The 57,431-nt window shown below is 63.0% G+C and carries 54 protein-coding genes (2 of these 54 only partly in view); 38 read left to right on the forward strand and 16 right to left on the reverse strand.

What is annotated here, in order from left to right; all coding sequences use genetic code 11:
- The 14 genes from V1273_RS10950 to V1273_RS11015 all read left to right on the forward strand — a co-directional run.
- A protein-coding gene (locus V1273_RS10950; RefSeq protein ID WP_334409597.1) for a Glu/Leu/Phe/Val family dehydrogenase crosses the window boundary here: on the forward strand, positions 1–324 show its 3' portion. 936 nt of this gene lie to the left of the window's left edge; only the last 324 of its 1,260 coding nucleotides appear in the window; its start codon lies beyond the left edge, outside the window; its stop codon occupies positions 322–324.
- Complete coding sequence (locus tag V1273_RS10955; protein ID WP_334409599.1) at positions 321–1,193, forward strand: VOC family protein; 873 nt, start codon at positions 321–323, stop codon at positions 1,191–1,193. The genes V1273_RS10950 and V1273_RS10955 overlap by 4 nt, the downstream gene beginning before the upstream one ends.
- A 255-nt stretch (positions 1,194–1,448) precedes the next feature.
- Entirely contained in the window at positions 1,449–2,156 is a 708-nt protein-coding gene (locus V1273_RS10960) for a TetR/AcrR family transcriptional regulator (RefSeq protein WP_334409600.1), read from the forward strand.
- A gap of 254 nt (positions 2,157–2,410) precedes the next feature.
- Entirely contained in the window at positions 2,411–3,220 is an 810-nt protein-coding gene (locus V1273_RS10965; RefSeq protein ID WP_334367704.1) for an ABC transporter permease, read from the forward strand.
- A gap of 55 nt (positions 3,221–3,275) precedes the next feature.
- Positions 3,276–4,274 (forward strand): ABC transporter substrate-binding protein, encoded by a 999-nt coding sequence (locus V1273_RS10970; protein WP_334409601.1) that lies wholly within the window; start codon positions 3,276–3,278, stop codon positions 4,272–4,274.
- Positions 4,275–4,451: 177 nt separating this feature from the next.
- Positions 4,452–5,300 (forward strand): ABC transporter ATP-binding protein, encoded by an 849-nt coding sequence (locus V1273_RS10975; protein ID WP_334383092.1) that lies wholly within the window; start codon positions 4,452–4,454, stop codon positions 5,298–5,300.
- An 11-nt stretch (positions 5,301–5,311) separates the two neighbouring features.
- The gene (locus V1273_RS10980) at positions 5,312–6,715 is read left to right on the forward strand and encodes a hypothetical protein (protein ID WP_334409602.1); all 1,404 of its coding nucleotides are present in this window, start codon (positions 5,312–5,314) and stop codon (positions 6,713–6,715) included.
- The gene (locus tag V1273_RS10985) at positions 6,712–7,863 is read left to right on the forward strand and encodes a Gfo/Idh/MocA family protein (protein WP_334409603.1); all 1,152 of its coding nucleotides are present in this window, start codon (positions 6,712–6,714) and stop codon (positions 7,861–7,863) included. The genes V1273_RS10980 and V1273_RS10985 overlap by 4 nt, the downstream gene beginning before the upstream one ends.
- Positions 7,864–7,875: 12 nt before the next feature.
- Complete coding sequence (locus V1273_RS10990; protein WP_334409604.1) at positions 7,876–9,069, forward strand: dihydrodipicolinate synthase family protein; 1,194 nt, start codon at positions 7,876–7,878, stop codon at positions 9,067–9,069.
- On the forward strand, positions 9,069–9,932 hold the full coding sequence (locus V1273_RS10995) for a sugar phosphate isomerase/epimerase family protein (protein WP_334383088.1): 864 nt from the start codon (positions 9,069–9,071) through the stop codon (positions 9,930–9,932). The genes V1273_RS10990 and V1273_RS10995 overlap by 1 nt, the downstream gene beginning before the upstream one ends.
- Before the next feature lie 234 nt (positions 9,933–10,166).
- Positions 10,167–10,457, forward strand: coding sequence for a hypothetical protein (locus tag V1273_RS11000; RefSeq protein ID WP_334367710.1), 291 nt, complete (start codon positions 10,167–10,169; stop codon positions 10,455–10,457).
- A 189-nt stretch (positions 10,458–10,646) separates the two neighbouring features.
- On the forward strand, positions 10,647–11,027 hold the full coding sequence (locus V1273_RS11005; RefSeq protein ID WP_334367711.1) for a hypothetical protein: 381 nt from the start codon (positions 10,647–10,649) through the stop codon (positions 11,025–11,027).
- Between the two features lie 126 nt (positions 11,028–11,153).
- The gene (locus tag V1273_RS11010) at positions 11,154–12,518 is read left to right on the forward strand and encodes an MBOAT family O-acyltransferase (RefSeq protein WP_334409605.1); all 1,365 of its coding nucleotides are present in this window, start codon (positions 11,154–11,156) and stop codon (positions 12,516–12,518) included.
- A 14-nt stretch (positions 12,519–12,532) separates the two neighbouring features.
- Positions 12,533–13,408 (forward strand): hypothetical protein, encoded by an 876-nt coding sequence (locus tag V1273_RS11015; RefSeq protein ID WP_334409606.1) that lies wholly within the window; start codon positions 12,533–12,535, stop codon positions 13,406–13,408.
- Positions 13,409–13,441: 33 nt separating this feature from the next.
- Here V1273_RS11015 and V1273_RS11020 read toward each other — a convergent pair whose 3' ends face one another.
- Both V1273_RS11020 and V1273_RS11025 read right to left on the reverse strand, forming a co-directional pair.
- Complete coding sequence (locus tag V1273_RS11020; RefSeq protein WP_334409608.1) at positions 13,442–13,936, reverse strand: c-type cytochrome; 495 nt, start codon at positions 13,934–13,936, stop codon at positions 13,442–13,444.
- Between the two features lie 7 nt (positions 13,937–13,943).
- Positions 13,944–15,008, reverse strand: a complete 1,065-nt coding sequence (locus V1273_RS11025) for a Spy/CpxP family protein refolding chaperone (protein ID WP_334409609.1) — start codon at positions 15,006–15,008, stop codon at positions 13,944–13,946.
- Here V1273_RS11025 and V1273_RS11030 point away from each other — a divergent pair.
- Complete coding sequence (locus V1273_RS11030; RefSeq protein WP_334409610.1) at positions 14,949–15,527, forward strand: hypothetical protein; 579 nt, start codon at positions 14,949–14,951, stop codon at positions 15,525–15,527. The genes V1273_RS11025 and V1273_RS11030 overlap by 60 nt on opposite strands.
- A gap of 411 nt (positions 15,528–15,938) precedes the next feature.
- Here V1273_RS11030 and V1273_RS11035 read toward each other — a convergent pair whose 3' ends face one another.
- Entirely contained in the window at positions 15,939–17,159 is a 1,221-nt protein-coding gene (locus tag V1273_RS11035; RefSeq protein ID WP_334409611.1) for a cytochrome P450, read from the reverse strand.
- Positions 17,160–17,473: 314 nt separating this feature from the next.
- Here V1273_RS11035 and V1273_RS11040 point away from each other — a divergent pair, with 314 nt between their 5' ends.
- The 4 genes from V1273_RS11040 to cnbZ all read left to right on the forward strand — a co-directional run bounded on the left by V1273_RS11040 (position 17,474) and on the right by cnbZ (position 23,452).
- Positions 17,474–18,175, forward strand: a complete 702-nt coding sequence (locus V1273_RS11040; RefSeq protein WP_334367717.1) for a TetR/AcrR family transcriptional regulator — start codon at positions 17,474–17,476, stop codon at positions 18,173–18,175.
- Position 18,176: 1 nt separating this feature from the next.
- Positions 18,177–19,370 carry an efflux RND transporter periplasmic adaptor subunit gene (locus tag V1273_RS11045; RefSeq protein WP_334367718.1) on the forward strand — a complete coding sequence of 398 codons (1,194 nt, stop codon included), beginning with the start codon at positions 18,177–18,179 and terminating at the stop codon, positions 19,368–19,370.
- Between the two features lie 119 nt (positions 19,371–19,489).
- Positions 19,490–22,585, forward strand: a complete 3,096-nt coding sequence (locus V1273_RS11050; protein ID WP_334409612.1) for a MexW/MexI family multidrug efflux RND transporter permease subunit — start codon at positions 19,490–19,492, stop codon at positions 22,583–22,585.
- Positions 22,586–22,708: 123 nt separating this feature from the next.
- Positions 22,709–23,452: a 2-amino-5-chloromuconate deaminase CnbZ gene (gene cnbZ, locus V1273_RS11055; protein ID WP_334409613.1), complete on the forward strand. Its 744-nt coding sequence runs from the start codon at positions 22,709–22,711 to the stop codon at positions 23,450–23,452.
- A 68-nt stretch (positions 23,453–23,520) separates the two neighbouring features.
- Here cnbZ and V1273_RS11060 read toward each other — a convergent pair whose 3' ends face one another.
- The 12 genes from V1273_RS11060 to V1273_RS11115 form a co-directional block, all read right to left on the reverse strand.
- Complete coding sequence (locus tag V1273_RS11060; protein ID WP_334383079.1) at positions 23,521–24,408, reverse strand: ABC transporter permease; 888 nt, start codon at positions 24,406–24,408, stop codon at positions 23,521–23,523.
- Between the two features lie 4 nt (positions 24,409–24,412).
- Complete coding sequence (locus V1273_RS11065) at positions 24,413–25,354, reverse strand: ABC transporter permease (protein WP_028350083.1); 942 nt, start codon at positions 25,352–25,354, stop codon at positions 24,413–24,415.
- Between the two features lie 165 nt (positions 25,355–25,519).
- Positions 25,520–27,031: an ABC transporter substrate-binding protein gene (locus V1273_RS11070; RefSeq protein WP_334409614.1), complete on the reverse strand. Its 1,512-nt coding sequence runs from the start codon at positions 27,029–27,031 to the stop codon at positions 25,520–25,522.
- Positions 27,032–27,052: 21 nt separating this feature from the next.
- Positions 27,053–28,162 (reverse strand): ABC transporter ATP-binding protein, encoded by a 1,110-nt coding sequence (locus V1273_RS11075; protein ID WP_334367723.1) that lies wholly within the window; start codon positions 28,160–28,162, stop codon positions 27,053–27,055.
- Positions 28,159–29,148 carry an ABC transporter ATP-binding protein gene (locus V1273_RS11080; RefSeq protein ID WP_334367724.1) on the reverse strand — a complete coding sequence of 330 codons (990 nt, stop codon included), beginning with the start codon at positions 29,146–29,148 and terminating at the stop codon, positions 28,159–28,161. The genes V1273_RS11075 and V1273_RS11080 overlap by 4 nt, the downstream gene beginning before the upstream one ends.
- A complete protein-coding gene (locus V1273_RS11085) occupies positions 29,145–29,855 on the reverse strand; it encodes a DUF1028 domain-containing protein (RefSeq protein ID WP_334367725.1) in 711 nt (236 codons plus the stop codon). The genes V1273_RS11080 and V1273_RS11085 overlap by 4 nt, the downstream gene beginning before the upstream one ends.
- A gap of 12 nt (positions 29,856–29,867) precedes the next feature.
- Positions 29,868–31,673, reverse strand: coding sequence for a gamma-glutamyltransferase family protein (locus tag V1273_RS11090; protein WP_334409616.1), 1,806 nt, complete (start codon positions 31,671–31,673; stop codon positions 29,868–29,870).
- Positions 31,674–31,875: 202 nt separating this feature from the next.
- Positions 31,876–32,874, reverse strand: a complete 999-nt coding sequence (locus V1273_RS11095) for an ABC transporter ATP-binding protein (RefSeq protein ID WP_334409617.1) — start codon at positions 32,872–32,874, stop codon at positions 31,876–31,878.
- Entirely contained in the window at positions 32,871–33,869 is a 999-nt protein-coding gene (locus tag V1273_RS11100) for an ABC transporter ATP-binding protein (RefSeq protein WP_334383074.1), read from the reverse strand. Before V1273_RS11100 ends, V1273_RS11095 begins: the two co-directional genes overlap by 4 nt.
- Positions 33,866–34,837, reverse strand: coding sequence for an ABC transporter permease (locus V1273_RS11105; RefSeq protein WP_334367729.1), 972 nt, complete (start codon positions 34,835–34,837; stop codon positions 33,866–33,868). Before V1273_RS11105 ends, V1273_RS11100 begins: the two co-directional genes overlap by 4 nt.
- Positions 34,838–34,848: 11 nt before the next feature.
- Complete coding sequence (locus V1273_RS11110) at positions 34,849–35,829, reverse strand: ABC transporter permease (protein ID WP_028350075.1); 981 nt, start codon at positions 35,827–35,829, stop codon at positions 34,849–34,851.
- Between the two features lie 104 nt (positions 35,830–35,933).
- A complete protein-coding gene (locus V1273_RS11115; protein WP_334409619.1) occupies positions 35,934–37,529 on the reverse strand; it encodes an ABC transporter substrate-binding protein in 1,596 nt (531 codons plus the stop codon).
- Between the two features lie 200 nt (positions 37,530–37,729).
- On the opposite strand from V1273_RS11115, the gene V1273_RS11120 reads away from it, so the two are divergent.
- The 7 genes from V1273_RS11120 to V1273_RS11150 all read left to right on the forward strand — a co-directional run bounded on the left by V1273_RS11120 (position 37,730) and on the right by V1273_RS11150 (position 47,062).
- On the forward strand, positions 37,730–38,983 hold the full coding sequence (locus V1273_RS11120; RefSeq protein ID WP_334409620.1) for an NAD(P)/FAD-dependent oxidoreductase: 1,254 nt from the start codon (positions 37,730–37,732) through the stop codon (positions 38,981–38,983).
- Between the two features lie 101 nt (positions 38,984–39,084).
- Positions 39,085–39,336 carry a DUF6489 family protein gene (locus tag V1273_RS11125; protein WP_065744106.1) on the forward strand — a complete coding sequence of 84 codons (252 nt, stop codon included), beginning with the start codon at positions 39,085–39,087 and terminating at the stop codon, positions 39,334–39,336.
- Positions 39,337–39,404: 68 nt separating this feature from the next.
- Positions 39,405–40,139 carry an esterase/lipase family protein gene (locus V1273_RS11130; RefSeq protein ID WP_334412191.1) on the forward strand — a complete coding sequence of 245 codons (735 nt, stop codon included), beginning with the start codon at positions 39,405–39,407 and terminating at the stop codon, positions 40,137–40,139.
- 154 nt (positions 40,140–40,293) lie between these two features.
- Positions 40,294–41,838, forward strand: a complete 1,545-nt coding sequence (locus V1273_RS11135; RefSeq protein ID WP_334409621.1) for a WS/DGAT/MGAT family O-acyltransferase — start codon at positions 40,294–40,296, stop codon at positions 41,836–41,838.
- Between the two features lie 10 nt (positions 41,839–41,848).
- Positions 41,849–42,844: an alpha/beta fold hydrolase gene (locus V1273_RS11140; RefSeq protein WP_334383070.1), complete on the forward strand. Its 996-nt coding sequence runs from the start codon at positions 41,849–41,851 to the stop codon at positions 42,842–42,844.
- 130 nt (positions 42,845–42,974) lie between these two features.
- Positions 42,975–46,214: a bifunctional cytochrome P450/NADPH--P450 reductase gene (locus tag V1273_RS11145; protein ID WP_334409623.1), complete on the forward strand. Its 3,240-nt coding sequence runs from the start codon at positions 42,975–42,977 to the stop codon at positions 46,212–46,214.
- A 173-nt stretch (positions 46,215–46,387) separates the two neighbouring features.
- Positions 46,388–47,062, forward strand: a complete 675-nt coding sequence (locus V1273_RS11150; RefSeq protein ID WP_334412192.1) for a spermidine synthase — start codon at positions 46,388–46,390, stop codon at positions 47,060–47,062.
- Between the two features lie 147 nt (positions 47,063–47,209).
- Here V1273_RS11150 and V1273_RS11155 read toward each other — a convergent pair whose 3' ends face one another.
- Positions 47,210–48,124 carry an alpha/beta fold hydrolase gene (locus V1273_RS11155; RefSeq protein ID WP_334383068.1) on the reverse strand — a complete coding sequence of 305 codons (915 nt, stop codon included), beginning with the start codon at positions 48,122–48,124 and terminating at the stop codon, positions 47,210–47,212.
- A gap of 164 nt (positions 48,125–48,288) precedes the next feature.
- Between V1273_RS11155 and V1273_RS11160 the strand changes: the two genes are divergently transcribed.
- The 12 genes from V1273_RS11160 to paaE form a co-directional block, all read left to right on the forward strand.
- Positions 48,289–48,669: a hypothetical protein gene (locus V1273_RS11160; RefSeq protein WP_028350065.1), complete on the forward strand. Its 381-nt coding sequence runs from the start codon at positions 48,289–48,291 to the stop codon at positions 48,667–48,669.
- Complete coding sequence (locus tag V1273_RS11165; protein ID WP_334367736.1) at positions 48,666–49,748, forward strand: alpha/beta fold hydrolase; 1,083 nt, start codon at positions 48,666–48,668, stop codon at positions 49,746–49,748. Before V1273_RS11160 ends, V1273_RS11165 begins: the two co-directional genes overlap by 4 nt.
- Positions 49,745–50,338, forward strand: a complete 594-nt coding sequence (locus V1273_RS11170; protein ID WP_334367737.1) for a GNAT family N-acetyltransferase — start codon at positions 49,745–49,747, stop codon at positions 50,336–50,338. The genes V1273_RS11165 and V1273_RS11170 overlap by 4 nt, the downstream gene beginning before the upstream one ends.
- A gap of 245 nt (positions 50,339–50,583) precedes the next feature.
- A complete protein-coding gene (locus V1273_RS11175; RefSeq protein WP_334367738.1) occupies positions 50,584–51,060 on the forward strand; it encodes a phasin in 477 nt (158 codons plus the stop codon).
- A 209-nt stretch (positions 51,061–51,269) separates the two neighbouring features.
- On the forward strand, positions 51,270–52,556 hold the full coding sequence (locus V1273_RS11180) for a DUF445 domain-containing protein (protein ID WP_334367739.1): 1,287 nt from the start codon (positions 51,270–51,272) through the stop codon (positions 52,554–52,556).
- 187 nt (positions 52,557–52,743) lie between these two features.
- Positions 52,744–53,514: an esterase/lipase family protein gene (locus tag V1273_RS11185; protein WP_334367740.1), complete on the forward strand. Its 771-nt coding sequence runs from the start codon at positions 52,744–52,746 to the stop codon at positions 53,512–53,514.
- Positions 53,515–53,698: 184 nt separating this feature from the next.
- Positions 53,699–54,568, forward strand: coding sequence for a phenylacetic acid degradation operon negative regulatory protein PaaX (gene paaX, locus V1273_RS11190; RefSeq protein WP_334367741.1), 870 nt, complete (start codon positions 53,699–53,701; stop codon positions 54,566–54,568).
- 75 nt (positions 54,569–54,643) lie between these two features.
- Complete coding sequence (gene paaA / locus V1273_RS11195) at positions 54,644–55,636, forward strand: 1,2-phenylacetyl-CoA epoxidase subunit PaaA (protein ID WP_334409625.1); 993 nt, start codon at positions 54,644–54,646, stop codon at positions 55,634–55,636.
- 11 nt (positions 55,637–55,647) lie between these two features.
- The gene (gene paaB / locus V1273_RS11200; RefSeq protein WP_057844448.1) at positions 55,648–55,935 is read left to right on the forward strand and encodes a 1,2-phenylacetyl-CoA epoxidase subunit PaaB; all 288 of its coding nucleotides are present in this window, start codon (positions 55,648–55,650) and stop codon (positions 55,933–55,935) included.
- A gap of 109 nt (positions 55,936–56,044) precedes the next feature.
- Positions 56,045–56,821 carry a 1,2-phenylacetyl-CoA epoxidase subunit PaaC gene (gene paaC / locus V1273_RS11205; protein ID WP_334409626.1) on the forward strand — a complete coding sequence of 259 codons (777 nt, stop codon included), beginning with the start codon at positions 56,045–56,047 and terminating at the stop codon, positions 56,819–56,821.
- Positions 56,815–57,318, forward strand: coding sequence for a 1,2-phenylacetyl-CoA epoxidase subunit PaaD (gene paaD / locus V1273_RS11210; RefSeq protein WP_334383065.1), 504 nt, complete (start codon positions 56,815–56,817; stop codon positions 57,316–57,318). Before paaC ends, paaD begins: the two co-directional genes overlap by 7 nt.
- 112 nt (positions 57,319–57,430) lie before the next feature.
- Position 57,431 carries a 1-nt sliver of a 1,2-phenylacetyl-CoA epoxidase subunit PaaE gene (gene paaE, locus V1273_RS11215; RefSeq protein WP_334383064.1) on the forward strand. The gene runs 1,079 nt beyond the window's last position, so only 1 of the gene's 1,080 nt is visible here; its start codon straddles the right edge of the window (only 1 of its three bases is visible, at position 57,431); the stop codon falls past the right edge of the window.

Below are 57,431 nucleotides of genomic sequence, written 5' to 3' on the forward strand. Positions count from 1 at the left end.
CTGGCCGAGGGCGCCAACGGTCCGACCACGCCGGAAGCCGATCTGGTGCTGGAAAAGCGCCAGGGCGAAGTGTTCCTGATCCCCGACATTCTCTGCAATTCCGGCGGCGTCGTCGTCAGCTACTTCGAGTGGGTGCAGGACCTGCAGCAATTGTTCTGGGAGGAAGAGGAAGTGACGCGGCGCGAATACGCGATCCTCGATCGCGCCTTCGACCAGATGCTGCAGCGGGCCAAAGCCGACAAGATCCCGCACCGCACGGCGGCGATGGCGATCGGCGTCGAGAAGGTGCGCGCCGCCAAAAACGTCCGGGGACTGTTTCCGTGATCACCGGCCTCGATCACGTCGTCGTTCTCACCGGCGACATCAACGCAGCCTCCGCCGCTTACCAGACCTTGTTTGCCCGCGCACCGGCTTGGCAGAACAGCGGCGAAGGGGCTGACCGCGTCCTGTTCACGCTCGACAACACCTCGCTGGAATTGATGGCACCGAGCGGCGACGGCGCCAATGCCGAGCGCATTCGCAGCGTTCTTGCCGCGCAAGGCGAGGGGCTCGCAAGCATCTGCTTCAGAACCAGCGACATCGCCAAAATGCATCGCAGGCTCGACCGGCTGACGCTGAAGCCGGACGTGATCGCCGACGTCGAAAGCCGCGACGCGATCTCGGGTGCTGTGCTGTCGTGGAAGCGCACACGCGCGGCAACAGATGCCACGCGCGGCGTCCGCATGTTTTTCCTCGAGCGCGACAAGGAGCGCCCGCTGTCGGTTAGAACCACGCCCGGATCGATCACGGCGCTGGACCATGTCGTGGTCTCGACGTCGGACCCGGAACGGGCCGCAGCGCTCTACGGTGCGCGGCTCGGCCTCGACATGGCGCTCGACCGCTCGCACCACGATTGGGGCCGGCTGATGTTCTTCCGCTGCGGCGACCTCATCGTCGAGGTCACACACCGGCCGGGCAAGGAGACGGATACGCCGCAGGACAAATTTCAAGACAAACTTCAAGACAAGCTTTGCGGCCTGTGCTGGCGCGTCACCGACATCGACGCCACCCATGCGCGGCTTGTCCAGGCCGGCGTCGACGCCTCGGAAGTCCGCACCGGCCGCAAGCCGGGAACGCGGGTCATGACGGTGCGGAACGGCACATGCGGGGTCCCCACGCTGCTGGTGCAGCCGTCGGCGGGGAAGCCCGACTGAAGTTCACCCTCCCCTGGAGGGGAGGGTCGGCTCACGTTGAGCGTAGCGAAACGTGAGACGGGGTGGGGTGATCTCTCCACCCGCACCACCGCCTCAATGGAGAGACTGTCACCCCACCCCGTATCGCATCTTGCTTTGCACGATGCGATACGACCCTCCCCCTCCAGGGGAGGGTGAACAACGGTGAACAACCTTCATTCTCAAACGCTTCCCTGCATGCTACAGCTTGCCCGATGCGACCAACGGGCGACTGATTTGGCAAAGGCAAAACGCGTTCAGAAATGGCAGCGCGACCCCGCGGGGATGCGGCTTCGCATTCTCGAGGCCGCCAAGCAGGAATTCGCCGCCCATGGCCTGGCCGGCGCGCGCGTCGATCGCATCGCGGCCAACGCCGGCGCCAACAAGCGCATGCTGTACTACCACGTCGGCAACAAGGAAGACCTCTACCTCGCGGTGCTGGAAGGCGCCTATGAGAAGATCCGTTCCGAGGAGCGCGGGCTCGATCTCGAACACCTCGATCCGCCCGAGGCGATCGAACGGCTGATCGATTTCACCTGGAACTATTTCCTTCGCAACCCGGAATTTTTGGCGCTGCTCAACACCGAGAACCTTGCAAAGGCGCGCCATCTGAAGCGCTCGACCAAGGTGAAGTCGATGCACTCGCCGTTCGTCGAGATGATCCGCACCGTGGTGACGCGCGGCGTCGAAAGCGGCGATTTCCGCGTCGCCGTCGATCCCGTCCAGCTCTATATCTCGATCGCCGCACTGTGCTTCTTCTATCTCTCCAACAGCGCGACGCTTTCCGTGATCTTCGGCCGCGACCTCCTGAAGAAGGAGGCGAGGGACGAGCGCCTGGCGCATATGGTCGCGCTGGTGCTGGCGGCGCTGACGGGGAAATCGACCGCGGATTTCGGCAAGCCTGCGACACCGGGCGTGCGGCCGCCAGCGCATCAGCCGGTCTAACCGTCGTTCCTGCGAACGCAGGAACCCATAACCACCGACCTTGATTGTCGTGCCCGGGACGGCGGCCTCAGCCTTCGCAAAATGGACGCCTTTGGTTATGGGCCCCTGCGTTCGCAGGGGCGACGGGGTCGTGACGCCGAGGGCGTTTGCAAGGCGACGGAAAACAGGCCATTTCGCCGCACAAAAACCCGCTTGCCAGTATTTATCCAACGGGTTAATTTCCCGCCATAAGACGATGACCAGGGAGCGGGACGTTGGCCGAACTGAAGCGCGAGAGCGGTGTGTCGAAAGCGCTGAACGCGGCGTGGGTGCGGCCGTTTTTGTTCCTGCTGTTCATCGTGGTGATGTGGGACCTCACCATCCGCCTGTTCCAGATTCCGGCCTACCAGATCCCGGCGCCGGGCGATGTCGTGGCGGTGCTGCGGACGGATTGGCCGGAACTGCTGCGGCAGGCCTGGCCCACCACTTACGCCACCATCTGCGGCTTCCTGTTGTCGGCCGTGTTCGGCATTCCCGTCGCCATGCTGATCGCGGGATCGAAGACGGTAGAGAGCTATGTCTATCCGCTGCTGGTGTTCTCCCAATCGGTGCCGAAGATCGCGATCGCGCCGCTGTTCGTGGTGTGGTTTGGCTTCGGCATCATCCCAAAGGTGATCTCGGCGTTTCTGCTCGGGTTTTTCCCGGTGGTGGTCTCCGCCGTGCAGGGTTTTAAGTCGGTCGATCCTGACATGGTCGATCTCGCCCGCGCGATGCAGGGCAGCCGCTTCCAGGTGTTTCGCGCCGTCAACCTGCCGCACGCGATGCCGGCGATCTTCTCGGGCCTGAAAGTCTCGGTGACGCTTGCCGTCGTCGGTGCAGTCGTCGGCGAGTTCGTCGGCTCCAATTCCGGCATCGGCTATGTGATGCAGCGCTCGATCGGCACCTTCGACCTGCCGACGATGTTTGCGGCGCTGGTGATCCTGGCGCTGCTCGGCGTGGTGCTGTTCTGGGTCGTCGACCGGATCGAACGCCTCGTGATTCCCTGGCATGTCAGCCAGCGCGAGGACATCATTTTTGCTTCCTAAGCCAAACCAACAGGCGGCCTATCCAAGGGCTGCATCACCAAACGGGAGGATGACCATGATACGAGTGATAACGGCGATCTCCGCCGCCCTGATCTGGGCCGCGCTTTCGGTGCTTCCGGCATCGGCCGCCGACAAGGTGGTGCTGATGCTGAACTGGTACGTCTATGGCGAGCACGCGCCGTTCTATTACGGCAAGGCCAAGGGCATTTATGCCGCCGAGGGCATCGATCTCGAAATTCAGGAGGGCCGCGGCTCGGCGGCGACCACGCAGGCCGTTGCGGCCAAGACCGCCAATTTCGGCTATGTCGACGTGCCCACTATGATGCGCGCGGCGGTCAAGGGTGCCCCGATCGTGGCCACCGGCGTGCTGCTGCAGACCAGCCCGATGTCGGCGATGGGCTTCGTCGAAAAGAACATCAAGAAGCCCGAGGACATCAAGGGTAAGACGGTGGCGATCACGCCTGCGGACTCGATGACGCAGATCTGGCCGCTTTTTTTGAAGAAGACCGGCCTGAAGGAAAGCGACTTCCAGACGGTGGCCGGCGACGGCCAGACCAAGCTCAACGCTGTCATCAACGGCCAGGCCGATCTATTGCTCGGCTATGTCATGGACCAGTCGATGAAGATCAAGGACGCGACCGGTAAGGACGTCAACGCGATCAAGTTCGCCGACTACGGCATCAACATGGTCTGCTCGGGCGTCGTCGCCAACACCGATTTCGTCAAGGCCAATGCCGATCTCGTCAAGCGCTTCATGTCGGCGACGACGAAAGCGGTCGAAGCCGCCGAGAAGGATCCGAAGGGGGCGGCGCAGTCGATCCTCGATGCCAATCCGAAGGGCGGCAAGATCGAGACGCTGACGAAGGGTTTTGAGCTGACGATCCCGCTGTACCGGACGGCTGAAACCAAGAACAAGCGGCCGTTCCAGGTGACCGACCAGAACATGACCGACACGGTCAATCTGATGGTCGAATATGGCGGATTGGATGCCAAGGCCAAGGACAATCCGAAGGCGTTTTATACCAACGACTACCTGCCGCAGGGCGGTTCGTAAGCCATTGATGGCGGATCTATCGTCGTCCCTGCCTAGTGCGCGGTTGCGCACGGAGCAGGGACCCATAACCACCGGCCCTGGTTATTGCAGAAGGTCTCTGCCGGAGTGCCCGAACGACAAGCCGCGGCGTATGGGTCCCTGCGTTCGCAGGGACGACGGAAAGATGGACTTAGCGAAATGAATCCTGCGACCAAACCAACCGAGGTCGACCAACCAGCCGCGCATCTGCGCCTGGTGTCCGATCGCGCCGGCTCCGCGGCACCTGGCATCACGCTATCGGGCGTCTCAAAAACCTATCGTTCGCGCGACGGCGACGTGCCGTCGCTGCGGCCGCTGGATTTCCATATCAACGAGGGCGAGTTCTTTGTCGTGGTCGGCCCGTCCGGTTGCGGCAAGTCCACGCTGTTGAAGATGATCTCCGGGCTGCTCGCGCCGTCGACGGGGGAGATTCTGGTCGAAGGCGAGCAAGTTACAAAACCGCACGGCAATGTCGGCATCGTGTTCCAGAACGCGCTGTTGCTGCCCTGGCGCAACATCCTGTCCAACGTGATGTTGCCGATCGACATGAAGAAATTGCCGCGCGACGAATATCTGCCGCGGGCGAAAGCGCTGTTGAAGCTGGTCGGCCTGGAGGGCTTTGAGAAAAAATTGCCCTGGCAATTGTCCGGCGGCATGCAGCAACGCGCCTCGATCTGCCGGGCGCTGGTGCATGACCCCAAGATCATGCTGATGGACGAGCCGTTCGGCGCGCTCGATGCCATGACGCGCGAGAAGATGAATGTCGAGTTGATGCGCATCCAGCGCGAGACCGGCAAGACCGTGCTGCTGATCACGCATTCGATTCCGGAAGCCGTGTTCCTGGCCGATCGCGTGCTTGTCATGACCGAGCGGCCCGGTGCGATCGCCGCGATCTACGACGTACCGCTGCCGCGCCCGCGCTCGCTCGACGCGATGGCCGATCCCGCCTTCACCGAACTGGTGCAGCGGATTCGCAAGCACTTTTTCACGCAAAGCGCGCTGGACTGAAAGCTGGCTCGATGCCGTTACGCTTGGCCGTACGAGACATCTCCTTTTTCGAACGTCCGGTCACCTTTGCCCGGCCGTTCCGGTTCGGCGCGGTCGTGATCAACGCAACGCCGCAGGCTTTCGTGCGGGTCGAGGTCGAGGTCGAAGGCAGGGGAACGGCAACTGGCGCCAGCGCCGAATTTCTGGTTCCAAAATGGTTCGACAAGCGGCCGCATCTCGCGCCAGAGCAGACAGTCGAGGAGCTGCGTCGCTCGCTTCTGATCGCGCGCGGCATCTATCTGGCGCATTCCGGCTTCGAGACTGCGTTCGGCCTGCATGCGGCCTGCATCGGCGCGCAGATCGAAGCCTGCGCGCGAGAAGACATTCCGCCGCTGGCGGCGGCCTACGGGCCGGCCGAGATCGACAAGGCGATTCTCGACGCGCTGCTGCGTTGCACGGGAGCCAGCTTCTTCGACGGCATGGCCGACAACATCGCAGGCGTGGATGCACGCCTGTCGCGCGATCTCGGCGATGATGACGTGTCGCGCTTTCTCGCAGGCCGAAAACGGCTGGAGCGCGTCGCGATCCGGCACACGGTCGGCATGGACGACAAGGTCGAAGGCGAGGGCGGCGTTGCCGACATCAGAGAAAACGCCGGCGCGCGCTACTTCAAGCTTAAAGTAAACGGCGACCCCGCGCACGATGCCGATCGGCTGATCCGGATCGGCAATGAACTGGCGATGCTGTCGTACGATTACCGCGTCACGCTCGACGCCAATGAACAGTACGCCGACCTCACTGCATTGAATGCGCTTGTCGAGCAACTCGACCGCGATGTCGCGCTGCAGACGATCGCGCAGAAGCTCCTCTACATCGAGCAGCCGATGCCGCGCGACATCACACGGCAATCGCCGCTCGGCGCGCTGGCGCGGCGCGATTTCATCGTCGACGAGGCTGACGATTCTTACGACGCCTTCCCGGTGGCGCGGGCGCTCGGCTATCGCGGCATCTCCTCGAAATCCTGCAAGGGCATCTACAAGTCCATCATCAATGCTACGCGCGCGGCCAGATGGAGTGCCGCCGGCGAGAAATGTTTCATCGCCGGCGAAGACCTGACCTGCCAGGCGGGCCTTGCCGTGCAGCAGGATCTTGCGCTCGGTGCTTTGATCGGCGTCACCCATGCCGAGCGCAACGGCCACCACTATGTGGATGGTTTTAGCGATACGCCGGCCACTGAGGCGGAGGCGTTTATCGCGGGCCATCCCGATCTTTACGTCCGCGACGGCAATAAAGTTCGTCTCGCGATCCATGACGGCGATCTCCTGACGGGATCGCTGACCACACCTGGCTTCGCCACGGCCACGCATCCGGACTGGTCCGCGATGTCGCCACTCGCGCAGCCCACAGCCAGAATTCCCTTGGAGAAAGCAGTATGACGACCAAACGCCTCGGCCTGATCATGAACGGCGTGACCGGCCGGATGGGACTCAACCAGCATTTGGTCCGCTCCATCATCGCGATCCGCGATCAGGGCGGCGTGCTGCTGTCGAACGGCGACCGCATGCTGCCCGACCCGATCCTGATCGGCCGCGATGCGGACAAGGTCGAGCGTCTTGCGAAGCGCTTCAGCGTGGAGCGCTGGTCGACCGATCTCGACAAGGCGCTGGCCGACAAGAGCGATACGATCTTCTTCGACGCCGCGACCACGCAGGCGCGTCCGTCGCTGCTGACCAAGGCGATCGAGGCCGGCAAACACGTCTATTGCGAAAAGCCGATCGCGACCAACCTGGAGGAGGCGGTCGCGGTGCTGAAGCTCGCCAAGACCAAGGGCGTCAAGCACGGCACGGTGCAGGACAAACTGTTCCTGCCGGGGTTGAAGAAGCTCGCCTTCCTGCGCGATTCCGGCTTCTTCGGCCGGATGCTGTCGGTGCGCGGCGAGTTCGGCTATTGGGTGTTCGAGGGCGGCTGGCAGGAAGCGCAGCGGCCGTCATGGAATTATCGCAGCGAGGACGGCGGCGGCATCATTCTCGACATGGTCTGCCACTGGCGCTACGTGCTCGACAATCTTTTCGGCGAGGTCGAGAGCATCTCCTGCCTCGGCACCACCGACATCCCCGAACGTTTCGACGAAAAGGGCAAGAAGTACACGGCGACCGCCGATGATTCCGCCTATGCCACCTTCCGCCTCAAGGGCGGCGTGATCGCGCATATCAACATGAGCTGGGTGACGCGCGTCTACCGCGACGACCTCGTGACCTTCCAGGTCGACGGTACCCACGGCTCGGCGGTGGCGGGCCTGACCGACTGCGTGATCCAGGCGCGCCAGGCGACGCCGCGGCCGGTGTGGAATCCGGACGAGAAGCGCACCCATGATTTCTATGCCGACTGGCAGAAAGTTCCCGACAACGTTGTCTACGACAACGGCTTCAAGGAGCAGTGGGAAATGTTCATCCGCCACGTCTGCGAGGACGCGCCCTACAAATACACGCTGCTGGAAGGCGCCAAGGGCGTGCAACTCGCCGAATGCGCGCTGCAGAGCTGGCGCGAGCGGCGCTGGATCGACGTTGCCCCGATCAAGGTGTGAGGAGGCTTAAGCATGAACAAGCCAGTCCTGCCGATGTCGTCGCTGTCGCTGAAGCTGCCGACGGCGGATCGCAAAATCGAGGATTATCGCTTGGCGGCATCGCGGACGTTTCCGGCGAAGCTTGAAGGTGCGCTCAACCGCGTGGCCTTCTCGGCCGCGCACGTTGTGGCGGACCCACTCGCCGACGAAGACCCGTGGCTGACATCCGTCATCGACTGGGACCGCACCATCGCGTTTCGCGAGCATGTCTGGGATCTCGGCCTTGGCGTTGCCGAGGCGATGGACACCGCGCAGCGCGGCATGGGGCTGGATTGGCCGACTTCGCTGGAACTAATCCAGCGTTCGGTAAAGGCTGCGAAAGCGAAGGGCAATGCGCTGGTGTTTTCCGGCGCCGGCACCGACCACCTCGCAGTGGAAGACGCAAAGAGCCTCGACGATGTGATCCGCGCCTATGAGGAACAGATCGCGGCGGTCGAGAAGGCCGGTGGCCGCATCATCTTGATGGCCTCGCGCGCATTGGCAAAGCTTGGCCGCAGCGCTGACGACTATGCAAAGGTCTACAACCAGGTACTGTCACAGGTTCGCGAGCCCGTGATCATCCACTGGCTCGGCGACATGTTCGACCCGGCGCTATCGGGCTATTGGGGAACGGCCGATCTCGACAAGGCGATGGATACGGCGGTTGCCATCATCAACGCCAATGCCGCCAAGGTCGATGGCGTAAAAGTCTCGCTGCTCGACAAGCAGCGCGAGATCGACATGCGCCGTCGCCTCGATCCCAGGGTGAAGATGTATACCGGAGACGATTTCAACTACGCCGAACTGATCGCGGGCGACGAGCAAGGCTTTTCGCATGCGCTGCTCGGCATCTTCGATGCCATCGCTCCGGCGGCGTCCTATGCACTGTCGCGGCTGGCCGCCGGTGACGAGGCCGGTTTCCATGACGTATTGGGGCCGACCGTGCCACTGTCGCGCCATATCTTCAAGGCGCCGACGCGGTTCTACAAGACCGGCATCGTGTTCATGGCCTATCTCAACGGCCACCAGGATCATTTCACGATGGTCGGCGGGCAGGAGAGCACGCGCTCGACGCTGCATCTGGCCGAATTGTTTCGCCTTGCGGACAAAGCTGGGCTGCTCTCCAACCCCGAACTGGCAACGCGGCGCATGAAGACGGTGCTGGCAACGCGCGGCATCGAACCCTGATGCGTGATTTCTCGAGCGATCATCGCTGGCTGTCGCTGAACACGGCAACCGTCCGCAAGCAGGGCGATCTCGTTGCCATCATCGATGCTTGCGCGCGGCATGGCATCCGCGCCATCGATCCCTGGCGCGACCAGGTTGCGGCCATTGGCCTCGAGCGCGCGGTGCGGGCGGTGCGCGACGCCGGGCTTGAATTATCCGGCTATTGCCGCGGCGGCATGTTCACGGCGGATGCGGCGCATCGCATCGAGGCACGCGACGACAACCGCCGCGCGGTGGACGAAGCCAAGGCGCTGGGTGCGCCCTGTATCGTGCTGGTCGTCGGCGGCCTGCCGCAATATTCGCGGCCGGGAAGCGCGGCCTCAAAGGACATTGCGGCCGCGCGGACGCAGGTCCATGACGCGATCGCGGAAATGCTGGAGTATGCGAGAGAGGCCAACATGCCGCTCGCGATCGAGCCTTTGCATCCGGCCTACGCCGCCGACCGTGCCTGCGTGAACACGACGAAGCAGGCGCTGGACATTTGCGATCAGCTCGACCCGCTGCGCACCGGTGCGCTGGGCGTTGCGCTCGACGTCTATCACATCTGGTGGGACCCGGAATTGATGCCGCAGATTGCGCGCGCGGGGAAAGATCGATTGCTGGCGTTTCACGTCTGCGACTGGCTGGTGCCGACAAAAGACATCCTCAACGACCGCGGCATGATGGGTGACGGCGTCATCGACATCACATCTGTGCGATCAGCGGTCGAGGCGCAGGGCTTTGCCGGCTATTCCGAGATCGAAATCTTCTCCAACGAGTGGTGGACAAGGCCGATGGACGAGGTCCTGCAGACCTGCATCGCGCGGCATCGGACGGTGGTCTAGCAGCCGTCACTCGAAGACGCCTGTTCCGCTGTCTCAATGACGGACGGTGTTGTCTCGTATGTGAACTGACGCGCGTTCTGGTCGTGATAGCGTCGCATGAAGAGACAGCGCGCGGTTCCAGATTTAACCTTTTCCGCGGGTATTTAGATTAACAAAGGGTTACCGTTGCGCCTCGATAAACTCCGGCGCTAGCTAGTCGCACGGAGAAAGTCTCCTCGAGCGATGAGCGACAACATGAAAATCCTTTACGCAATTGCAACACTGGCCCTGCTGTCGACATCGGCGCAGGCCTGGCAGGTCGTGGAACGCTGCACCTACAGCAAGTTCTACGGCAGGGTGTGCACGACATCCTATCTGGACGATCCGGTGCGCAGCGAGGCGCAGAATCAGGAAGACGCGAAGGCAAGGCGCGCCAGCATCGAGAAGTGGGAAGCGTTCTGCAAGCCGAAACGCACCTACGACAACGAAGGTGTCGTCCGCCTGGTGTACGCCCGCAAGGGCTGCGAGTTCGGCCGCAGCGAGTAGCAAGATTCTCCTCGCCGCGAGCGAGGAGAATTCCGAGCCCTACAGCTCGATGAACGGTGGGCAACGCGCGCCCGAAAGACCGCTAAACCTTTATCGATCAAATTGCGATCCGGTTAGTCACACAGCTTTACGCCGCCTCAATGCTTGTCGGTCATTCCTGACAGACGCATTCATCAAGGGGCAGTGTCCATGCGCGTCTTCATCGCAATCTCGATCGTCGTCGCTTCGGTATCGTCCGCGTCCGCGCAATTCGCGATGGACCACGGCCATGCCGCAGATGCCGCCCAGGCCGCCCGCGCGGCGCAGGCCGAAGCGAATGCCAAGGCCGCGGCCATTGCTTCGGGTGCGCCGCTGCTTCCCAGTCAGCAAACCAATTTCTACGTCGGCAGCCGCGGCACCGTGAAGATCACGCCCCGCACCGCGGAAGAACTGAAAGCCGATGAAGCGGCTCAAGCTGCCTGGAGGGAACGCTGCCGGCCGACCGTGGTCGAAGACCGCGAGGGCCTGCGGCGCGTGAAATATGCCGAACGGGATTGCGACCTTTCCCGCTTCAACACGGCCGGCAACTAGAACTTCCCGACATCTGTGGCGGAATCGAGCCGCGTCGAGCGGTCTGCTCCAGGCCGGCAATCCGGGTTCCGGCTAGGCCCTCCCGGGCCGAAATGCTAGAGCTTCCCCAACCACCGTTGGGGCGGCATGACTTTCACATCCTGGCAGTTCGGCATTTTCGTCGCGATCGTATTCGCGGCGTATTATCTTCCGGCACTGCGAGCATTTCAGGTCCAACTGCTGGTCTTCGCCAGCCTGTTCTTTTACGGCTATGGCCAGCCGGAACTGCTGGCGCTGTTGGCTGTCGCGGTTCTCGGAACATATCTTTTCCTGGTCCTGGCGTTGCGAAACCGGCAGCTCTGGCTGCGGGCCGGCATCGCCTTCAACCTCGCGCTGCTGGCGTTCTTCAAATATAAACTGCTGTTTATCGATCCGGCGTCCCCCAGCCTGGTCGATTTCGCGCCGCTCGATTTTCTTCTGAAGCTGCCGCTGCCGATCGGCATTTCATTTTTCGTCTTCCACAACATCAGCCTCTTGGTCGATTTGACCCGGCAGAAGGGCGCGCCGCCGACGCTGACGGGCGTCTTCCTCTACATCATTTTCTTTCCGCAGCTCGTTTCGGGTCCGATCACGCGCGCGGAAATGTTCATGCCGCAGATCAAGCCGAAATACTTTGCGGACATTCCGTTCGTCGAGGCCGCGAAATGGATCCTGACCGGGTTTTTCTTCAAGCTCTACGTTGCCAACAACCTCAATGAAATGACGTCTTACATGAGCTTCCCGCTCTACGAGACGCTGCAGACCCAGGATCGCTGGCTGCTGGTTTTCCTCTACAGCTATCAGATCTATGCGGACTTTTTCGGCTATTCCGCGATCGCGATCGGCCTTGCCCTGCTGTTCGGTTATCGTTTGCCGATCAACTTCAATCTTCCCTACATCTCGACCTCGTTCTCCGAGTTCTGGACGCGTTGGCATATCTCGCTGTCGACCTGGTTGCGGACCTATCTTTACGTCCCGCTCGGCGGCAATCGTCATGGCGTATGGCGCACCTATTTGAACCTGATGATCGTGATGGGGTTAGGCGGCCTCTGGCACGGCGCCGGCCTCAGCTATCTGATCTGGGGGCTGTTGCACGGCCTGTTGCTGGTGGTCGAACGCCCCTTGTTGGCGCGTTTGGCGTCGATCGACTTTGCGGTATTTCGAGCGGCCCGGATGACCGTCGTTTTCGTCTGCGTCACCATGCTCTGGATCTTCTTCAAGCTACCGAACTTCGATCATGCGGTCGGCTACCTCACGGGTATGTTTACGCCGAGCACGAATCCCAACCCGACGAAGCTGTTCTACAACCTGGCGCTGCTCTATTCGCTGCCGGTCATGATTCAGCACCTCGGTCTTCGTCCGCTGTCGGAGGGAAAGCTGCGCTGGGCGGAGCCATATCTCTACGGCTCGATGGCCGCGCTGGCGTATCTGGAAGCCGGCCCGGAAACGTCGTTCATCTACTTTCAGTTCTAGGGAGCGAGGAAGACGTGTCTGCCGTTCGGTGGTTGATAAAATGCGGTGCCGGCGCGGCGATTGTCTTGAGCGCCTGCGGCTTCGCTACCGTCCGCTTCGGCAGCGGGCTGCAAATGCCGGCAACGACAACGCGGGACGGTACGCTGATTACGCTCAGCCGTTACCTGCGCGAGCCGTTGCCTGACGTCGTGCTCGTGGGCAGCTCGATCACGCTCCGCCTCAGGGAGGAATATTTTGTAACGCCCAAGCTGAGAAATCTGGCGCTTTCGGGCGGCTCGCCGCTCACCGGGCTGGAGATCGTTGCGAACCAGCCGCAGCTTCCGAGCTTCATTCTGGTCGAGGCGAACGTTCTCGTCCGTCAGACCGATGCCGCGCTGGTTGAACGTTACTCACGCGGCGATGCCGAGCCATTGTTCTTTCGCCCGATCAGGGCCGCGGTAGCCGCTTATGAGCAGCGCCTTCACGCGCCGCTGACGCATGAGCAGGTTTCGCTCGAACTGCGCAGATTGATCGGGCAGCGGCCGAGCGATTTCGACAACCGGGTCTACGCGGATCGAGCGCTGCAGCAATCCAATGCGGAGGATCCGACGGATGCGGTGCAGATCAGCGCGAAATGGATTGGGAAGCTGATCCGGATCATGGAACAACGCGGTGCGCGCGTTTTGCTGTTCGAGCTACCCTATTCCGAGCCGATCGAAGGCTCGCGGCATGCGGCGATCACGCGGGAAATTATTCACGCCGCGTTTCCGGATTCCAATCGATGGCTATCTATCGAAGTGAACCGGGGCGAGCTGCGCTGGGCCGATGGTGTTCATCTCGACGAGCGCTCTGCGGTCATCGTAGCGCAGGCGATGGAGCGCGCTTTGGCATTGGCGCGCGCGGTGAAATGACGGGGGCTTTTCTCGAAAAGCCGGGCTACGGCGCTATCGTGATTGAGCAAGAAAGGCGATGATCTTTTTTCTATCCTCGCTCGATGAGAGGCCGCCATACGGCTTCATGCTGTTGCCGGGCACGACCTCATCGGGGTTGGCAATGAAGCGATCGAGCTTCTCCTCATCCCAGACGAATCCTGCCTCCTTCATTGCGCTGGAAAACCCATAGTCTGGTAGCGATCCCGCTTTGCGTCCGACAATCTTGTGCAGGTTGGGGCCCAGCCGATTGTCGCCCTCTCTCATGATGTGGCACGTTCGACAGGCATTGTTGAACGCCTGTTGTCCTGAGACGCCCTCCGCGCCTTGCGGCGCCTGGGGCAGGGCGGAAGGCGAAGCAAGCATATACGCCAGTCCGCTCAACGCGCCTATCAGGAACGTCCGACCGTACCGTAAACGTGCGTCTCGCCGGCTGGATCTCGGCCGGGCGAGCAGCGTGACAAAATGCGATTGCCTCATTCGATCCTCGTCAAGAAGGATGCCGGGCATGTTTCGGTCACTGGCCTGCGACCTGCGGCATCGTATTGAAGCGCGCCTTCTGCTCGTTGCTCAGCGTGCCATAGAACTTATCCAACGCCTCCTGCACCCAATCGGCTGCCTCGAGCATGGCCTTGAGCCGCTTCTCCATCGCATCCAGCCGCCCGACCGGCGTAAGCGGCACATCGTCCGGGCAGACAGCTTGCAGCCCTGCAACCGCCTTCTTGGTCACGTCGCTCAAGCGGTCAAGCGCCTCCTTTTGCTCGCCCGCCGGCCGTACGACAGCCTCGATCCGCTCAATCGGTAGCCGCGTGAGGCTGGATTTCGGATCGCCGCAAGCCTCGGTTTGCGTATTCGCTTCCTGCTGCGGCTGCTGTTGCGAACGCTCGCCGACGTTCGGGCCGAGCGCGTTGAAGCGCGCTTTTTGCTCATCATTTAGCGAATTGTAAAACCGCTCAAGCGCCGGACGCACGATCCTTACCGCGTCGAGCGTAGCCGTCACGCGGTTCGTCATCGCCCGCAGGCGACCAGGCGGCGTCATGGCAAAGGAGTCGGCGCAAGAATTCTTGAAGACGTCGGCGGCCTTTGCCGCGGCGGATTTCAATTCGTCGAGCAGGGCGCGCTGCTCGGGCGTCGGCTGCACGGCGCGCACGATCGACGCAATCGGCCAGGCGGTCACGCCCTCGTCCGGTTCTCTGCACACCTGCCGGAGCGCCTGCTGGCTCACGCTTGCGCGCTTGCCCGCTCGGAAATCGGTGACTGCCGCCCCGGGCTCGGGATATCTGGCGTAGGCGGAATAGGGGCTGTCCGTACCCCAAAACACGGTGTCGACGAAGTCGTCGTAGGCATACGCCCAATAGCCGGGGTCGTAGGCGTGGGGCCAGAACGTGTAATTGAAGATGTCGGAATAGGCGTAAGGCCAGAAGACCGGGCCGAGCCAGGCTACGAACGCGGCGCGATGGCCGTGCCGCCAGGCGTGGCGCGGAGCCCAGCGGTTCTCCCGGGCGGTCAGCGCCGCGCGGGCTTGCAGGGCATCATTGCTGCGGAACTGCGCGGAAAATCGCCCGCGGGCGGCGGCCTGCATGGCCGCGGCAGAGGCGGATCGTTCAGCCGAGGGCTGTGGCCCAAGCCGCTGCAGGCGTGCCTGGTCACGTTCCTGGATGCGCTGCTCGCGTTGGAGCAGGCGGTTTTGAGCCTGCAGCGATCTTTGCTGTTCGCGTTGTGCTCGGAGACCTTCCGGCCTCTGCGACTGCAATTGCTGGACGCGCTGCTGCAAGCGATCGATGCGGCTCTGCCGCTCCGTGCTCTGGCGCGACAGGACATCGCGCTGCCGCTCCTGCACCATTTGCTGCCGCTGCTGGAGGCGCTGCTCACGCTGCTGCGCACGCGTTTCGACCTGTTCCCTTCGCGACGGGGCTGCGCCTACGACAGGCGATGCGCCGGCCCGCGAAGGTGCGGTAATGCGCGGTTCGGGCTGCCGCGCCATGGCCGGTCGTTGCGACGGCGTGGCACGATGAATCTCAGGCCGCGGCGCTACGACACGCGGTGCTGCCGGCCGCGGTGGCGCGGCGATGCGCGGTGGTGCCGCCTGCGGGGCTATTGATGGACGTTGCGGCGAAGGAGCTGCACGGATCGTCGGGGCGGGCGCGGCGGGTCGCGCCATGGCTGGAGGCGCCGCCGGGCGAGCCATGGCTGGAGGTGCCGCCGGGCGAGCCATCGCCGGTGGCGCCGCCGGGCGAGCCATCGCCGGTGGCGGTGCAGCCGGTCGCGCTGCTGGAGCAGCCCCGCCGCCGGGACCAACGCCTCCTCGATGTTGGGCGGACGAGCCGGTGCTCACCGCTATCGCGGAGATACCGAGCAAAAATGCTGCGATGCGAGCGCTGCTCGAAAGCATGATCTCACTCCCTCGCTTCGTCGCCCAGGAGCATCAACGCGCAGGCGCAGGAATCGTTCGTCGCGGCTATGGCTTACGTTGCGATTTTACGACGCAGGACTGATACAGTTCGCCTGCGGCTTAGCTGACCGTGCAAGGCACGCTCAGAAATCCACGGAAGCGCACGCGGCCGCCGCGTACCGGTTCGCCGTCGAGCGCATAATCCGGAAAGCGCGCGAGGAAACGCGAGATCGCGATGGCGCCCTCGAGCCGCGCCAACGCCATGCCGGCGCATTGATGCGCGCCGGTGCCGAAGGCCAGATGCCGGTTCGGCGTGCGGCCGATATCGAAACGTTCGGGATCGGCGAACTGGGCGGGGTCGCGGTTGGCGGCGCCGATGCACAGCGTCACTGGTGTGCCCGCCGGCATCGCGACGCCGCCGAGTTCGAACGGCTCGACGGTCATGCGGTTGCCGAGTTGGTTGGAGCTCTCGAACCGCAGCATTTCCTCGACCGCGGTCTTGATCAGCTCGGGATTTTCAATCAGCCGGCGTTTCTCGCCTGCGTGGTTCAGTAAGGCGACCAGCCCGTTGCCTATCAGGTTGGTGGTGGTTTCGTGCCCGGCATTGAGCAGGAAGATGCAGTTATGCAGCAGCTCCTTTTCGGTCAGCCGCTCGCCATTGTCTTCGCCCTGAAGCAGTCGCGTCAGCACGTCGCGGTCGGGATTGCCGGGCTTGGCCCGTCGCCGCGCCACCAGCCCTTCGAGATACGCCAGGAAATCCTTCACCGCCGTGTTGCCGCGGGCGAAGGCTTCCGGGCCGATTACCGGCTCCAGCGCGCCGAGAATGGCCAGCGACCAGTCGCGCAAGGGATCGCGCTCGCTCTCCGGCACATCGAGCAGATTGCCGATCACTTCGATCGGAATGGCAGCAGCGAAATCGTCGATCAGGTCCACCTTGCCCTTGGCGGCGATGGCGTCGAGCAGGCGGTCGACCAGCCGGACCAGGTCGGGCTCCATGCCGGCGATCGCGCGCGGCGATAGTGCGCCCATGATCAGCCGGCGGACGCGGGTGTGGGCGGGAGGATCGTTGAACACGAGGCTCGTGGTGTGGTGCTCGTAGAGCAGGGAGTCGCCATACTTCGGCGAGAACTCCTTCTTCTTGTCGGACGAGAAGGCCTTGGTGTTCTTGTAGGCTGCAACCAGGTCGTCGTAGCGGGTCAGGAAATACGACCCGTTCGGCAACCGCTTGACCGGTTCGCTCTCGCGCAGTGCGCGATAGGTCGGGTAGGGGTTGGCATAGAACTCGGGCGTCAGCTTTTCGAGGTCGAATGTGGCCGCCAGTTCGCGCGCATCCAGATTCATGGCTCGCCGTACTCGTTGGGACGGAAAGGTAAGCGGCCGTCAAATTAGTCGCATTTGCAACTATCTTAGACGTCGCTTTCAAAGCGTCAAGTCGGCGCAGCTTTCAGTCCACACCATCCAAGCGCCTTGATCCAAGCGCCTTGGGGTTGCGACCAATTCGGGATAAGTCTGCAACGCGAGGACCGTTTTCCAGAAAAAGCGTGCTAAAACAAAGTGATGAAGCCGTGTCTTTGATGCCACCCGGCGGCAGAATCCGCCTAGTGCGCTGCAATGTATCCTTGACTTCGCAAAGGTGAGTGATTACTCACGCCCCCATGTCTACCCTGCGCATGACCAGTGACTTGCGGCGGCAATTGATCTTGAGCGCCGCCAAGCGGTGCTTTGCCCGTCACGGCTTTGCCGGCACCACCACCAAGAGCGTGGCGGCGGCTGCAGCCATTTCGGAAGGGCTGTTGTTCAAGCATTTCCCGTCCAAGGCCGCGCTCTATGCCGAAATCCTCGCCGAGGAGTGCGAGGCCGATCCGGATTTCGCGCACCTGCTCGGCCAGCAGCCTTCGACTGCCACACTGGTTGAGCTGGTCAAGGGCATGGTTGGCCATTTCATGGAGGTGTCGGACGGCTCGGATCAGGAGGAAGCGCAGCGGCTGCGGCTGATGACGACCAGCCATCTCGATGACGGCGAGTTCGCGCGTTTGCTCTATGACAAGGTCGCCGGCCTGATCGGGCCGGTGTTCACCGCGTCGATCGAGCGCGCTGTAACGGCCGGCGACGCGGCGCGGATCGGCAGCGATCCGCTCAACCTGTTCTGGTTCGCGCACCACACCGTGCTGATGGCGGCGCTGACGAGGCTTCCGCCCGTGCCCTGTCTTTCTTACGGCAACGCCGCCGACCTGGAGCGGCAGTTGTGTCAATTCATCCTGCGCGGCATCGGACTTACCGAAGCCGCAATTGCTTCTCATCTGGACGGCGAGCTGTCACCGAATTCGGGACAATCGGTAACTGCAGAAAGTGCATGACATGAATATCGTGACCGAACACAAGATTTCGGGCAAGCCGATAACGGAAAAGCCGCACAAGCGGCCGGTCCGCATGGTGCGGTGGCTCATCATCGTTGGAACGCTGCTGGCCTTGCTGGTTGGTGGCCTGGTCTGGTTCAACTACTTCCGCGGCAAGATGATCGCGCAGTTCTTCGCGACCATGAAGCCGCCGCCGACCAGCGTCAACATCGCCACGGCGAAGTCCGAAACGATTCCGAATCTTCTGACCGCGGTCGGCGATCTCGCTGCCGTGCACCAGGTCAACGTGACCTCCGACGTCAACGGCCGCATCACCGATATCCAGTTTACGGCGGGCGCCAGCGTGAAGGAGGGCACGCCGCTGGTGCAGTTGTTCGACGGTCCCGAGCAGGCGGATCTCGCCAACTACAAGGCGCAGCAGCGGTTGGCGCAGCTCTCGCTCGATCGCGCCAAGCAGTTGGCCGAGCGTCAGGTCGGACCACAGGCGACGGTGGATAACGCCCAGGCTGTGTTCGATCAGGCCAGCGCCGGCATCGCCAGGACCGAAGCGATCATTTCGCAGAAGCTGGTGCGGGCGCCTTTCGATGGCGAACTCGGCGTGCGCAGGGTCGAAGTCGGACAATATCTGACGGCGGGTACGCAGATCGTCTCGCTGACCGATCTGTCGATGCTGTATGCGAACTTCACCGTGACGGAAAAGGACTCCGGCCAGCTCAAGGTCGGCCAGATCGTTCGGATCGCGGTCGACGCCTATCCGGGCCGCACCTTCGAGGGCAAGATCACCACCATCGAGCCGCAGATCGCGGCGGACACGCGCAACATTCGCGTGCAGGCGACGATCCAGAATCCGGACAAGATCCTCAAGCCCGGCATGTTCGCGACCACCACCGTGGTGCTGCCGGACAAGCCGCCGGTCGTCACCGTGCCCGAAACCGCGGTCGACTACACGCTCTATGGCGACTCGGTCTACCTCCTCAGTGAAAAGAAGGAGGAGGACGGCAAGACCAGCCTGATCGCGACGCGCACCTTCGTGCAGACCGGAAAGCGCCTTGAGGGCCGCGCCGAAGTCCTGAAGGGCTTGAAGGAGGGCGACCGCGTCGTGGCGGTGGGCCAGCTCAAGCTGCAGTCCGGAGCCGCCGTGACGATTTCGAACGATCCGGTGCCGGCGATTCCGGCGAAGCCGCCGCGCTACTGATAACGCGCTACTGATAAATGGTGCGGCTCCCTTGAGGAGCCGCGGCGAAAGAAAGATGGGCGGCGGTCTTATGGCTCGACCGCCCCACGGAAATGCTGAATTCAGCGGGATATTTTACGATGGTCTTCACCGATATTTTCATCAAGCGCCCGGTTCTTTCGGTCGTCGTCAGCCTGCTGATCCTCCTGATAGGTCTGCGCGCCGCCAGCGTATTGCCGATCCGGCAATATCCGAAGCTGTCGAACACGGTGGTCAACATCACCACCTCATATCCGGGCGCGTCGGCTAACCTGATTCAAGGCTTCATCACCACGCCGATCGAGCAGGCGGTCGCTTCCGCCGAGGGCGTCGACTACATCACTTCCTCGTCGGTGCAGGGCACCAGCACGATTCAGGTCTACATCAAGCTGAATTTCGATCCGAACCAGGCGCTGACCGAGGTTCTCGCCAAGGTGAACTCGGTCAAATACCTGATCCCGAAGGAATCGAACGACCCGGTCATAACCAAGACGACCGGCCAGACCACGGCCGTGATGTATCTGGGCTTCTCCAGCGAAGAACTCTCGGGGTCGGCGATTTCAGACTATCTGACACGCGTGGTGCAGCCGGTGCTGTCGACGGTCGACGGCGTCGCATCCGCCGACATCCTCGGCGGCCAGACCTTTGCGATGCGGCTGTGGCTCGATCCGGTGCGAATGGCGGGCCGCGGCGTGTCGCCGAGCGACGTTTCCGCGGCGATCGCCGCCAACAACTTCCAGGCAGCAGCCGGCCAGTCCAAGGGCTATTTTATCGTCTCGAACGTCCAGACTAATACCGACCTGCGGAACCTCGAGCAGTTCAAGAAGATGATCGTCAAGTCCAAGGACGGCGGCTTCGTGCGGATCGAGGACATCGCAACCGTCGAGCTTGCGGCGCAAAGCTCGGACGCAAGCGTCGCGTTCAGCGGCGAGCGCGCGATCTTCATCGGCGTGCAGGCGACCCCGCAAGGCAACCCGCTGACGCTGGTCAAGGGCGTGCGCGCGTTGATGCCGGAGATCGAACGCAACCTGCCGCCGTCGATGAAAATGAAAGTGGCCTACGATTCCACCAAGTTTATTCAGTCGTCAATCGACGAGGTGAAGAACACGCTGATCGAGGCCGTGCTGATCGTGGTGGTCGTGATCTTCCTGTTCCTGGCCTCATTCCGCTCGGTCATCATTCCCGTGGTGACGATTCCGCTGTCGCTGATCGGCGTCTGCAGCCTGATGCTGATGATGGGATTCAGCTTCAATCTTCTGACGCTGCTGGCAATGGTGCTGGCGATCGGGCTCGTGGTCGACGACGCCATCGTGGTGGTGGAGAACATCCATCGCCATCTGGAGGAAGGAAAGACGCCAGTGCAGGCGTCGCTGCAGGGCGCGCGCGAAATCGTCGGCCCCGTGATCTCCATGACGATTACGCTTGCCGCCGTGTACGCGCCGATCGGCTTCCTCGGCGGCCTGACCGGTTCGCTGTTCCGCGAATTCGCCTTCACGCTGGCGGGCTCGGTGATCGTGTCGGGCGTGATCGCGTTGACGCTGTCGCCGATGATGTGCTCGGTCCTCCTGAAGAGCGCGGACGAGGGGCGGTTCTCGAGGCTGGTCAACAGGGTGTTCGGCTCAATGACACGCTGGTACGGCCGCCAGCTCGACCGCTCGCTCGACTATCGCCCGATCACCGGCCTGTTCGCGCTGACGATCCTGGGTCTGGTCGGTTTCCTCTACATGAACACCTCCAAGGAGCTCGCGCCCGAGGAGGACCAGGGCATCGTGTTCTCGGTGACCAAGGCGCCGAAATACGCCAACATCGATTATGTCGACTTCTACGGCGACAAGCTCGACAAGGCTTTCGCCAAGTTTCCGGAAACGGACCTGCGCTTCGTCCTCAACGGCATCAACGGCCCGCAGGGCGGCATTGCCGGCATGCTGCTCAAGCCGTGGGACGAGCGTGAGCGATCCTCGATCGCGCTGAAGCCGCTGGTGCAGGCCGAGATCAGCAAGATCGAAGGCGTTCAGGCGTTTGCGTTCAACCTGCCGCCGTTGCCGGGCGGACCGGGTGGCCTGCCGATACAGATGGTGATCAATTCGACCGCCGGCTTCCAGGCCGTCTATGACCAGATGGCGAAGCTGAAGGATGCCGCACGCAAGAGCGGTATGTTCATCGTCTCCGACAGCGACCTCGAATTCAATCAGCCGGTAGTTCGCGTCTCGATCGACCGCTCCAAGGCGAGCGACCTCGGCATCAACATGTCGCAGGTTGGCGCTACCTTGCAGACGCTGCTGGGCGGCAATTACGTCAACCGCTTCAACCTCGAGGGACGCTCATACCAGGTGATCCCGCAGGTGTCGCGTGACAAGCGGCTGTCGCCGGAATCGCTTGGCGGTTACTACGTCCCGACCAACACCGGGCAGCTAGTGCCGCTGTCGACCATCGTGTCGATCGAAACCGCCACCGATCCGAATGCGCTGACGCATTACAACCAGCTCAATTCAGCGACGTTCTCCGCGGTGCCGATGCCGGGCGTGACGGTCGGGCAGGCGGTGGATTTCCTGGAGGGCGAAGCGAAGAAGATGCCTGCCGGTTTTGGCCACGATTATCTGGCCGACTCCCGGCAATATGTGCAGGAAGGCAATCAACTCGCGATCACCTTCGGCTTCGCGCTGATCATCATCTTCCTGGTGCTGGCGGCGCAGTTCGAAAGCCTGCGCGATCCGCTGGTGATCATGATCAGCGTTCCCATGGCGATCGTTGGTGCGCTGATCCCGCTGTTCTTCGGTGTGGCGACCATCAACATCTACACCCAGGTCGGATTGCTGACGCTGGTCGGCCTGATCACCAAGCACGGCATTCTGATGGTGGAGTTCGCCAACGAACTGCAGCTCAAGGAAGGCCTCGACAAGCGTTCGGCGATCGAAATGGCTGCCCGCATCCGGCTGCGACCGATCCTGATGACGACGGCGGCGATGGTCACGGGTCTGATCCCGTTGCTGACCGCCACGGGCGCAGGCGCTGCCAGCCGGTTCTCGATCGGCCTCGTGGTGGTGGCCGGCATGTCGATCGGCACGCTGTTCACGCTGTTCGTGCTGCCGGCGGTCTATGTCTGGTTGGCCACCGATCACCAGGCCAAGATCGGCTCCAAGCGGACCAAGGAGATCGCGGATTTCGATCTTGGGAGGCCGGCGCTCAAGCCGACCTGAGCCTTTGTAACCGCAGAATAGCAAGCGGCGGCAGCGGGAAGTCGTTGCCGCCGCTTTTTCATGCCGGGAGATGCGACGTCGGTGTGTCTCCATGCTAAAAGATAGAAAAAACAGGGAGCCAACATGACGAGCGACTTTCCCGCTGGAAATTACCGCTTCATTCCCGCCGTGTTCCAGTATTCGGGCGGTGTCGCAGCCAATCCCGGATTTGAGATCGAGCGGGTGCGGTTCGACAAATGGCTGCCGCTGGCCGAAGGCTTTGCGCGGATCGCAAGGTACATCGAGGCGGCGGGCAGGCCGCTGACGTCGTTCTGCGCCTGCGAGCTGCGGTCGCCGGCGGCATTCACCGACGAGGGGTTCCGCAATTTCAACCTGCACTACGTCAAGACGCTCAGCGAATGGGGCGTCTATGACGGCACGATCAATCCGGTGGCGCGCAGCAATGTCTGCCCGGAGATCGATCCGCCGGCCGAACCGTCATTCCACGCCTTTTCATTCACGCGGCCGAGCCAAAGCACGGCGCCGAGCTTCGTGATCGCGGGCAGCGGCGAGTCGCAGGAGGGCAATGCGAGCTACGCCGAACGCACCGTGCGTTACCGCGATGTCAGTCCCGAGGGTATTGCGGACAAGGTCCGCTACGTCGCCGGCGTGATGGAGCGGCGCATGGGCGAGTTCGGGTTCGGCTGGAAAGACGCGACTGACGTGCAGACCTACACCATCCACGATTTCCACCACGTCTTTGCGGATGCACTGGTTCGCCGCGGCGCCGCGCGTTCGGGTTTGACCTGGCATTTTGCCCGGCCGCCGGTGATTGATCTGGAATATGAGATGGATTGCCGAAGGGTGCTGCGGGAGATCGTGATCTAGAGAGGCGACCGGCGGGCCTCATGGTTCGAGACGCGCGCGAGCGCGCTCCTCACCCATGAGGGTCTCAACTACCGCTCCCTCGGATCGAGCGCGTCGCGCAAACCATCGCCGACCAGGTTGAACGACAGCACCACGAGAAAGATCGCCAGTCCCGGCCAGACCGCCATCCACGGCGCATTGGTCAGGAAGCGCTGCGCGGCATTCAGCATGCTGCCCCAGGACGGCGCGGGCGGCTGCTGGCCGAGGCCGAGGAACGACAGCGCGGCTTCCGCGATGATGGCAGCCGCTATCGACAGCGTCGCCTGCACCAATAGCGCCGGCATGATGTTAGGGAGGATGTGAAACAGCGCGATGCGCCAGCGCGGATTGCCCATGGCGCGCGCGGCCTCGACATAATCCTCGACCTTGACGCTCATCACCTGGCCGCGGGTCAGCCGCACGAAGATCGGCGTTGCCGAGATGCCGATCGCGATCATGGCGTTGCCGAGGCTGGGCCCCAAGAATGCCGCGAGCGCAATCGCCAGGATCAGGAACGGGCAGGCCAGCATCGCATCCGTGATGCGGCTGATCAGCGCGTCGATGAAGCCGCCGCGATAGCCAGACAGGAGGCCGAGCGGCACGCCGATCGACAACGCGATCCCGACCGATATGGCGCCGGCCAGAAGCGAGGCCCGCGCGCCGTAGATCACGCGGGCGAGAATGTCGCGGCCGAGTTCGTCGGTGCCGAACCAGTGCAGCGCGGAAGGCGGCTTGCGCACCAGCGACCAGCTTGTCGCGATCGGCTCATAGGGCGAGATTAGCGGCGCAAACACGGCGAGCGACATGAAGGTTGCGATCACGACAAGCCCGGCCACCGCGCCCTTGCGCTTGAAGAGCCGGCGCAGCGCGCGCCGCGCCGGGCTCTCCAGGTCGTCGGAAACAGCAATCGGTAATGCATTGAGCGTGGTGTCGGCCATGGCTTTAAGCCCTCAGCCGCGGATTGACGAGGACATAGGCGATATCGGCAATGAGATTGAGCGTGATGTAGATCGTCGCCGTCGTCAGCACGACGCCTTGCACGACCGCATAGTCGCGGTTGAAGACCGCGTCGACGATCAGCTTGCCGAAACCGGGAATCGAGAAAATCTGCTCCGTCAATACCGCGCCCGACAACAGCGTGCCCAGCTCGAGCGCGCCAAGCGTGATCACCGGCGTCAGCGCGTTGCGCATGGCGTGCTTGAGAATGACCGAGCGCTCGAGAAGCCCCTTGGCGCGGGCGGTGCGGACATAATCGCTTTCCAGCACCTGCAGCATGGCGCTGCGGGTATGCCGCATCAGGATCGCGGCAATCGCGTTGCCGAGCACGAAGGCCGGCATGATGGTGGAGGCGATGCTGGCGCGCCAGTTTTCGGTCAGCGGTACATAGCCCGACGCCGGCAGCCAGCCGAGCTGGATCGAGAACAGGAAGATCAGCATGATGCCGAGCCAGAAATTCGGCGTCGAGATCCCCCATAGCGCAAAGAAATTGGCGCCATAGTCCCAGGCCGTGCCTTTCTTCACCGCCGATATGATTCCGGCCGGAATGCCGATCAGGAAAGCGATCACGATCGCCATCGACGCAAGCTGCATCGTCACCGGCAGCTTCTGAGCGATCAATTCGCGCACCGGCACCTTGTTGCGAAGCGACTCGCCGAAATCGCCCGACAGCACGCCCTTGACCCAGTAGACGTATTGCACCGGCACCGGCTGATCGAGCCGGTACTGCTCGCGGATCTGCGCGATCACATCAGGATCGCGTTCCTCGCCGGCCATCACCAGCGCCGGATCGCCCGGCAGCAATTGCTGCAGCGAGAAGATCAGGATCGAGACGAAGAACAGCGTCGGGATGAGCTGGACGATACGCCGCGCGAGGAAGTTCAGCATGGTATTATTCGTGTCCCGGGCGCAGCGCAGCGTGCAACGCTGCGCTGCAGAACCGGGACCCACCTCGTTGAGATCGGGAGCGTCGGATCGATGGGTGTCCCGGCTCTGCGGAGCAGCGCTGCCGCGCTGCACCGCGTCCGGGACACGAGAGCGTGTAGGCGCGCCTCACTTCAGCTTCAGCCCGACCACCCGCACCAGCCCGTCCGGCATCTGCTTGTAGCCTTCGAGCTTCGTCGTATGCGCGATCAGGATGCGGCGGTGGTAGATGTAGAGCAGCGGCTTCTCCTCCAGCACGATCTTGGCCAGCTTTTCGTAAATCGCCTTGCGCTGCGCCTGATCGGTGACGAGGCGGCCGTCATCGAGTGCCTTGTCGGCCTCCTTGTTGGACCAGCCGCTGTAGTTCTGCGGCGCGTCGCTCTTCTGGAAGACATAGGAGTTGCCGTCCGGGTCGATCCGACCGCTCCAGGCCAGGAGAAAGGCCTGGTATTCTCCGGCCTCGGCCTGCTTCAACGAAGTCGCGAACTCGGTGACCCTGAGCTTCATGTCGAAGCCGGCTTCCGCCGCCATCGACTGGATCACCTGAGCCGCCGCTTCGGTTTCCGCGCCCTTTGAGACCATGAAGTCCACGCTGACAGGTGGCGTGACGCCGGCTTCCTTCAACAGCGCCTTGGCCTTGACGACGTCGCGCTTCGGTATCGGAAAGGCCTTCTGGTAATAGGGATGATCCGGGTTGATCCACTGATTTCCAGGCTTGAACTCGCCGTTGGATACCACCTGGCTGATCGCGTCGCGGTCGAGCGAGAGGTCAAGCGCCTGCCGCACCTTGGCGGACTGGCTGAGCGGCCCCTTGGCTTTGTCCTTGCCGACGTTCAGCGTCACGCCCTGATAGCCGAGCTCGATTGCGCTGGACAATTTCAGCTTCGAGTCCGCCTGCACTTCCTTGAGGTCCGTCGCGAGCACGCGTTCGATCAGGTCGAGCCCGCCGGATTTCAAATTGGCCAGGCGGACGGTCGCGTCCACCAGCGGCAGATAGACGATACGGTCGATATGGACACTGTCTTTGTTCCAATAGTCGGCGAATTTCTCGAACACCATGCGGTCCTGCTGCACGCGCTCGACGAATTTGTAGGGACCGGCGCAAACCGGACGCAGGCCGAATTTGTCGCCGGCCTCTTTGGCCGCCTTCGGCGACACCATCATCCCGGCGCGATCGGTAAGCTGCGCGACCAGAGGGGAATAGGGCGCCTTCAATGCCAGCTTGATGGTGAGGGGATCGACGACGTCGATATGATCGACGGCTGCCAGTTCCGGTTTGCGGAACGAGCCCTGCATCGTCAGGTGGCGCTCCAGCGAAAATTTTGCGGCCTCCGCATTGAAGGCCTCGCCATCGTGAAACTTGACGCCTGGCCGGAGCTTGACGGTGACTTCCTTGCCGTCGGCCGAGGTCTCGTGACTCAGCGCGAGCTGCGGCACGATGTTGAGCTTGTCGTCGATGTCGAACAGCTTGTCGCAGAATGATGCGAATACGATGCGGCCGACATAGGTGCGGGCCATGGTCGGGTCGAGGATATCGGGATCCTCGGCGAGCCCGATCCGCAGGGTGGTCTGGGCCTGAACTGTTGCCGGAAGCGACAGCAGCAGCGCCGCCGCGGTGACTGCCAAACGAAAGATTATCATGCTGCCATCCCTTATCCTCGATTACACCGCATTTGGCCGTGTCCTTGATACATCAACCCCGACGCGGCCTGCACCTTCCGTGCCACCGCTGAAGGCCGCGACCAACTTTTCCAGCACCGGCGAAAATCCGCCATCGGCGGGAACGATGGCCCCGGGTGACGGCAATTCGGCGGTGCGGTGACACGCCGTCGCGTGTCCCGTGCCGTCGGCGAGCAGGGGCGGAATTTCGGTGCGGCAGCGCTCGATGACGTAAGGGCAGCGGGTATGAAAGCGGCAGCCGGAAGGCGGATTGAGCGCGCTCGGCATCTCGCCTTCCAGCACGATGCGGCCGCGCCGGGCCTGCGGTTTGGGTACGGGAATGGCCGACAGTAGCGCACGGCTATAGGGATGCCGGGGCGCGGCGAACAGCGCTTCGGCGTCCGCCGTCTCGACGATACCGCCGAGATTCATCACGGCGACGCGGTCGGCGATGTGCTTCACGACCGCCAGATCGTGGGAGACGAAGATGTAAGCGAGGCCGAGCCGGTCCTGCAGGTCGCGCAGCAGATTGAGAATTTGCGAGCGGATCGAGACGTCGAGCGCGGAGACCGGCTCGTCGCAGATGATCAGTTTCGGCTCTACCGCCAGCGCCCGCGCAATCGCGATGCGCTGGCGCTGGCCGCCGGAAAATTCGTGCGGGTAGCGCCGGGCAAAGCGCGGCTCGAGCCCGACTAGGCGCAACAGCTCCTCGACGCGTTCGCGACGGCGCGGGGCCGGCACCAGATCGTGCAGTGCCAGCGGCTCGCTCAGAATCTGGCTCACCGTCATGCGCGGATTGAGCGACGCATAGGGATCCTGGAAAATGATCTGCGCATCGCGGCGGAAGGCGCGCAATTCGTTGGCGCCGAGCGCGCCGAGGTCGCGGCCCTCGAAGCGAACGTTGCCCGCATCCGGCTCGATCAGCCGCAGCACCAGCCGGCTGACGGTGGACTTGCCGCAACCGGACTCGCCGACCAGCGCCAGCGTCTTGCCGGCCTCGACCGTGAAGCTGACGCCGTCGACTGCCTTTACGTAGGCCGTGGGCCGGCCGAAAACCGACCGCGTGGCGACGAAATGCCTTACCAGGCCTTCGACTTCGAGCAGCGCGGTCATGATACCAGCCGCTCCAGCGGCGCGCGGATGCAGCGCGAGGCGTGGTCGGGGCTTACCGTCGCAAGCGGCGGCGGTGCGGCGATGCAGGCGTCGAGCACGAAGGGACAGCGCGCGGCGAAGCGGCAGCCGGCGGGCGGGTTCGCCATGTTCGGCACCATGCCTTCGATCGTCGCCAGGTGCTGGGTACGGCGGCCGAGCCGCGGGATCGAGCCGAGCAGGCCGACGGTGTAGGGATGCTGCGGGCTGGCAAAGAGTTCGTCGACCGGCGCGCGTTCGACGATCTCGCCGGCATACATCACCGCGACTTCGTCGCAGACTTCGGCGACCACGCCGAGATCGTGGGTGATCAGAATGATCGCGGCGCCGCTGGCGGCCTTCAGCTCGCGCATCAGATCGAGGATCTGCGCCTGCAGCGTGACGTCGAGCGCGGTGGTCGGCTCGTCGGCGATCAAGAGGCGCGGGTCGCAGGCCAACGCCATCGCGATCATCACACGCTGGCGCATGCCGCCCGACAGCTTGTGCGGATATTCGTCGACACGTCTCTCAGGCGAGGGGATGTGCACCCGGCGCAACAGCTCGATCGCGCGCTCGCGCGCCTGCCGCCGCGACCCGCCGCGATGGCGAAGGATGGTCTCGATGATCTGATCGCCGATGGTGAAGCTCGGATTGAGCGAAGTCATCGGCTCCTGAAAGATCATCGCGAGCCGATTGCCGCGCAGATCGCGCAGCGTATCGTCGGGAATGTCGAGGAGATCAAAACCGTCGAAACGGATCGAACCCGACACCTCAGCGGAACGCCTTGGCAATAATCCCATGACGGCGAGCGAGGTCACGCTCTTGCCGCAGCCGGATTCGCCGACGAGGCCAAGCGTCGCGCCATTGGCCACGCTGAGATCGACACCGTCGACCGCGTGCGTGGTGCGGCCATCATCGCCGTGGAAGACCACGCGCAGGCCCTCGATTTCGATCAACGGGTTTGCCGTCATGCCTTGCCCGCCGTGGCCGCTTCGATGCGGGCATCGATGACCATGCGGTCGGTGATCCCCGCCGGATTTTTGCGCGTCGGCAGGAAGGGACGGAAATGCACCCAGCGTTCGCGGCTCACTTGTTCCAGTCGTTCGAGTTCGGCCAACGGATCGGTATGGTCGTCGACACGCAGGTCTAGATCTGACCATTCTTCCTCGCCGTGGATCAACAGCGCCGCCGATTGCTTGCCGCGCTTGTCGCCGCCGGCGGCTTCGCCGGCCTTCATCGCTAAGATCAGCCGCTGCGCAAACGGCAGACTGGCATTGGCGACAAAGGCTTTCGCCGTGTCATCGAGCACGGCCGCGCCCGCCAGCATGTTGCCGGCGAGGGAGAAGCCGTCACCCTGGATATGCCCACACCAGTCGATGCATTCGCGGCCGGTATGCGCTGCGATGCGGCCCTTGATATCCATGACATGAAGTTGGCGGGCCTCGTATCCATCGTCGGTAACGAGCAGAATGTCCACCACCTCGCGGGGGCTGCGGCCTTCGCGCAATAGCTTCACGCCGTCGATGCCGTAATAGGGATTGACCAGCGCCTGCGTCGCGATGCCGCCGATGCCGGGCGCGATATGCGGCACGCGCGCGCCGACCGCAAAAAATCGGGTCGCGACGGCGATGCCGATCTGGCCGGTTGAGGAATCACGGGCAATGATCGACCAAGTCATCTCAAGTCGCCTCTACCGGCCCGCCGCGTAGCCCTGCATGCCCCTCGGATTGGCGGCGGCGCGGCGACGACGACCGACCTTGGAGGCCGCGGTGAGGCGGCCTTCCGACCATTCGGGACCGATCTCGACCACATGTCCGCGGCTCTTCAATGTGTCGACAGTCGCGTTCGGTACGCGGCTTTCGAGTACGAGCACGCCGGGCCGCGCGGTACGCGGCCAGAACGAAATCGGAAAATGTTCGGAATGCCAGGCCGGCGCATCGATGGCTTCCTGTAGGTTCAGCTTGGCGTGGACATGCCGCAGGAAGAACTGCGTGGTCCATTGATCCTGCTGGTCGCCGCCGGGGGATCCCCAGGCCATGTAGGGCTCACCGTCGCGATAGCACATGGTGGGTGAGAGCGTGGTGCGCGGCCGTTTGCCGGGCGCAAGCGCTGCCGGGTGATCTTCCTCCAGCCAGAACATCTGCGCGCGACTGCCGAGGCAGAAGCCGAGTTCGGGAATGACCGGCGAGGATTGCAGCCAGCCGCCGGACGGCGTCGCCGAGACCATGTTGCCGGCCTGGTCGATGATGTCGAAATGCACGGTATCGCCGCGCACCTCGCCGAACCGGCCGACGGTCGGCTCACCCGCGCCCATGGCACCGACCGCCTCGCGATGGCCTTCCGCACGGCGCATCTTGACGACCGAGCCGAAACCTTCGACCGAGCCCGGGATGAAGTCGAGCGAGGCCTTATCCCCAGAGATCAGCTTGCGGCGCTCGTCATTGTAGGCATCCGACAACAGCATCGCGATCGGGATGTCGGTAAATTTCGGGTCGCCATAAAACTTCTCGCGATCGGCGAAGGCGAGTTTCGCGCATTCGATCTGCAGATGGATGAAGTCGGGCCCGGCCGGATCGAGCCCGTCGAGCTCAAATCCCTTCAGCAGCGCGAGTTGCTGCAGCATCACCGGGCCCTGGCTCCAGACGCCGGCCTTGCAGACGGTGTAGCGGCCATAGTCGTAAGTGAGCGGCGCCTCGACGGTCGGCTGCCAGCGTGCCATGTCGTCGGCGCTTAGCACGCCGCGATGCGGTAAGCCGCTGACGTCCATCACGTCCTGGGTGCGGCAGAACTTGTCGATTGCTTCCGCCACAAAACCCTGCGACCAGGACTTTCGCGCGCGCTCGATCTGTGCGACGCGATCACCGCCTGCGCTTTCCGCCTCTTTGAGGATGCGGGCGTAGGTTTCGGAGAGCTGCTTGTTGGTGAACAGCGTGCCGGGTCTTGGCACTTCATTGTTCGGCAGGTAGACCGCCGCCGATGTCGTCCAGTGCTTCCTGAACAACTGCTCGACGACCTGGATCGTGGCGGAAGCGCGCTCGACCAGCGGGTAGCCGTCGCGGGCGTAGGCGATCGCGGGCTCCAGCACATCGCGCAGCCGCATCGTGCCGTAATCGCGCAAGAGCAGCATCCAGGATTCGAACGTGCCGGGCACGCACGCCGCGAGGAGCCCGGTGCCGGGCACCATCTCCAGACCTTCGCTCTTGTAGTGCGCAATGGTTGCCTTTGCAGGCGCCGGACCCTGGCCGCAGATCACCTCGGTGCGGCCGCGCCTGGTGTCATGCACGATGATCGGCACGTCGCCGCCCGGGCCGTTCAGGTGCGGCTCCACCACCTGCAGCGTGAAGGCCGTGGCAACGCCGGCATCGAATGCGTTGCCGCCCTTTTCCAGGATGCTCATCCCGACGGCGGTCGCGATCCAGTGGGTCGACGTGACGACGCCAAAGGTGCCTTCGATTTCCGGCCTTGTGGTGAACGGATCGGGATTGATGTTGCTCATGGGAATCCAATGCCGTGCTGGTAACCTAGAGCATGATCCGGAAAAGTGGACACCGGTTTTCCGAAAAGATCATGCTCAAACAAGAAGATGATCTACGAGCATGCTTCAACTCAGTTGAAGCATGCTCTAGTGCGCGCACTTGATCACAGGCGAGGCTGGATGCCAACCGCTGGGATGCCACGCATTGCACCCATCTCCGTGATCATACCGCGGCGGCAGCCTCAACCGGTTGGTTGACGGCGTGGCAGGCAACCCCGTTGATCAGCTCGGGCGTTTGCCGCCGGCACAGATCGAAGGCGAGCGGACAACGCGGGTTGAAGGCGCAGCCGGGCGGCGGATCGATCGGATTCGGGATCTCGCCCTTGACCGGAATCCGCTGCCGGCCGGACATCGCGAGATCAGGAACCGCGCCGAGCAGCATTTTGGTGTAGGGCATCCGCGGATTGGCGAACAATTCGCGGCCCTCGGCGATTTCAACAATACGACCGAGATACATCACGCCGATGCGCGTCGCCATGTGGCGGACCACGGCGAGGTTATGGCTGATGAGGAGATAGGTCAGGCCGAATTTGTCCTGCAGGTCGCGCATCAGATTGAGGATCTGCGCCTGCACGGAGACGTCGAGCGCCGAGGTCGGCTCGTCGCAAACAATAAACTCGGCATCTGACGCCAGCGCGCGCGCAATCGCGATGCGCTGGCGCTGGCCGCCGGAGAATTCATGTGGATATTTCAGGCCGTCATCAGGATGCAGGCCCACGAGATTCAACAATTCGCCGACGCGAAACTGAATATCGCGCTCGCCCTGGATCAGGTCGAAGGCGCGGATCGGCTCGGAGACGATCGCATCGACCCGGAAGCGGGGATTGAGGCTCGCGTAGGGGTCCTGAAAAATCATCTGGATGCGGCGGCGCAGCCGCTGCCTTGCCTGCGCCTGTCTGGCATTCGTCATCGAGACGCCGTCGATGATGACTTCGCCCGAAGTCGGCGGCAGAAGTCCCACGACCATCCGCGCCACGGTGGTCTTGCCCGAGCCGGATTCCCCGACGAGAGCAAAAGTCTCGCCCTTCCTGATGTCGAACGTCACGCCATCGACGGCTTTCAGGAATTCCGGACGGCCGCCTTCCAGCACGCGGTTGAGCCACGGCTTCGAGACGTCGAACACGCGGCGCAAATTCCTCACATCGACAAAGGGCGGGCTCATGCCACGGTCTCCTTCGCCGCTTCATGGGGCGCGGTGTCGAAGAGATGGCAGGCCACGGCGTGCGAACCGTGCTTGAGCGGCTCCGGCCGATCGACGCGGCAACGGTCGAATGCAAATGCGCAACGCGGATTGAACGAGCAGCCCGGCGGGATCGCCGACAGCCGCGGCATCGAGCCCGGTATTTGCACCAGCCGCTTGTCTTCGCCCGCGAGCGTCGGGATCGCGCCCATCAGGCCCTTGGCATAGGGGTGCAGCGGGTTCTGCACCACATCCTGCACCGGGCCGATCTCGGCGATCCGGCCCGAATACATCACCGCGACCCGGTCGGAAGTCTCGGCGATCACGCCCATATCGTGGGTGACCAGCATCACCGCCGTGCCATGGTCGCGCCCGAGGCGCTTGATCAGCGAGATGATCTGCGCCTGCACGGAGACGTCGAGCGCGGTGGTCGGTTCGTCGGCGATGATCAGTTCCGGCTCGGCGCAGATCGCCAGCGCAATCACGACGCGCTGGCGCATGCCGCCGGAGAATTCGTGCGGATAGGCGTCGATGCGTTTGTCCGGCGCGGGGATGCCGACCTCGGCCAGGAGATCGATGGCGCGCTTGCGCGCAGCGGTCTCCGACAGGTTCAAGTGGGTTCGGATAGTCTCGACGATCTGGTCGCCGATCCGGTAGAGCGGATTGAGGCTTGTCAGCGGATCCTGAAAGATCATCCCGATCCGTTTGCCCCGGATACGGCGGATTTCTTCCGGCGGCAGGTGATCGATCCGCGTTCCCGACAGATAGATCTCGCCGCCCGAAATGCGGCCGGGAGGATCGATCAGTCCGATCACGGCTAGTCCCGTGACCGATTTCCCGGCGCCGGATTCGCCGACCACGCCGAGCACTTCGCCCTTGGCGATGTCGAAAGAAACGCCGTTGATCGCGCGCAGCGTGCTGCGGCGGGTGAGGAATTCCACCTCGAGGTCACGCACGGAGAGGACGGGAACGGTCATCGGAGCTTTGGATTGAGCGCGTCGCGCAGCCAGTCGCCGAGCAGGTTGATGGAAAGGATCAGCCCCGCCAGCGCGATGCCGGGGAACGCGACGATCCACCATTCGCCGGCAAACAGATAGTTGTTGCCGATCCGGATCAGGGTGCCGAGCGAGGGCATGGTGTCGGGCATGCCGGCGCCCAGGAACGACAGCGTCGCCTCGGTGATGATGGCAAGCGCGAGGTTGATGGTTGCAATCACCAGGATCGGACCCATGGTGTTGGGCAGCACGTGGCGCAGCATGATCTTCGGCGCGGGAAGGCCGATCAGTTGCGCGGCTGCGACATAGTCCTTGTTCTTCTCGACCATGACCGAGCCGCGCACGGTGCGGGCGTATTGCACCCAGAAACTGAGGCCGATCGCAACCACCAAGACTGCCAGCGTGCTCACGGCGTCGAGCCGGTTATTGAACACCGATTTGGCGACGCCGTTGACCAACAGCGCGATCAGGATGGCCGGGAAGGTGAGCTGCACGTCGGCGATTCGCATGATCAGCCCGTCGACCGCGCCACCGACATAGCCTGCAATGAGGCCAAGCGTAATGCCGAGCGTGCCGGCGAAGATGACGCCGAGCACGCCGACGACGAGCGAAATCCGCAAGCCGTAAAGGATCGCAGAAAACACGTCGCGGCCCTGTTCGTCGGTGCCGAGCAGGAACGGACTTTGGCCCTCGGCGGTCCACAGCGGCGAGATCCGCGAATTCATCAACTGCAGTTGCGCCGGATCGAACGGGTTTTGCACGGCGAGTTGCGATGCAAAGATCGCCAGCAGGAAGAACAGGACCGTTACCGCCGCCGCCACCATCGTCATCCGGGAGCGGCGGAACGAGTAAAAGATGTCGCTGTCGAGCACGCGCTTCAGCCAGCTCGCGTTCGAGCGTGCCCGCTGCGGGCTCGACTCTATTCGGTGTGGTACTACGGCGTCAGACATATCAGTCTCGCTTATGCCGGACGGCGGATGGTCGAGCGCAGGCGCGGATCGACGACGGTGTAGAGGATATCGACCACCAGATTGATGGTAACGAAAATCAGCGACACCATCAGCAGGTAGGCGGCCATGATCGGGATATCGACATTTTGCACGGCCTGCACGAACAACAATCCCATACCCGGCCACTGGAAGACGGTTTCGGTGATGATGGCAAATGCAATTACCGAGCCAAACTGCAGCCCGGCGACGGTGATGACGGGAACCAGCGTGTTCTTCAGCGCGTGGCCGAAATGGATCGCGCGCGTGGTCAGGCCGCGGGCGCGGGCGAAGCGGATGTAGTCGGTGCGGAGCACTTCGAGCATTTCAGCGCGCACCAGCCGCATGATCAAGGTCATCTGAAACAGGCCCAGCGTAATCGAAGGCATGATCAGCGCCTTCAGGCCGGAAAGCGTGAGCAGGCCGGTGGTCCACCAGCCGATCCGCACCACTTCGCCGCGGCCGAATGAAGGCAGCCAGCCCAGCGTCACCGAAAACAGATAGATGAGAAGGATGCCGATCAGGAAGGTCGGCAGCGAGATTCCGATCAGCGACACCGCCTGGAAGAATTTTGTCAGAATCGTATCGCGCCGCAGCGCCGAATAGACCCCCATCAGGATGCCGAACACCATGGCGAGAACGGTGGCGCAGGCGGCCAGCTCCAGCGTCGCCGGCATTCGTTCCATCAACAGGTTCGAAACCGGCTGGCGGAACTGATAGGAGACCCCGAACTTGAATTGCGCGGCATTGGCGAAATAGCGTGCGAACTGCACCGGCACGGGATCGTCGAGCCCGAGCGACTTGCGCACCGCCTCGCGTTCGGCGGCCGGCGTATCCAATGAGACGATCTGGTTGACGGGATCGCCGGCGAAACGGAACATCGAGAACGCGATCACGCCGACTGCGATCATGACGCCGATGGCCTGGATTGCGCGGCGAAGAGTGAAAGCGAGCATGTATTCCTTTCACTGCTCTCTTGGTGCGGCGGCGGACGTCGCTGTCGCCTGGAAACGAAAGGTCCCGGAAGCACCAAGCCGCCGGGACCTCGTTTGACGCCCGACTAGTCCTGTTTGGTCGCCCAGTACAGCAGAACCTGATTGTCGGCGCGCTGCGTCAGCTTCACCTTTTTCGACACACCCCAGGCCAGCGCCTGCTGATGCAGCGGGATATAACCGAAATCCTTGTCGAGGATCTGGTAAGCGCTCTTGATCAACTGATCGCGCTTGGTGGTGTCGGCTTCCTGCAATATCTTGTCGGTGAGGGCGTCGATTTCCTTGTTGCAATACCCGCTGAGATTGTTCTCTCCGCGCGAACTCTTGGGATCGTCGCGACAGCCGATAACGTCGTAGAGCACGTTATGGGAATCGAGAGTTCCGGGAGTCCAGCCCAACAGAAAGAACGACGTCTGATAGCCGCCCGCCTTCAGAACCTTGGCGAAGTACTGCGCCTTGGGTTGCGCGAGGAGGTCAACCTTGACGCCGATCCGGGCCAGCATGCTGACTACCGCCTGGCAGATCGGGGCGTCATTGACGTAACGGTCGTTGGGGCAGTCCAGGCTGACTTCGAAACCGTCGGGGTAGCCAGCCTCCGCCAGCAGCTTCTTGGCCCCATCCGGATCGGCTTTCGGCCGCGTGAAATCCTTTGACAGCGCAAATAATTGCGGTGCGATCATCAGCGCCGATGGCGTGGAAAGGCCGCGCATCACGCGGGTCTTGATCAGCTCGACATCGATTGCCTTGTAGAAGGCCTGGCGAACGCGAACGTCCTTGAAGGGGTTCTTGCCCTTGATGTTGGAATACAGCAATTCATCGCGAACCGTGTCCATGCCGAGAAAGATGGTGCGAAGTTCCGGTCCCTTCAGCACCTGGGCGTTGGGGCTGGAATCCACGCGTGTGATATCCTGGATCGGAACCGGCTCGATGACGTCGACTTCGCCCGACAGCAGGGCGGCCACGCGCGTGGCGGCGGAGCCGATCGGCGTGAAGACGATCTCTTTCAGATTGTGCTCGGGCTCGCGCCACCAGTTCGGATTTGGCTTGAACACCGTTTTCACCCCGGGCTGATGGCTCTCGATGATGAAGGGACCGGTGCCATTAGCGTTAAGCGAGGCAAAACTCGGCGAAGTTGCCGCCACTGGAGTCGGGGCGATCGAGTTGTTCGCCTCGGCCCATTTCTTGTCCATGATGTACCAGGTATCCCATTGCGAATGCAGAATGGGATTTGGCGAGGTCAGGATGAAATCCACGGTGTAGTCGTCGACCTTGACGACCTTGGCATCGGACGGAATGCGGGTGGGAAGGTTCGAGCCCTTGGCACGAACGCGCTCTGCCGAGAAAACGACATCGTCGGCAGTGAAGGGGTCGCCGTTGTGGAATTTGACGCCCTTGCGTAGATGAAAGCGCCAACGGGTCGGTTCTGGGGTTTCCCAGCTTTCCGCCAGGGCAGGGACGATTTTCAGGTCCTTGTCGCGAGCGATCAGACCCTCATAGGCGTGGCCGAGATGGGCGTGGGTGGTGGTTTCGTTCAGTGTATAGGGGTCGAGCGACTTGAGGTCACCCTGATTGGCATAGCGCAGGCTCTGAGCCGATGCCGGCGCCATTGCCACGGCAAGGATGGAAGCCGTGGCCGCTGCAAGCAAAGTCTGACGTACCGACATTTGTCGATTTCCCCGATTTTGATCAGCAATTTCCGCCGGATATTGCCGAGCCATGTTGCCAGAGTCCAGCCACCGCGCAAGCTTCATTATCCCGCACTGCGTGCCGGTTTGCGCGGCGGTGCGGCAATGACTAGTCTCACCTCAAGTCTCACCTTAAGACGCATGCGCAAGCACGTTACATTGAACTTTCGGAGTTGTGGATGGCGGAACTGAAGGCCGACGTTCTCGTCCTGGGTGCGGGCATGGTCGGCGTCAGCGCCGCTTTGCACCTGCAAAAACGCGGCCGGAACGTAGTTCTGATCGACCGCCATGATACGGCCGGCGAGGAAACCAGTTACGGCAATGGAGGGCTGATCGAGTGCGCTTCGGTCTTTCCCTATATGTTTCCGCGTGACGTGGGCCAGATCCTGCGCTACGCGTTTCTTCGCGCGCCGCAGGTGCATTACCACTTCAGGGATTTGCCGATCTTCCTGCCGTGGCTGGCACGGTATTTTCTCGCCTCTTCACCGGAGCGTGCACTGCACAGCGCAATGGCCGAATTGCCGTTGATCCAGCGCAGCCTGATCGAGCATGAGGCGCTGATTGCGGACGCCAATGTGCCGGAGCTGTTGCGGCGGACCGGCTGGATCAAGCTGTTTCGTTCCGAGACGACCCTTGCGGATGCGGTGCAGGATCTCAAGCGCGCACGCCAGCACGGCGTCGCCGGCGAGGTGCTGGATCGGCCGGCGATATCAGCGCGCGAGCCGCATCTGACGGGTGATTTCAGCGGCGCGATCCATTTTCCCGCGCCGGGATTTGTGCCCGATCCCGGTGGGCTGGCCAAGGCCTATGCGGCGCTGTTCGGCCGCAAGGGCGGGCGTTATCTGGTCGGCGACGCCCGAACGCTCGAACAGGCGAGCGGACGGTGGCGGGTGGCGACGCTGGAAGGCACTATTGCAGCGCGCGAAGTGGTGGTGGCGATGGGGCCGTGGTCCGACCAGATCCTCGCCCCGCTCGGCTATTCGATCCCGCTTCAGGTCAAGCGTGGTTACCATTTGCATCTCAAGCCGCGCGGCAATGCGATCTTGAATCATCCGGTGCTGGACACCGATCTCGGCTATCTCCTGGCGCCGATGAACCGCGGCATTCGGCTCACGACCGGCGCCGAGTTTGCCCACCGCGATGCACCACCAACGCCGATCCAGGTCGAGCGGGCCCTGCCGCGGGCGCACAGACTGTTCCCGCTCGGCGAGCCGGTCGACACCAAGCCCTGGATGGGTGCGCGGCCCTGCCTGCCGGATATGCTGCCGGTGATCGGCAAGGCCCCCCGCCATGGCGGGCTATGGTTCGATTTCGGCCACCAGCACCACGGCCTGACGCTCGGACCCGCGACCGGCCGCCTGCTGGCCGAAATGATGACCGGCGAGACGCCGTTTGCCGATGTCAGGCCGTTTGCCATCGAACGCTTTGGTTGACCATATCGGGAGTTGAAGGGACCGGGGACCGGCTCTGGTCCTTGCATGACTCGGTCCGTCGTGTCGATACTGCAGCAAGGGCAGCGCGATAAGGAGCGGTCATGAAAGTTAACGTCGAAATCGATTGCACGCCGCTGGAGGCCAGGCAGTTCTTCGGATTGCCCGACGTCTCGCCGATGCAGACCGCCGTGATGGACAAGATGCAGCAGCAGGTGATGGCCAACATCGAAAAGGTGTCGCCGGAATCGCTGATCCAGAGTTGGTTCACGTTCGATCCCAAGATCGCCGAGCGATTCCAGGATATGTTCGTGACCATGGCCGGGCTCGGCGGCATGGCCAAGAAGGACAAGTGAGAGTGGCCATCGCGGAAAGCGGCGCAGCAACAGAAGAGCAGCGGCTTCGGCCGCCTAGCCTGTTTCTGATGCTGGCCGAGACGCGGGCGCTGTTCGAGCTGAATTCGAGCCTGTTACTGTCGCCGCTCTTGTTGCGTGCGCCGAGGGGCGACGGGCATCCGGTGCTGGCGCTGCCGGGATTTCTCGCCAGCGATCTGTCGATGGCGCCGATGCGGCGCTATCTGAAAGAACTCGGCTACGATACCTATGCCTGGGACATGGGCCGCAATTTCGGTGGCATCGCTTCCAAGCGCGGGGCACTGCAAGCTCTCCTGAGGCGCATCTATGAAGCGACGGGCCGAAAGGTCAGCCTGGTCGGCTGGAGCCTCGGCGGCGTCTATGCGCGCGATCTCGCGCTGCAGATGCCGGACATGGTGCGCTCGGTGATCACGCTCGGCAGCCCGTTTGCCAGCGATGTCCGCGCGACCAACGCCACGCGGCTCTATGAGGTGCTGTCGGGGGAAACTGTCGACGACAATCCGGAAATCCGCTTGGCCATTGCCGGTGACCTGCCGGTGCCGGCGACCTCGATCTATTCGCGGACCGACGGCATCGTGAACTGGCACACCAGCCTGTTGCGTCCCTCCGCAAACGCCGAAAACATCGAGGTCCACCTTGCCAGCCATATCGGGCTCGGCGTCAACCCCGCAGCGTTATGGGCAGTAGCCGACCGCCTGGCGCAGGCGCAAGGCGAGTTTAAGCATTTTGACCGATCAGGACCATTTGCCATTGCCTATGGGCCCCCCGAAAATGCACAATCCTGAATCCGCGCCCTGAGCTAAGGGCACGATCGCGAAAGATCCCGTTCTGCAATTGATGCGGAATGGCTGCCGGTTTTCGGATATGCTCCAATAACAAAGACATTCCAGACGCCAGAAGCGCCGCCAAGGCGCCGCGTTTCTACTGCGGGAGGAAAATATGGCGGACGCCAAGAAGCTGTCTTCGCTGGACGCGTCGTTTCTGTATCTGGAAACCCCGGAAATGCCGATGCATGTCGGCAGCATGGCGATCTTCCGCCTGCCCGAAGGCTACAAGGGCGACTTCTTCGAAGAGTTCAAGGCGATGATCGCCTCGCGGCTGCACATCGCGCCGATCCTGAAAGCCCGCCTGGAGAAGGCGCCGCTCGACATCGATCATCCGTCCTGGGTCGAGGACGACCAGTTCGACATCGACCGCCACATCTTCCGCGCCAGCCTGCCGGCGCCGCGCGACCGCGCGACGCTGGAGCGCATCGTCGGCTGGATGCATGCCAAGCTGCTCAACCGCGCCCGCCCGCTCTGGGAGTTCTATGTCTTCGAAGGCATGAAGGACAACGAGATCGGGCTTTACTCCAAGATGCACCATGCCTGCATTGACGGCGGCGCCGGCGCCGCACTCACCAGCATGATCTATGACATCACCCCGGTGCCGCGTCAGGTCGATCCACCGACGGCGCGCAAGGTGGCGCCGGAGCCGCGCGACATCGCCGCCAACCTGATCGATTCCTACCAGCAGCTCTGGACCCAGCCGTTCGACCCGAAGGCGGCGCCAAAGAGCCTCGAGCTGCCGCGCTCGGGAAAAAGCGATCTCGGATCGATCCTGTTCGACAACGCCATGTTCCAGATCGAAAGCGCGGTGAAATTCGCCAGCAGCATTCCGACGATGCTCAAGAGCGTGTCAGATGTGGTCGGCAAGATTTCGGATCCGAAGTCGCGCGACAGCCTGGCCAGCATGGCCTCGCCGCCGACCATCCTGAACAAGGCGATATCGTCGGAGCGCAGCTTTGCCGGCGTCTCGATCTCGCTGTCGCGCGCCAAGGCTCTGGCAAAGACGTCCGGCGGCAAGCTCAACGACGTCGTGCTGGCGCTGTCTTCAGGCGTGGTGCGCCGCTATCTGATCAGCCAGGGCGCGCTGCCCAGCAAATCGCTGACCGCAGCGGTGCCGATCTCGCTGCGCGAGGAAGGCAACGCCGAGGCCAACAACCAGGTGTTCGGCATGATCTGCGCGATCGCCACCAACGTCGACGATCCCAAGACGCGGCTGGAAACCATCATCGCGCAATCCACCAAGTCGAAGGAGATGTCGCATCCGCTGCGGGCGCTGATGCCGCAAGTCTCCAACCTTTCGATGCTGGGCGCGCCGATCGTGACCCAGATCCTTGCGCTGCTCTACAGCCGCTCCAATCTCTCTGACGTGCTGCCGCCGGCAGCCAACATCACCGTGTCAAACGTGCCCGGGCCGCGGCAGACGCTGTATGCCGCCGGCGCCGAACTGCTGCACATCTTCCCGGTGTCGATCTCGACGCATGGCATCGCGCTCAACATCACCGTGCAAAGCTATCGCGACCAGCTCGATTTCGGCTTCATCGCTGGCGCCAACATCATTCCGCATGTCCAGATTCTCTGCGACATGCTCCCGGTCGAATTTGAAGCGCTGGAGGCGGCGTTCGCGCCGCCGCCGAGCATGACCCGCGCCGCTGAATAGGGGGCCCGCCATGATTGAAATGCCGCCGCTGCAATTCGCCGAGGTGAACGGTATTCGCATGGGCTATTACGAGGCGGGGCCCAAATCGGACAAGCCGCCGGTCATTCTCTGCCATGGCTGGCCGGAGATCGCGTTCTCCTGGCGGCACCAGATCAAAGCGCTGAGCGAGGCCGGCATCCGGGTGATTGCGCCGGATCAGCGCGGCTATGGCGCGACCGACCGCCCCGAGCCGGTCGAGGATTACGACATGGAGCATCTGACCGGCGATCTCGTCGGTCTGCTCGATCATCTCCAGATCGACAAGGCGATCTTCGTTGGCCACGATTGGGGCGGCTTCGTCGTCTGGCAGATGCCGCTGCGTCATCCGGGTCGCGTTGCCGGTGTCGTCGGCGTCAACACCCCGCATTGGGATCGCATGCCGGCCGATCCGATCGAGCTGTTTCGGCAGCGCTTCGGCGACAAGATGTACATCGTGCAATTCCAGGACCCTGGCCGCGAGCCTGACAGGATTTTCGGCAGCCGGGTCGAGCAGACCTTTGACGCATTCATGCGCAAGCCGGTGGCGCGGCCCGCGGGTACGCCGGAGGAGCAGCCGATTGCGGGTGTCGGCGCATCAGCGCGACTCAATCTGGCGTTTCCACAGATGATCGCGAATTACGATGCCAAGCACGATCCGCGCACGCCGATCCTGTCGGCGGAAGAAAAGCAGGTGTTCGTCGACACCTTCACCAAGACCGGCTTCACCGGCGGCATCAACTGGTACCGCAATTTTTCCCGCAACTGGCAGCGCTCGGAAGGGCTCGACCATACCGTCCGCGTGCCGTCGCTGATGATCATGGCCGAGAACGACGCGGTGCTGCCGCCGTCGGCGACCGAGGGCATGGAGAAGCTGGTGCCCGATCTCGAGAAGTATCTCGTGCGCGACAGCGGCCATTGGACGCAGCAGGAAAAGCCGGACGAGGTTAGTAGCAAGCTGATCGAGTGGCGCAGGAAAAGATTTGGGTAGGTCCGCATAACCAGCCGTCATTGCGAGGAGCGCAGCGACGAAGCAATCCATTCTTTCGTTTTGCCGAGCGATGGATTGCTTCGCATCGCTCGCAATGACGGTTGAGGCAGGCAGGGGAGACACTTCGACAATGGCGTCCAGCAATAAACTCAGTCCGATCCCGCATCCGCCGAAGAAGCCCGTCGTCGGCAACATGCTGTCGCTGGATCCCAACGCGCCGGTGCAGCATCTGGTCAAGCTGTCCAAAGAGCTCGGGCCGATCTTCTGGCTCGACATGATGGGCGCGCCGATCGTGATCGTCTCCGGCCACGATCTGATCGACGAGCTCTCCGATGAGAAGCGTTTCGACAAGACGGTGCGCGGCTCGCTGCGCCGCGTCCGCGCCGTCGGCGGCGACGGGCTGTTCACGGCCGATACGACAGAGCCGAACTGGAGCAAGGCGCACAACATCCTGCTGCAGCCGTTCGGCAACCGCGCGATGCAATCCTATCACCCGAGCATGGTCGATATCGCCGAGCAGCTCGTCAAGAAATGGGAGCGGCTCAACGCCGACGAGGAGATCGACGTCGTGCACGACATGACGGCGCTGACGCTCGACACGATTGGTCTCTGCGGCTTCGACTACCGCTTCAATTCATTCTACCGCCGCGACTATCACCCGTTCGTGGAGTCGCTGGTGCGCTCGCTCGAGACCATCATGATGACTCGCGGCCTGCCGCTGGAAAATCTGTGGATGCAGAAGCGGCGCAAGACGCTGGCCCAGGACGTCGCCTTCATGAACAAGATGGTCGACGAGATCATCGCCGAGCGCCGCGGCAATGCTGAAGCCGCCGAGGCCAAGAAAGACATGCTGGGCGCTATGATGACCGGCATCGACCGCTCGACCGGCGAGCAGCTCGACGACATCAACATCCGCTACCAGATCAACACCTTCCTGATTGCGGGCCACGAGACCACCAGCGGACTGCTCTCGTGCACGATCTACGCGCTGCTCAAGCATCCGGAAGTGCTGAGGAAGGCCTATGAGGAGGTCGACCGGGTGCTCGGGCCCGATATCAACGCCAGGCCGACCTATCAGCAGGTCACGCAGCTCACCTACATCACGCAGATCTTGAAGGAAGCGCTGCGGATGTGGCCGCCGGCGCCGGCCTACGGCATCACGCCGCTTCAGGACGAAGCCATCGGCGGTGGCAAATACAAGCTGAAGAAGAATACGTTCATCACCGTTTTGGTGATGGCGCTGCACCGCGACCCCAGCGTCTGGGGTCCGAACCCGGACGTCTTCGATCCCGAGAATTTCAGCCGCGAGGCCGAGGCCGCGCGTCCGATCAATGCCTGGAAGCCGTTCGGCAACGGCCAGCGCGCCTGCATCGGCCGCGGCTTTGCGATGCACGAGGCGGCGCTGGCGATCGGCATGATCCTGCAGCGCTTCAAGCTGATCGATGTGCATCGCTACCAGATGCACCTGAAGGAAACGCTGACAGTCAAGCCGGACGGTTTCAAGATCAAGGTGCGGCCGCGCGCCGACAAGGACCGTGGCGCGTTTGCTGGCCGCGCCGCTATCGCGGCCGCTGCCTCAAGCGCGGCGGCGCCACAGGCGCGGACCCGCCCGGGCCACAACACGCCGCTATTGGTGCTCTATGGCTCAAACCTCGGCACCGCGGAAGAGCTGGCGACGCGGGTAGCTGACCTCGCCGAGGTCAGCGGCTTCGCGACAAAGCTCGGCGCGCTCGACGATTACGTCGGCAAATTGCCGGAGCAGGGCGCGCTGATGATCTTTTGCGCTTCCTACAATGGCGCAGCCCCCGACAACGCCACGCAGTTCGTCAAATGGCTGGACAGCGGCCTGCCAAAGGACGCATTCGCCAAGGTGCGATACGCCGTGTTCGGCTGCGGCAACAGCGACTGGGCCGCGACCTACCAGTCCGTGCCGCGCATGATCGACGAGCAGTTGGCGGCGCACGGCGCGCGCAGCCTCTACGGCCGCGGTGAGGGCGATGCCCGCAGTGATCTCGACGGCCAGTTCGAAAAATGGTTTGCGGCGGCAGCACCCGCGGCCATGAAGGAACTGGGCGTCGATTCCGGCTTCGCCCGCAGCGCCGATGACGCGCCGCTTTATTCGATCGAGCCGGTGGCGCCATCGGCCGTTCACACTATCTTGGCGCAGGGCGGCGTCGCGCCGATGAAGGTGCTGGTCAATTCCGAACTGCAGAACAAGGCCGGCGCCAGTCCTTCCGACCGCTCGACCCGCCACGTCGAGGTGGAATTGCCGCCCGGCGTCACCTTCCGCGTCGGTGACCACCTCAGCGTGGTGCCGCGCAACGATCCGGCGCTGGTCGATTCCGTCGCGCGCCGCTTCGGTTTTCTGCCCGCCGACCAGGTCCGGCTGCACGTCGCCGAGGGCCGCCGCGCGCAATTGCCGGTCGGCGATGCCGTGTCGGTCGGGCGGTTGTTGACCGAGTTCGTCGAGTTGCAGCAGATCGCGACGCGCAAGCAGATTCAGATCATGTCGGAACACACGCGCTGTCCCGTCACCAAGCCGAAGTTGCTGGCCTATGTCGGCGACGACGATGTTTCCACCGAGCGTTACCGATCGGACGTGCTGGCCAGGCGCAAGTCGGTGTTCGATCTCTTGGAAGAGCATCCGGCCTGCGAACTGCCGTTCCACGCCTACCTGGAAATGCTGTCGCTCTTGGCGCCGCGCTATTATTCGATCTCATCGTCGCCTTCGACCGATCCGACGCGTTGCAGCGTCACGGTCGGCGTGGTGGAATCGCCCGCGAGTTCGGGACGTGGCGTGTACAGGGGCGTCTGTTCGAACTATCTCGCCGGACGCCGCGTCGGCGATACCGTGCATGCGACCATACGCGAGACCAAGGCCGGCTTCCGGCTGCCGGACGATCCGGCCCAACCCGTGATCATGATCGGTCCTGGTACGGGGCTGGCGCCGTTCCGCGGGTTCCTGCAGGAGCGCGCGCACCGCAGGGCGCAGGGCGCAAAACTCGGTCCTGCGATGCTGTTCTTTGGCTGCCGACATCCCGAACAGGACTTTCTCTACGCGGATGAATTGAAGGCGTTCGCGATCGACGGCATCACCGAACTGCACACCGCCTTCTCGCGCGCCGACGGGCCGAAGACCTATGTGCAGCATCAGGTGGCGGCGCAAAAGGACCGCATCTGGAGCCTGATCGAGCAGGGCGCGATCGTCTATGTCTGCGGCGACGGCGGCAAGATGGAGCCAGACGTCAAGGCCGCGCTGGTTGCGATCTATCGCGAAAAGTCCGGCGCCGACGCCGATGCCGGCCTGCGCTGGATCGACGATCTCGGCACCAGGAACCGCTACGTGCTGGACGTCTGGGCGGGCGGGTAAGGCTCTCGCCGTCGTCCCTGCGAACGCAGGGACCCATACTCCGCGGCCCCTCATTGAGACAACAGCGCCGGAGGCTCTGCCCATAACCACAACATCCGGTGGTTATGGGTCCCTGCGTTCGCATGCGTTCGCAGGGACGACGACTATTGAAACCGCATGCTACAACCCTCCACATGATTCCCTGGGAAAAGCTCGACACCGCCCGCATTCCTGGCACCGGCGATGAACTGCGCCTGATGCGCCGCGGCACGGAGTTTTCCATCAAGCTCGGCAGCAACGAGCTGATGAACAGCCGCCTGTGGGGCTCGGAAGCCGCACTCGCGACGCTCGCTGCGAAGAAGATCGAGAAGGTCGCCAAACCGCATGTACTGATCGGTGGACTGGGCATGGGCTTTACGTTGCGTGCGGCGCTCGCCGGGCTCGGCAATGAAGCGCAGATCGTGGTGGCAGAGCTGGTGCCGGCGGTGGTCAGTTGGGCCCGAGGCCCGATGGCAGAAATCTTCGGCGACAGCTTGGACGATCCCCGCGTCAGCATTCGAGAGACGGATGTCACCGACATCATCCGGTCGCATCGTTCGAAGTTCGATGCCATTCTGCTCGATGTCGACAATGGACCGGAGGGGCTTACTCGTGAGGCCAACGATGCGCTCTACAACGCGGCAGGCCTGCGTGCGACGCACGCCGCACTGCGACCGGGCGGCATCCTGGCCATATGGTCTTCGGGGCCAAACGCGGCGTTCGCAAAACGTCTTCGTGGTGCAGGCTTCGAGGTGAACGAAGTCAACATCCGCGCCACCGGCAAAGGCCGCGGCGTGCGCCACGTAATCTGGATTGCGATGAAGAGCTGACTGGCCAGCATCTCCGCTGTCGTCCCTGCGAACGCAGAGACCCATAACCACAAATGCTGATGGCGAGACTGGGCTGGAGCCACAGCGCTCGCAACGACGCACGCCGGTGGTTATGGGTTCCTGCTTTCGCAGGGACGACGGGATAGATCACGCCGCCTTTGCGGCCGCACCCTGCGCGTGCCCGGCGATCGCGTTGATGATCTGCGGCCACATCGGGATCGGCAGCGCGTGGCCCATGCCTTCGATCATCAGGAGCTTTGCGCCGGGGATTGACGCCGCGGTATCCTTGCCGCCTTCCGGGCGCACCAGCGGATCGACGGTGCCGTGAATGACGAGCGTCGGGATTTTCAGGTGATGCAGCCGTTCCTTGCGGCTGCCGGAGGCGAGCACCGCCCGCAACTGCCGGCCGACGCCGTTTGGATTGAGGCCGCGTTCATAGGTGCGGGCGGCGCGGGCAGGGTCGAGCGCCTCGTCTTCCGGGAACGAGCCGACGCGCAGCACTTTCCAGGTCTGGGCGAACCGTTCGAAATACTCCTCCTTCGTCCGCGGCGGCGGCGCCATCAGCACGGCCGAAGCCTCGCGCGTCGGCGGCGGCACTTTTGGATTGCCCGTGGTCGACATGATCGAGGTCAGCGAACGCACCCGCTGCGGGAACGAGAGCGCGACTTCCTGCGCGATCATGCCGCCCATCGAGGCTCCGACCAGATGCGCCGAGTGGATGCCGAGCACGTCCATCAGGCCGACGGTGTCCTTGGCCATGTCGATCAATTTGTAGGGTGCGGCCACCGGAATCTTCAGGAATCGCAGCTTCAGCAGTTCGAACGGTGTCAGCCGCTTGCCGCCGGACATGTGAGAGGACTTGCCGATGTCGCGATTGTCGAAGCGGATGACGCGAAAGCCGCGCGCGGCGAGCTGGCGGCAGAAATCGTCATCCCAATGGATCATCTGGGCGCCGAGCCCCATGATCAGCAGCATCGGTTCCGCGGCTGGATCGCCGAAAATCTCATAGCAAATATCGATGCCGTTGGCGCGGGCGATCTGAGGCGGCTGATGGGCGAGCATCACGTGTCTTCCCTCAAGTGTTATCTGGCTTCAGTAACTATGGCACGGTTTCCCGCACCGCAGAAGACGTCGCAGCGGTTGACCGGCCCGCTGCAACGGTGTGGTATGGGCCAAACACAAGCAAAGCGTGGCAAGCGCTCGTAATCTTTCGGGAGAGGGCGCCTATGGCCGACAAAGGCAACGATCCTGCCGTGATCTGGCAGACCATGATCGGGGAGATGGAGAAGGGGTTCAACTCCTTTGCCAACCAGGCGATGGCCTCGCCCGAATTCTCGAAAATGATGAATCAGGTCGGCGGCGTCAGCGCAGGCGCGCAGAAGCAGCTCGGCGAATTGATGGAGAAATACCTGCTGGCGATGAACCTGCCGAGCCGGGCCCAGCTTGTCGGCATGGCGGAGCGGCTGCAGGCGATCGAGGGCCAGCTCAACGAGATCAAGGCACTGTTGCATCAGGTGCACCACAATTCGCTGGCGCCGGAGAGCGGCTACGGCACGCCGCGGCCGCCGCGCACCAAGCGTCCGCCGGCGGAGGGAGAGCAGAAATGAACGCTCCCGCGGGTCTCGATCTCGCTTCCATTTCGGAGCGGGTCCAGTCCGAGGTGCAGCGCGCGATCCAGCGTAGCATCAAGGGCGTCGAATATTTTTCTACCTCCGGCCCGTCGCTCGGCTCGACGCCAAAGGACATCCTGGCCGCCCGCGGCACCATGAACCTCTATCACTATCGGCCGATAGCGGATGAAATCTACCGCGTGCCGATCCTGATCGTGATGGCCACCACCAACCGCGGCTACATCCTCGACATGGTGCCGGGCCAGAGCTTTATCGAGTTTCTGCTGAAGCGCGGCTACGACGTCTACATGCTGGACTGGACCGCGCCGAAGCCGGAAGAAAAATCGTTGCGGATGGAGGATTACGTCCTCGACTTCATCCCGGACTGCGTCCGCCGCGTGCAGCGGGATTCCGGCGAGCAGGACGTTACCGTGATCGGCTATTGCTTCGGCGGCGTGCTGTCGCTCTTGTACGGCTCGATCTTCCACGACGGGCCGATGAAGAATTTGATCTGCTTCACCACGCCGATCGATTTCCGCGAGATGAAGCTGTTCCAGAACTTTTCGGACCGCCGCTATTTCGACGTCGATCGCCTCGTCGACAGCGTCGGCAATGTGCCGCCCGAAATGATCCTGTCCTCGTTCGAAATGCTGCGGCCGGCGTCGCGCACCGTCAGCCAGGTGCAATTGTGGGAAAACATCTGGAACGACGAGTTCGTGAAGTCGTACCGGATGTTCGACCGGTGGGCGACGGATACGCTGCCACTGGCGGGCGAGTATTTCCGCGACATCACCAAGAACCTGATGTGGGACAACAAACTCTATAACGGCACCATGTCGGTCGGCGGGCGTGCGGCGGATATTTCCAGGATCAAGGTGCCGATCCTGCATGCGGTCGCCGAACACGATCACATCGTGCCCTATGATGCGGCCAAGCACCTGATCGCCAAGGTCGGTTCGACCGACAAGGAAGAGGTGATGCTGAAGGGCGGTCACGTCAGCCTCGTCGCCGGCGCCAATGCGATCAAGCGGCTGTGGCCGAAACTGGATTCCTGGCTAGGTAAGAGATCAACATGAGCGAGACACGTTCCTATCCGCGCCACGTCAAGACCGATGCCGGCGAGATCGAATTCCGCATGATGGGGCGGGCGGACGAAGCCGCCGTGCTGGCATTTGCGCAAAAGCTCCCGACGCATGATCTGCTGTTTCTGCCGCGCAACATCAGCCAGCCAAAAGTGCTCTCGGCCTGGATCAACGAGATCGAGCGCGGCCAGATCGTCAGCCTGCTGGCAGTGAAGGATGGGACGGTGGTCGGCTGCGGCACGCTGGTACGCGACCCGCATTCATGGTCGCCCCATGTCGGCGAGATCCGGATGGTGGTCTCGCTTGACGTCCGCGGGCAGGGGGTCGGCCGGGCGCTGTCGCAGGAAACGTTTGCGCTGGCGCTGGGCGCCGGGCTGGAAAAGCTGTCGGTGCAGATGACCGTCGACCAGCAAGCGGCGATCGCGCTGTTCGAGAGCCTTGGCTTCCGGGCCGAGGCCCTGCTGCGGGACCACGTCCGGGATGTCGACGGCAAAAAGCACGACATTGTCGTGCTTGGGCATAACGTGGCGCAGGTCCGGGCACAGATGGAAGCCTATGGGCTCCCGGGGGCCGTGCAGCATTAGCCAAACACAAAATCGCGAAAACAACCCCATGCAAAGTAGATGGGGCGGCTCCGGCATTAGCCTAAAGTGGAACTTTTGCCGGTTCTCTGGGCGGACCGCTCATCCATCGGGCTGTTCACGAATTCGTGATATCGCGCTGCAACATTAATGTTGCGACGCACCATTAACTATGGCACAACACACGCGCCCCGGGCCAATCGGACGGGGTGAGCCCATAGCTCAAACCGAGGATGGAGAGACCCCCAATGACCACCGAAACCAATTCCGTGCTGAACACCGTCAAGGAAGCCTTCGCGCCCGTTACCGAGGCGTTCACCAAGCTCCAGAACCTGGAAGTTCCGGAAGCCGCCCGTGAGTTCGTGAAGAAGCAGACCGAGACCGCCAAGGAGCGCGCCGCCGACTTTTATGCCGGTTCGGAGAAGGCGACCGCTGCGATCGAGACCGCCGTTGCCGGTTCGGTTTCCGAGGCCGCCAAGATCAGCCGCAACATCCAGCAGGCGCTCTACCAGGACGCGGAAGCGTTCTTCGCCGGCATCGACAAGCTCGCTTCGGCGAAGTCGCTGAGCGAAGCTGCCCAGATCCAGTCGGACCTGGTCCGTGCGCGCGGCGAAGTGCTCGTCACGCGGGCGAAGGCCACCACCGAATATCTCGGCAAGCTCGTCACTGAGGGCGCCAAGACCGCGCAGGACAACTTTGCCAAGGTCTACTCCAAGACCGCCTGATCGCGATCGCCTGACAACTGCCGTTTTCGAAGGCCCGCTTTTGCGGGCCTTCTTTTTGTCCTCATCCTCGTCATGACCTGTTGCCGTCATTGCGAGGAGCGATAGCGACGAAGCAATCCATCCTTCCGGTGCGGCGACATGGATTGCTTCGCTTCGCTCGCAATGACAGCTAGTCTGATGCGGACGCGAACCGTTCCTCGAAAGCCGTCATGACGCTTCCCGCCACCTTCGTCATCGACTCTCCCGGCGACGCCATCCGCGCCGCCGAGTTGCGGCGCGTGAAGATTTTGGCGACGTCGGTGCTGGCGGCGACGTTTGCGATCTTCCTCGCCGCACGAGCGCTGCTGCCGATGCATCCGGCCTTCGGCTTCATCGCGGCGTTTGCGGAAGCTGCCACCATCGGCGGCCTGGCCGACTGGTATGCCGTGGTGGCGCTGTTCAAACGGCCGCTGGGACTGCCGATTCCGCACACCGCGATCATCCAGAGCAACCAGCACCGCATCGCCGACAAGCTCGGCGAATTCATCGAGAAGCATTTCCTGGAAGCAGCTCCCGTCGAGGCCAAGCTGCGGCAGATCGATTTCGGCGCGTTCATCGCCGACTGGCTGCGCGACCGCAAGCGCAGCGAGGACCTTGCGCGCTTTGCGCTGCGGCTGTTGCCCGAAGCGGTGGCGGCGACGGAGACCTCCGGGCTGATGACGTTCGTCAGCCGCCGCATCACCGCGCAACTGATGTCGATCGATCTCGCGCCGCTGGCGGCCGGAACGCTGCGCGCATTCGTGAAGGAGGGGCGGCATTCCGGCCTGCTCGATGACATCCTGCGCGCGGTGCATCAGACCATGACGCAGGCCGAAACCATGGCGATGATCCGCGAAAAGATCCGCGCCGAATTGCCGACGCTGCTAAAGCTGTATCGCGCCGACAAGTTCCTGGTGAACAAGATCGTGGCTTCCGCCACCGCCTTCTTCGAGGAAGTCCGCAACGATCCCGCGCACCCGTTCCGCGGCGAATTCGATCGCATGGTGATGACCTTCGTCGATCGCCTCGGCACCGATCCAAGCTACGCCGAGCGGATCCAAGGGTTGAAGCGCGATCTGTTGGCGCGTCCCGAAGTGACGGGTCTCGCACGCCACATCTGGGCCAACGCACGCTCGTTCTTCGAACGCAGCGCCTCGGGCGAGACGCAGGTGTTGGAGCAATATCTGGTGCGCATGTTCGTGAAAGCGGGCGAGGCGCTGGCAGGCGATGCCGAGTTGCGCACCGAGATCAACCAGGGCCTCGTGGCGGTGTTGCGCACCGTGATCGCCGAACAGAAGAGCGGCGTCTCGACCTTCATCTCCGACCAGGTGAAGTCCTGGGACATGGGGCAGTTGATCTCGCTGATCGAAATCAACATCGGCCGCGACCTGCAATACATCCGCTTCAACGGATCGCTGATCGGCGGGCTAGCGGGATTGGCGCTGTACACCCTCGAATACCTGCTGCGGCTGCTGTGACTAATTCATCACGTCAATGCTTTTAGTTATCCGAGATGTGATCTGCATTGCTTGCAAGGGGAAAGCCGGTTCCCTAGCTTTTTATGGAGCTATATTGCAGTGCCGAACGATTCTACCCGCGTTGGCGTCTAACTGAACCGGTGGCCGGCTGCCGCGACGTAAGGGGCCGAGCCCGAGAGGAGATATGATGTCCGTTGCTGCGCAGACGCTTGCCCCGCCATCCAGAACCCTGATGCTGCTGGAGGGGCGTGCCATTCACGAACTCGGCGCGTTTCTAGGGGCACTGCCATTGCTGAGTCTGGCGCCACGCGGCGACGGGCACCCCGTGCTGGTGTTGCCCGGCCTTGTTGCATCCGACACCTCGACGCGGCCGCTGCGCAGCTTCCTGCGCACGCGCGGCTATGCCGTCAGCGGCTGGCGTCAGGGGCGCAACCTCGGCCTGCGCCACGGCGTGCAGAACGCCATGGTCGATCTGGTGCAGGAGTTGAACGATACGCACGGCCGCAAGGTCTCGCTGGTCGGCTGGAGTCTGGGCGGTCTCTACGCGCGCCAGCTTGCCAAGATGATGCCGGAGCGCGTGCGCTCGGTGATCACGCTCGGCAGCCCGTTTGCGTCGGGACCGAAGGCGACCAACGCTTGGCGCGTCTACGAGCTGGCGAGCGGCCGCCGCGCCGACGAGGAGGACGCCCGCTTCGGCGGCGCGCTGTCCGCGACGCCGCCGGTGCCGACCACCGCGATCTTCAGCCGCACCGACGGCATCTGCGCCTGGCAGGGTTGCATGGAGAAGACGTCGGCGACTTCCGAAAGCATCGAGGTCGAAAGCAGCCATTGCGGCATGGGCCATCACCCGGCGGTCGTGTACGCGGTGGCCGATCGCCTGGCGCAGCCGGAAGGCGAATGGTCGCCGTTCGATCGAAGCGGCTGGCGCAGCGTGGTTTACCCGAATCCGCATCGGTAGCAGACGCGGGTGTTTGCTAACCTCGCCCCGCCGTTGCGGGGGTGAGGGGCTCTCTCCGCGCGCTCACGTCTATCGAATTTGCGGAGGTAGCCCCTCATCCCGACCTTCTCCCCGCGAAGAACGGGGAGAAGGAGAAGACAACCGACATTGTCGCTCTCCCGCAAAACGCGCTATGCCTTGACGCATGCCGCCGCCGCTTGCCCGCATCATTCAGCAGTTGAAGCGCGAACCGTCGCGCACCGGATCGATCGTCATCACCGTATTCGGCGATGCGATTGTGCCGCGCGGCGGCTCGGTCTGGCTCGGCACGCTGCTGGAATTTTTCGAGCAGCTCGACATCGACGCCAGCGTCGTGCGCACCGCGATGTCGCGGCTGACGGCCGACGGCTGGTTCGAGCGCGTTAAAGTTGGCCGCAACAGTTTCTATCGCCTGGTGCAAGGCGAGCGGCAGACCTTCGATATCGCGACCAAACACATTTACGGCCCGCCAGCCTCCGACTGGACCGGGCGATTTGAGCTGCTGCTGATCGGCAATGGCGGAGATCGCGACGCCGCGCGCGAGGCGTTGAAGAACGCTGGCTTCGGCAGTCCGCTGCCGGGCGTATGGGTGGCGCCGTCGGGCGTGCCGGTGCCTGCCGAAGCGGCCGGCGCCATTCGTCTCGAAGTGTCGGCGGAAGACGATAGCGGGCGGCGTCTGCTCAGCGAAAGCTGGCCACTCGATCGCACCGCCGACGCCTATCAGAAATTCATGAAGACCTTCGAGCCGCTGCACGGCTGGCTCGGTCGTGGCGAGCGGCTGACCGAGGCCGACGCGTTCACCGCACGGATCCTCCTGATCCATCATTACCGTCGCGTCGTGCTGCGCGACCCGTTGCTGCCGACCGCGCTCTTGCCCACGGACTGGCCGGGCAGGGCCGCCCGAACGCTCTGTGGCGAGATCTATCGCGCGCTGCTTCCCGCGTCCGAACAATGGCTTGATCGCCATGCCACCAACGAAAACGGACCCCTGCCAAAGCCCGGCGGGGAACTTTCGAAGCGGTTTGACGGGCTGTAGATATGTTACAGAAATGTATTGCATATCGTAATTTGTGTTATATATTTCCTCCCAACAAATTCCGGGAGGTCCGCCATGTACACGCAGGCGCTCAACACGTCCGACGGCGACGACCGTCACATCGAGGACGCCGCGCGGGCTACGCAGTTTCAGGCGCGCATCGACGCCGACGAGCGCATCGAACCTAACGACTGGATGCCGGCCGCCTACCGCAAGACGCTGACGCGGCAGATTTCGCAGCACGCGCATTCCGAAATCGTCGGCATGCTGCCCGAAGGCAATTGGATCACTCGCGCGCCGTCGCTGCGCCGCAAGGCGGCGCTGCTCGCCAAAGTGCAGGACGAATGCGGCCACGGCCTCTACCTCTACGCCGCCGCCGAGACGCTCGGTTCTTCGCGCGAAGAGCTGGTCGACGCGATGCTCGCGGGCAAGGCAAAGTATTCCTCGATCTTCAATTATCCGACGCTGACCTGGGCCGACATCGGCACCATCGGCTGGCTGGTCGACGGCGCGGCGATCATGAACCAGATCCCGCTGTGCCGCTGCTCCTATGGTCCTTACGCGCGCGCGATGATCCGCGTCTGCAAGGAGGAATCCTTTCACCAGCGCCAGGGTTTTGAGATCATGCTGACGCTGTGCCGCGGCACTGACGAGCAGAAGGCGATGGCGCAGGACGCGCTGAACCGCTGGTGGTGGCCGGTCTTGATGATGTTCGGTCCGCCCGACCAGGTCAGCCAGCACAGCGACACCTCGACCAAATGGAAGATCAAGCGTTTCTCCAATGACGAACTGCGGCAGAAATTCGTCGACGCCACGGTGCCGCAGGCGCAGTTCCTGGGACTGACCATTCCCGATCCCGGCATGAAGCAGAACGCGAACGACAATTGGGAATATAGCGCGATCGATTGGGACGAGTTCAAGCAGGTGCTGGCAGGCAACGGCCCCTGCAACCGCGACCGTCTGGCGGCGCGGCGCAAGGCGCATGAGGATGGCGCCTGGGTGCGCGAAGCAGCGATGGCCTATGCCGAGAAGCGCCGGCAGCGCGCCGCCTTGCAGGCCGCTGAGTAGGGAGACCAACGATGGCGACGCCGAACATTCCGCTCTGGGAAGTTTTCATCCGCAGCCGCAACGGGCTGGCGCACAAGCATGTTGGCTCGCTGCACGCCACCGACGCCACGCTGGCGCTGCAGGCTGCCCGCGACATCTACACCCGCCGCGGCGAGGGCCTCTCGATCTGGGTGGTGCCGTCGAGCGCCATCACCGCGTCCGACCCGTCCGAGAAAGGCATGATGTTCGAGCCGGCGGAGTCGAAGATCTACCGGCACCCGACGTTTTACGACGTGCCTGACGAAGTCGGGCATATGTGAGACCGTCATTGCGAGCGGAGCGAAGCAATCCATCGCGCCAGCACCGTAAGTGTGGATTGCTTCGTCGCTCCGCTCCTCGCAATGACGGCTGAGCAAGCAGGAACAGAAAATGACCGCAGCCAACATCCAGGTCTCCGAAACGCCGCTGGTGCTCTACACCCTGCGCCGCGCTGACGATGCCTTGATCCTGGGCCATCGGCTGTCGGAATGGTGCGGCCATGCGCCGATGCTGGAAGAGGACATGGCGCTCGCCAATATGGGCCTCGATCTGCTCGGCCAGGCGCGCGAGCTTTATTCCTACGCCGCCAGGGTCGAGGGCAGGGGTAACGACGAGGACAAGTTCGCTTATCTCCGCGACGTCAGGCAGTACCGCAATCTCCTGCTGCTGGAACAGCCGAACGGCGATTTCGCGCGCACCATGGTACGGCAGTTCTTCTACGCAACGTTCGCCGACCTCTATTGGCGCGCGATGATGCGCTCCACCGATGCGACGCTGGCGGCGATTGCGGCGAAATCGGAAAAAGAAAGCGCCTATCACGTCCGCCATTGCTCGGAATGGATCATTCGTCTCGGCGATGGCACCGAAGAAAGCCACCGCCGCACGCAAACGGCGATCGACGAGTTCTGGGCTTTCACCGGCGAGATGTTTGCCGCCGATGACAGCGAGCGCGGCTTGATCGATGCGGGAATCGCGGTCGATCCGGGGCCGTTACGTCCGCAATGGCTGAAGACTGTATCGGACGTCGTCCGTGAAGCGACGCTCGTTTTGCCCGATAACAACTGGATGCAGCAGGGCGGCCGCAGCGGGCGGCACAGCGAGCATCTCGGCCATCTCCTCAGCGAGTTGCAATCGATGCAACGGACGTTTCCGGGGGCGACATGGTAACGGCTATCCACAGCGACACCGATCTGCGCCGCCGCGCCTGGGAGGCCGCCTCACAGGTGGTCGATCCCGAAATACCGGTGCTTACGATCGCCGATCTCGGCGTGCTGCGCGACGTCGAGGTTCAAGACGGCCGCGTCGAGGTCGCGATTACGCCCACTTACTCCGGCTGTCCGGCGATGAACATGATCGCGCTCGAGATCGAGCTGGCGCTGGAACGCGCCGGAATGCCGCGCCCGACGGTCCGCACCGTGCTGTCGCCTGCCTGGACCACGGACTGGATGAGCGATGACGGCCGCAACAAGCTCAGGGAATACGGCATCGCCCCGCCGCAGGCATCACGCTCGCGCCGCGCGCTGTTCGGTGAACAGCAGGTGGCGTGCCCGCAATGCGGCTCGCAAAATACGGAGCTGCTGTCCGAATTCGGCTCGACCTCCTGCAAGGCGCTGTGGCGCTGCAAGGCCTGCCGTGAACCCTTTGATTATTTCAAGTGTCATTGAGGTCTTCTATGTCGTCATTGCGAGCGAAGCGAAGCAATCCATCTCACCGCCCCGTGGAGGGATGGATTGCTTCGTCGCTTTCGCTCCTCGCAATGACGGTGAGGAGCGTGTGA

Origin of the sequence: Bradyrhizobium sp. AZCC 1721, assembly GCF_036924715.1 — a bacterium.
In the GTDB taxonomy this organism is placed as follows: domain Bacteria; phylum Pseudomonadota; class Alphaproteobacteria; order Rhizobiales; family Xanthobacteraceae; genus Bradyrhizobium.

Excerpts from the sequence above, each read along its gene's own strand:
- V1273_RS10995 (WP_334383088.1), top strand. The coding sequence starts at position 9,069 with ATGCGTGATTTCTCGAGCGATCATCGCTGGCTGTCGCTGAACACGGCA.
- V1273_RS10985 (WP_334409603.1), top strand. The coding sequence starts at position 6,712 with ATGACGACCAAACGCCTCGGCCTGATCATGAACGGCGTGACCGGCCGG.
- V1273_RS11085 (WP_334367725.1), bottom strand. The coding sequence starts at position 29,855 with ATGACTTGGTCGATCATTGCCCGTGATTCCTCAACCGGCCAGATCGGC.
- V1273_RS11005 (WP_334367711.1), top strand. The coding sequence starts at position 10,647 with ATGCGCGTCTTCATCGCAATCTCGATCGTCGTCGCTTCGGTATCGTCC.
- paaC (WP_334409626.1), top strand. The coding sequence starts at position 56,045 with ATGACCGCAGCCAACATCCAGGTCTCCGAAACGCCGCTGGTGCTCTAC.
- V1273_RS10980 (WP_334409602.1), top strand. The coding sequence starts at position 5,312 with ATGCCGTTACGCTTGGCCGTACGAGACATCTCCTTTTTCGAACGTCCG.
- V1273_RS11145 (WP_334409623.1), top strand. The coding sequence starts at position 42,975 with ATGGCGTCCAGCAATAAACTCAGTCCGATCCCGCATCCGCCGAAGAAG.
- V1273_RS11155 (WP_334383068.1), bottom strand. The coding sequence starts at position 48,124 with ATGCTCGCCCATCAGCCGCCTCAGATCGCCCGCGCCAACGGCATCGAT.
- V1273_RS11090 (WP_334409616.1), bottom strand. The coding sequence starts at position 31,673 with ATGAGCAACATCAATCCCGATCCGTTCACCACAAGGCCGGAAATCGAA.
- V1273_RS10970 (WP_334409601.1), top strand. The coding sequence starts at position 3,276 with ATGATACGAGTGATAACGGCGATCTCCGCCGCCCTGATCTGGGCCGCG.
- V1273_RS10990 (WP_334409604.1), top strand. The coding sequence starts at position 7,876 with ATGAACAAGCCAGTCCTGCCGATGTCGTCGCTGTCGCTGAAGCTGCCG.
- paaA (WP_334409625.1), top strand. The coding sequence starts at position 54,644 with ATGTACACGCAGGCGCTCAACACGTCCGACGGCGACGACCGTCACATC.
- V1273_RS11180 (WP_334367739.1), top strand. The coding sequence starts at position 51,270 with ATGACGCTTCCCGCCACCTTCGTCATCGACTCTCCCGGCGACGCCATC.
- V1273_RS11130 (WP_334412191.1), top strand. The coding sequence starts at position 39,405 with ATGCTGGCCGAGACGCGGGCGCTGTTCGAGCTGAATTCGAGCCTGTTA.
- V1273_RS11125 (WP_065744106.1), top strand. The coding sequence starts at position 39,085 with ATGAAAGTTAACGTCGAAATCGATTGCACGCCGCTGGAGGCCAGGCAG.
- V1273_RS11080 (WP_334367724.1), bottom strand. The coding sequence starts at position 29,148 with ATGACGGCAAACCCGTTGATCGAAATCGAGGGCCTGCGCGTGGTCTTC.
- V1273_RS11175 (WP_334367738.1), top strand. The coding sequence starts at position 50,584 with ATGACCACCGAAACCAATTCCGTGCTGAACACCGTCAAGGAAGCCTTC.
- V1273_RS11060 (WP_334383079.1), bottom strand. The coding sequence starts at position 24,408 with ATGGCCGACACCACGCTCAATGCATTACCGATTGCTGTTTCCGACGAC.
- V1273_RS11000 (WP_334367710.1), top strand. The coding sequence starts at position 10,167 with ATGAAAATCCTTTACGCAATTGCAACACTGGCCCTGCTGTCGACATCG.
- V1273_RS11040 (WP_334367717.1), top strand. The coding sequence starts at position 17,474 with ATGTCTACCCTGCGCATGACCAGTGACTTGCGGCGGCAATTGATCTTG.
- paaB (WP_057844448.1), top strand. The coding sequence starts at position 55,648 with ATGGCGACGCCGAACATTCCGCTCTGGGAAGTTTTCATCCGCAGCCGC.
- V1273_RS11115 (WP_334409619.1), bottom strand. The coding sequence starts at position 37,529 with ATGTCGGTACGTCAGACTTTGCTTGCAGCGGCCACGGCTTCCATCCTT.
- V1273_RS11070 (WP_334409614.1), bottom strand. The coding sequence starts at position 27,031 with ATGATAATCTTTCGTTTGGCAGTCACCGCGGCGGCGCTGCTGCTGTCG.
- V1273_RS10975 (WP_334383092.1), top strand. The coding sequence starts at position 4,452 with ATGAATCCTGCGACCAAACCAACCGAGGTCGACCAACCAGCCGCGCAT.
- V1273_RS11100 (WP_334383074.1), bottom strand. The coding sequence starts at position 33,869 with ATGACCGTTCCCGTCCTCTCCGTGCGTGACCTCGAGGTGGAATTCCTC.
- V1273_RS11135 (WP_334409621.1), top strand. The coding sequence starts at position 40,294 with ATGGCGGACGCCAAGAAGCTGTCTTCGCTGGACGCGTCGTTTCTGTAT.
- V1273_RS11050 (WP_334409612.1), top strand. The coding sequence starts at position 19,490 with ATGGTCTTCACCGATATTTTCATCAAGCGCCCGGTTCTTTCGGTCGTC.
- V1273_RS11020 (WP_334409608.1), bottom strand. The coding sequence starts at position 13,936 with ATGCCCGGCATCCTTCTTGACGAGGATCGAATGAGGCAATCGCATTTT.
- V1273_RS11170 (WP_334367737.1), top strand. The coding sequence starts at position 49,745 with ATGAGCGAGACACGTTCCTATCCGCGCCACGTCAAGACCGATGCCGGC.
- V1273_RS11035 (WP_334409611.1), bottom strand. The coding sequence starts at position 17,159 with ATGAATCTGGATGCGCGCGAACTGGCGGCCACATTCGACCTCGAAAAG.
- cnbZ (WP_334409613.1), top strand. The coding sequence starts at position 22,709 with ATGACGAGCGACTTTCCCGCTGGAAATTACCGCTTCATTCCCGCCGTG.
- V1273_RS11185 (WP_334367740.1), top strand. The coding sequence starts at position 52,744 with ATGTCCGTTGCTGCGCAGACGCTTGCCCCGCCATCCAGAACCCTGATG.
- V1273_RS11065 (WP_028350083.1), bottom strand. The coding sequence starts at position 25,354 with ATGCTGAACTTCCTCGCGCGGCGTATCGTCCAGCTCATCCCGACGCTG.
- V1273_RS11160 (WP_028350065.1), top strand. The coding sequence starts at position 48,289 with ATGGCCGACAAAGGCAACGATCCTGCCGTGATCTGGCAGACCATGATC.
- V1273_RS11105 (WP_334367729.1), bottom strand. The coding sequence starts at position 34,837 with ATGTCTGACGCCGTAGTACCACACCGAATAGAGTCGAGCCCGCAGCGG.
- V1273_RS11165 (WP_334367736.1), top strand. The coding sequence starts at position 48,666 with ATGAACGCTCCCGCGGGTCTCGATCTCGCTTCCATTTCGGAGCGGGTC.
- V1273_RS11110 (WP_028350075.1), bottom strand. The coding sequence starts at position 35,829 with ATGCTCGCTTTCACTCTTCGCCGCGCAATCCAGGCCATCGGCGTCATG.
- V1273_RS11095 (WP_334409617.1), bottom strand. The coding sequence starts at position 32,874 with ATGAGCCCGCCCTTTGTCGATGTGAGGAATTTGCGCCGCGTGTTCGAC.
- paaX (WP_334367741.1), top strand. The coding sequence starts at position 53,699 with ATGCCGCCGCCGCTTGCCCGCATCATTCAGCAGTTGAAGCGCGAACCG.
- V1273_RS11140 (WP_334383070.1), top strand. The coding sequence starts at position 41,849 with ATGATTGAAATGCCGCCGCTGCAATTCGCCGAGGTGAACGGTATTCGC.
- V1273_RS11075 (WP_334367723.1), bottom strand. The coding sequence starts at position 28,162 with ATGACCGCGCTGCTCGAAGTCGAAGGCCTGGTAAGGCATTTCGTCGCC.
- V1273_RS11010 (WP_334409605.1), top strand. The coding sequence starts at position 11,154 with ATGACTTTCACATCCTGGCAGTTCGGCATTTTCGTCGCGATCGTATTC.
- V1273_RS11120 (WP_334409620.1), top strand. The coding sequence starts at position 37,730 with ATGGCGGAACTGAAGGCCGACGTTCTCGTCCTGGGTGCGGGCATGGTC.
- V1273_RS11025 (WP_334409609.1), bottom strand. The coding sequence starts at position 15,008 with ATGCAGGCCGCCGCCCGCGGGCGATTTTCCGCGCAGTTCCGCAGCAAT.
- paaD (WP_334383065.1), top strand. The coding sequence starts at position 56,815 with ATGGTAACGGCTATCCACAGCGACACCGATCTGCGCCGCCGCGCCTGG.
- V1273_RS11045 (WP_334367718.1), top strand. The coding sequence starts at position 18,177 with ATGAATATCGTGACCGAACACAAGATTTCGGGCAAGCCGATAACGGAA.
- V1273_RS11150 (WP_334412192.1), top strand. The coding sequence starts at position 46,388 with ATGATTCCCTGGGAAAAGCTCGACACCGCCCGCATTCCTGGCACCGGC.